Here is a 55,564-nt window from a genome sequence, read left to right as displayed (position 1 = left end):
CTACCTGCCCGACAGGCGGGTGGTCGGCATCAGCAAGCTGGCGCGTCTTGTGGACGTCTTCGCCCATCGCCTTCAGATTCAGGAAAAACTGACAGCCCAGATCGCCGACACGATCCAGAGTGTTCTTCAGCCGCGTGGCGTCGCAGTCGTGATTGACGCGGCGCACCAGTGCATGACCACACGTGGCGTACACAAGCCGGGCGTCAGCATGGTGACCAGCCGCCTGCTGGGCGAGTTCGAGACGTCGGAATCCTTGCGTCGCCAGTTCTTCGCTATGGCGGGAATAGGGGGCGTATGATGGGCGAAGCTCCCCCTTCTGCATCAACAGCGTTCCAACCTCGTGTCTCTATCGAGCAGGTCGAGGAAGGAACCGATCTCGCCCCGCGTTTCGACGTCAGGGGACTGCTGACCGTGGTCACGACGGACGCAGAGAGTGGGGATGTGATGATGGTCGGCGTCATGAACGCCGAGGCGCTTGCCCGCACCATCGAAACCCGTGAGGCGCATTACTGGAGCCGAAGCCGCCAGTGCCTCTGGCGGAAAGGGGCCACGAGCGGGCTGATCCAGCATGTCATCGAAATGCGGATCGACGATGATCAGGACGCGGTGTGGCTGCGCGTGCACACTGCGGGCACAGGAGCGAACTGCCATGTGGGTTATCGAAGCTGTTTTTACCGGCGTGTCGATCTCCCTGCTGATGAAGTCATTTCGGCGTCATTGGCTGAACTCGTCTTTTGCGAAACGCACAAGACCTTCGATCCGGTCGCTGTCTATGGCGACGTCCCGAACCCGACCCAGCTCTAGAGGAGAAACACCTATGGACAAGAGGCTTCCCGTCACCGTGCTGTCCGGCTTTCTGGGCGCGGGTAAGACGACCTTGCTCAATCATGTTCTGAATAACCGCCAGGGCTATAAGGTCGCGGTCATCGTCAACGACATGAGCGAGGTCAATATTGATGCTGATCTCGTGCGCGAGGGCGGCAGCAATCTGTCGCGCACCGATGAGAAACTGGTCGAAATGACCAATGGCTGCATTTGCTGCACGCTGCGCGATGATCTGTTGCAGGAAGTGCGGCGGCTCGCGGAGGAGCGGAAATTCGATTATCTGCTCATTGAATCCACGGGCATCGCGGAGCCGCTGCCTGTCGCCGCGACGTTCGAGTTCCGTGACGAGAATGGCGTCAGCCTGAGCGATATCGCACGGCTGGATACGATGGTGACGGTCGTGGACGCGGTCAATCTCCTGCGCGACTATTCCTCCAGCGATTTTCTGAAGGATCGGGGCGAAACAGCAGGGGAGGACGACGAGCGCGCACTGGTCGATCTGCTCGTCCAGCAGATCGAGTTTGCCGATGTCGTGGTCATCAACAAAGTCTCTACCGCCGCGCCGGATCAGGTAGACGCGGCACGGAAGATCATTCGCGCGCTGAATGCGGACGCCGACATCATCGAGACCGATATGGGGCGGGTTCCTGTTGAACGGATCCTGAATACCGGTAGCTTCGATTACGACAAGGCGCACCAGCATCCGTTGTGGTTTAAGGAACTTTACGGGTTTGCCAATCATGTTCCTGAAACGGACGAATATGGCATCCGCAATTTCGTCTACCGGGCGCGGCGTCCGTTCGAGCCCGCAAAATTCCAGGCCTTTCTTGACCGGAACTGGCCGGGTGTCGTGCGCGCCAAAGGTCATTTCTGGCTGGCCACGCGCCCGGACTGGGTAGGAGAAATGAGTCAGGCCGGAGCCCTTGTGCGGAGCGAAGCAATGGGGTTGTGGTGGGCCGCGATTCCGAAAAACCAGTGGCCGGACAGCGATCAGTGGCGGGATTTCGTTCTGGGGAACTGGGATTCCGTCTATGGCGACCGGCGGCAGGAAATCGTCTTCATCGGCACGGCGGAGATGGATGAAGCAGGACTGCGCCGGGACCTTGATGCCTGTCTTGTGCCGGATCTCGGAGATACCCCTTTCGAGCCGTCACGCTACGCACGCCTCCCCGATCCTTTTCCGGTCTGGCGTCGCCAGTCGGAAAGTCTTGAGCCGGCCTGAACGAGCAATCACACGTCATTACTGAGGAACATTTCCATGAAAACCCGAGCTGCCATTGCGTGGGAACCCAACATGCCGCTTGAGATCGATCTGGTTGATCTCGAAGGCCCGAAAGACGGCGAGGTTCTGGTTCGTATCGTGACCACGAGCCTGTGTCATACAGATATGTTCACCCTGTCAGGGCATGATCCGGAAGGACGCTTTCCGTGCATTCTTGGCCATGAGGGCGTGGGGATCGTCGAGGATGTGGGCAAAGGCGTCACCTCTGTTGCTCCGGGTGATCATGTCATTCCGCTCTATATTCCCGAAGACCCGAACTGCCCGATGATCCGCTCGGGCAAGACCAATCTCTGCTCAACCATCCGCGAGACACAGGCGCTTGGGCTGATGCCCGACGGCACAAGCCGTTTTTCATACAAGGGCCGCCAGATCTTTCATTACATGGGCACCAGCACGTTCAGCGAATACACCGTGTTGCCCGAAATTGCTGTGGCGAAGATCACCAAAGATGCGCCGCTTGCCAAAGCCAGCGTCATGGGGTGCGCCGTCCCGACAGGCATGGGCGCCGTGCGGAACGCCGCGAAGGTGGAAGCGGGCTCGACCGTGGCTGTCTTTGGTCTCGGCGCGATCGGTATGGCTGTTATACAGGGCGCTGTCATGGCTGGCGTGAATTGCCCCGGGTTTTGTGGAGACGTTTTTTATCTGATTTAAGCGGCTAATGCATGTGATTTCTGTTGTGCATAAAAGCGTGCCTCAGCTTCTGCTGGCGGGATGTTTCCAATGGAGGACAGGAGCCGCCGATTATTGAACCAGTCGACCCATTTAAGTGTTGCCAGTTCAACAGCTTCCCTGTTTTTCCATGGCCCCTGCCGATAGATGAGTTCGGTTTTGTAAAGTCCGTTAATGGTCTCTGCCAAGGCGTTATCATAGGAATCCCCAACACTGCCGACAGAAGCAACGAGCCCCGCTTCAGCCAGTCTTTGCGTGTAGCGAATGGACACATATTGACAGCCGCGGTCGGAATGGTGGGTCACTTTTCCCTCAGGCTGCCTCTGGCACAGAGCCTGCTCAAGGGCATCCAGTACGAAGTCGGTATGAGCCGTTGAGGAGACACGCCAACCCACAATAACCCGTGCAAAGACGTCAATGATGAAGGCCACATAAACAAAGCCCTGCCAAGTGGAAACATACGTGAAATCCGAAACCCACAGTCTGTTGGGGGCAGGAGCATGAAACTGGCGCTGCACCAGATCCTGCGGACACGGACGTTGCGGATCAGGCCGTGTGGTTCTGACCCCCTTGCCACGAATGACGCCTTTCAGCCCCATCCGGCGCATCAGCCGCTCTACCGTGCAGCGGGCGACATCCACGCCTTCACGTCTGAGCTGATGCCAGACCTTGCGCGCTCCATAGACGCAGAAATTATTATTCCACACTCTACGGATGTCATCGCACAGTTCTTTGTCTTTCTGGCTGCGCACACACGGATTTTTCTGTCTGGCAACAGTTGCATAATAGGCAGATGGTGCAATCGACAGAACCCTGCAGATTGACCCGACACCATATGTCTGCCGGTGCTCCTCAATGAAGCGTGTCATGGCTTGAAGATGCGGTCGAGCTCCGCCTGGGCAAAATATGCCGACGCCTTACGCAGGATTTCATTGGCCTGCCGCAATTCGCGGTTCTCTCGCTCCAGTTGCCTGATCTTCTCTCGATCAGGCAGGTCACTCACCGCAGGCGCATTGGCACGTTCATGCAGACGGGTCCATTTTGACAGCGTGTCAGGATGAATATCCAGCTTTGGCGCTATCATCATCACTGCAGACCACCGCGAAGGATGGTTCTTCTCTTCCTCCAGAACCATGCGGGCTGCACGGTCACGAAACTCAGGCGGAAAACGCTTCGATTTATTGCTCATGAATTCTTCTTACCTCACGGGTCTTTCTGTCTCCACAAAACCCGGGGCAATTCAAACCGCCCAAGATCACGGCGCCACCTTCACTCGCGCCCAATCCACCGGTGCCAGTTCCCAAGCCCGAAAAGCCAAAGAAGCTGGTCAAGAAGCACAAGCCGGTGCCGATGCTTAAAAAGCCGATCCCCGACAAGACGCCACCCGCCGAGGCGACGACAGCACCGCCTTCTTCGGAAGCCCCTCCAGCACCCGCACAGGCAGCACCTGCACCGGGTGCTTCGTCGTCCAAGGCATCGCATGATCCAGTCACGTGGCAGGGCGCGTTGCTGGCGCAGCTTGAAAAATTCAAGCGCTATCCGTCCGATGCCATGGCCGATCATCAGGAAGGCGTGCCGACCGTGACCTTTTCCATGGACCGTAAAGGCCATGTGCTCACGGTCACACTGGCCAGCAGTTCCGGCCATCCGCTGCTGGATCAGGAAGCCATCGCTCTGCCCAAACGCGCCCAGCCTCTGCCCATTCCGCCGGACAGTGTCGCGGGGGATCCCATCACCCTGACGGTGCCCGTCGAGTTCTACATCCACGCTGGCGGAAACTGAGATTTTTTCCGTTCTGGCTCCCATTCCCTTTCTCTGATCGTGACAGGATCAAACCCATGCTCGCCTTTTCCGAACATCGCCGTTCTTCACCATCCCTGAATGAAATCCGCCCCGGCATGGGCGCCAGCCGCAGCGCCGTGCGCAGCCTGGAAGAACGCAGTGAAGAGGCCGGCATCAAAATGACCGATCTAAGGCGCATCCTGTTTCATGGTCTTCTGGAAGCCGGGCCACGCGCGACGGCGGTGGAAATCTGGAAAACGCTCGGCCGGATCATGGAGCAGGGACACGTTCCCTCACAGGGGTCTATCCAGCGCAATCTGAATCTGTTTCTGGAGCGGGGCATCCTGCGCCGTGATGTCACGCCGGACCGGCAATGGCTCTACAGTGTGGCTCCGGAGCCGAGGGCAGCGCTTGCGATTACCTTTGTGGAAGCGGGGACGGGACGGAAGATCGCCTGTCACGCACCGGAAGTGGCGACGTTGTTGCGCCGGGTGGCCGCCGAGCATGGACTGGCCGTGCAGGGTGCCGCCATCACGGTCACATCCTCAGCCGGGTAAGCTTTGAAAGCCCGCTGAAAGGAAGCGAAGATTTTTTCGTGCTCCTTTGAAAAAATGCCCGCATCGATCGTCTTATAGAGTGAGCCCTCCCGCAGGGACGGGACATCTTCCTTGAAATTCATCGTCTGGTCTGTCCATCGCCCGGTGGCGACAACGCTGCTGCTGCTCTCCGCCGTGCTGTCGGGACTGATGGCGCTGCCCCGTCTGCCGGTCTCCGACCTGCCCGATGTGGACTTGCCGGTGATCTCGGTCTCGGCCTCCAATGCCGGCGGCTCGCCCGAGGTCATGGCCCGCACGGTGGCCGCCCCACTGGAGCGGCATCTGGGCAATATCGCGGGTGTGACGCAGATGATGTCCACCTCCACGCGGGGGGAGACTTCCATCTCTTTAGGGTTTGAACTGGGCCGGGATCTCAATGGCGCCGCGCGGGACGTGGAAGCGGCCATAAGGGCCGCGCGGCGCGACCTGCCAACCACGCCGGGGTCAGACCCGAGCTACCATCGCGCCAACCCGAATGCGACACCGGTGCTGATCCTTGCAGTGACACCGGGCATGCAGCCCATGCCGCGTCTGTATGATCTGGTGAACACCACCCTGCGGCCCATGCTGCTCCAGGTGCCGGGGGTAGGGGATGTGATGCTCATGGGCAGTTCCGCGCCGGCCGTGCGGGTGGAAATGAACCCGCTGCTGTTCTTCAAATATGGCATGGGGTTCGAGAACCTGCGCGCAGCACTCGCTTCGGCCAATGCGCATACGCCAAAAGGTGCGATCGATATGGCCGGGCAGCGCTACCAGTTGGCCGTGAACGATCAGGCCGACCATGCCGCAGCGTATCGGGATCTGGTGATTGCCTACAAGAACGGACGCCCCATCCGGCTGCGCGATGTCGCGACCGTCACCGACAGCATGCAGGACGTGAACGCGGCTGCCTTCTTTGACGGCACACCAGCCCTGACCCTGATGGTCCGCGCCCAGCCGGGAGCCAATCTGGTCGGCATTGTCGAGGCCGTGAAGGCCCGCCTGCCGCAGTTGCGCACGCTCATGCCGCCGGGCGCGGATATCACAGTGGCGCGGGATGGTTCGGCGGTGATCCGGTCCTCGCTGCACCATACGCTGGTGACACTCCTTGCCGCCTGCATTCTGGCGCTGGCCGTGGTCTGGGTGTTCCTGCGCTCATGGACCGCCTCTATTGCAGCCGCGATCATCGTGCCGTGCTGCCTGATCGCCAGTCTTGGACCGATGCATCTGGCGGGGTTCGGGCTGGATAACCTCTCGCTCATGGCGCTGACGGTGGTCACGGGGCTGGTAGTGGATGACGCCATCGTGGTGATCGAGAACATCATCCGCATGCGTGAACAGGGGCTGTCCATCAATGAGGCCGCCATTGCCGGGGCCAGCGAGGTGGCGTTCACGCTGCTCTCCATTACCGTCTCGGTGCTGGCGGTGTTCCTGCCGATCGGGCTGGCCTCGGGCCTGACGGGACGGCTGTTCCGGGAGTTTGCCGGGACGGTGGGGATCACTGTCACGGTGTCGCTGGTCCTGTCCTGCGTGGTCACACCGTGTCTGACTGCGCTGTGCATGCGCTTTGCCGAAAACAGAACCGCCGTGCATCCAGAAGTGGATGTCGCAGATTTTCTGGATCATGAAAAACACAGCGGCAGCCTGTATCGCCGCACCCTGGAAATCTGCCTGACCCATCCCGGCAAGACCGCATTGCTGCTGCCGCTGACCCTGCTGGTAGGCGTAGTCCTGTTCACCCGTATGCCAAAGGTCGTGTTCCCGCGTCAGGATATCGGCATTGTCTCGGGCGGGTCGCGGGGCAGCGGCAGTTCGCTGGCGCAGACCAGGGCGCGACTGGAGCGGTTCAGCAGGGTGCTGCTGGAGGACCCGGCCGTCAGCCACGTCATCGCCTATCTCGATACCGGCGAAGGCTCCAGCCACGGCATGGTGTTCGCCTCATTGCGCGACCTGTCCACCGGGCGGGCATCGGGAACGGAAGTGGCGGCCCGCGTGGTGGCCCGGATGGGGAAAGACATTCACGCCGAATATCACGCGCAGGCGCCGGGCAACATCATGATGCGGGTTGGCTCGAACAGCAGTGGAGTGAGCTACATCCTGCGCAGCGAGGATGACCGGCTGCTGGGGCCAGCGACACGGAAACTGGCGAAAGCCCTGCGTCATCACCCGGAATTTGCGGATGTGGACCCCGATGTCGATCCACCGGGACAGGGGATCATACTGGCGATCGACCGCGATACCGCCGCCCGTGTCGGTGTCACGCCACAGGTGATCGGCAACACCCTGTCCGATGCACTGGGCCAGACCACGGCCTCGGTCGTCTACACGACACACGGGCAATACAATGTAGTGCTGACCGTGCAACACCGCTTCCAGCGCGATCCCGAAATCCTGAAGCAGTTCTGGATCAGCCCCTCGGGCGGCTCCGCCTCGGGCAGTTCGGCGTCGAACACCATCCGGGTCGTGACATCAGCCACAGCCAGCACCACAACCTCGACCGGTGCGACGGCGTTTCGGAACCAGATCGCCAATTCTCTGGCGGGCGGGGCGAATGCCTCGACCGGATCGGCTGTGGCGACCGGGGCGGAGACACTGGTGCCGCTGTCGGTCGTGGCCCGCATCACCCCCAGTCTCGACCCGGTGGCCGTGACCCATATCGGTTACGCCAGTTCCGCCTCGCTGGCGCTGGAACTTGCGCCCGGCGTCAGCCTGTCACAGGCGCAGGCGATCATCGATCAGGAATGGCGAAAGCAGCATCTGCCGAAGGAGATCAGTGGCGAACTGCAGAGTGATGAAGGGGACGTCGGCAAAAGCACCCATGACAGCGAGATTCTGATCATCGCTGCTGTGCTCGCCGTCTATCTGACATTGGGCATGCTGTATGAAAGCGTGTGGCACCCGCTCACCATTCTTTCCACCATTCCCTCGGCCGGGATCGGGGCAGTGGTCGCGCTTGACCTGTTCGGCCTGCCGTTCTCCGGCATGGCGGTCATCGCCATGCTGCTGCTGACGGGCATCTCGCTGAAGAACGCCATCCTGCTGGTGGATTTCGCCATCCATGCCGAGCGCGAGCACGGCATGACACCACGGGATGCCATCCGTGAGGCCTGCCTGTTGCGACTACGGCCGATCGTCATGACCACCTTTGCCGCGGCCTTGGGCGCGTTGCCGCTGGTGCTGATGGGCGGCTATGGGATGGAACTGCGCCAACCATTGGGCATTGCGCTGATTGGCGGTCTGCTCGTCAGCCAGGCCCAGACCATGTTCACGACCCCGGCACTCTATCTGCTGGTGGCAAGAGGGGCCGCAAAAAATCATTTTCGCACTTACTAATAGGTTCTTTATCGCCACTATCACTACATAACGTCTGATAGGCTCGGATAGATCGTCGATAGCGTCTGATACGAATGATTTCTTTTTCCAGGTTTATTTTTGAGAACAAGTCAGGAACATTCGTCTGGACATACGAATATTTTGGCGCCATCATGGCGCCATGAGCCATGCTACAGAAAATTCGGGAGTTCACGCGATGGACCGGATCAATCTGCGCCTCTCTACGGAGACGTTTGGAGCGATTGATGACGCGCGCGCAAAAAGGGCTGGAAGAGTGTCTCGTAACACTTGGATAGCGGAAGCGATTGAAGAAAAGCTCGCGCGTGAGGTGGTGTCGTTACAAGAAGATGACGTCAGGTCTACAGCTAATGCCTAGTTTTTACGAATTTTTTGCTGGCGGCGGGATGGCCCGTGCGGGACTGGGGGACGGCTGGACGTGTCTGTTTGCCAATGATTTTGATCATAAAAAAGGTCTGAGTTATCAGGCCAACTGGGGAACAGGAGGAGAATTGCGGGTTGGGGACGTCAATGATGTCCGTGTTGAAGACTTACCTGGTGTTGCAGATCTCGTATGGGGTTCATTCCCATGTCAGGATTTGTCGTTGGCTGGAGGGGGCGCAGGTCTTAAAGGAGAGCGTTCTGGCACCTTCTATCCTTTCTGGCATGTCGTGAGAGAGCTTGTTTCAGAGGGAAGAGCCCCGAAAATTATAGCTCTTGAAAATGTCATTGGCACGCTGACGTCTCATGGGGGACAGGATTTCGACGCTATCTGTCGGACTTTTGTCGAGACCGGATATCGGTATGGAGCGCTCGTAATCAACGCCTCATTGTTTGTGCCTCAGTCACGTCCTCGCTTGTTCATGATCGGGGTGCATAAGGATGTCGAAATTCATCCTTCATTGTTATCTCCTGAACCGCTTGACCCGTTTCACACCAATGGATTGAAGAGGGCTGTTCAGGGAATATCAAAAAAGGCGCAAACTCAATTTTTGTGGTGGAATATTCCTACTCCATCGCATCGGCATACAACTTTCGCTGATCTGATTGAGGAGGCGCCTACTGGAGTGCCTTGGCATACAGCCAGCGAAACCGAAAGATTGATTTCGATGATGTCTGCCACCAATCTCGCCAAAGTAAATGCTGCAAAACGTGCGGGCAGGCGTATGGTGGGAGCCATCTATAGACGAACACGTCTTGATGAAAACGGGGCGAAAGTTCAGCGTGCTGAAGTGCGGTTTGACGATATCGCAGGTTGTCTTCGGACGCCGGCAGGGGGTTCAAGCCGTCAGACAATTATTGTTGTTGACGGCCGGAAGGTTCGGTCGCGGCTAATCTCCACTCGTGAAACAGCAAGGCTGATGGGGCTCGGAGATCATTACAAGCTGCCTAAGAATTATAATGAAGCTTATCACCTGACAGGGGATGGCGTAGCTGTGCCTGTCGTTCGTCATCTGGCGCAGCATATCCTGGAACCGTTACTTGGCATGGTTTCCGAAGGGAAACAGGAAGCGGCATGACCATTATTCCCTGTAAACAGAACAAGGGATTGCGCGATCAAATCGAGAGGTTTGCTGAAATACTTAAAACAGAAGCGCATAAACTTGGCGACCATGGTTTGGATGAGCGAGAGTTCTATCAGTCTGGTTTGTTTCGTGGCGCGATAGAGCGTGTCCGTGGCCAGTTTTCGGCCACTATGCGTGGCAAACGAGAGTTTGTTCAGCATGCGCTGAATCATATGGAAGACGGCGGTTTTATTGCTGGATGGGATCTGACAGATAATGCAAACCGTAATGATTATATTGTTCGTCTAAATAGTGGACGTGTTGCTGTTATTGACCTTAAGGGCTGTCTTGATGGGAATAACACGAATATTTTTGAACGACCGCCACTCGCTGATGAGTTTGTGATCTGGAGTATCTGTTCCAATCCTGGTGCAGATCCTCAACGAAACGCTTGGTCGGGCATTCACACACGTCTTAGCGCTGAAATGATTGCGCGGAACCAGCGAGTGGATGGGGTGCTGTTGTGGGATATGGTTTGCGCGACAATTGGTAGACCTTGCCCAAAATCCGTAGATGGTGATCGGTTGACCAATCTTGGTCCTTTTTGTGTGCCTCCTCCGTGTATCTATCTGTTTCCTGAGAATATCCCTTCAATTTCTATTCCTTTTGTTAAAGGACGGGATATTGGAGAAGTTGAAATTCTCGCGGCTTTTAATGCTGCTTTCGGTGGATATGCCGAGGAAATCCATCATGTCGACTTTCGGATGGAAATGCGAGGAAGTGAGTTGATGCGTCAGACAGTTGTGCGACGTGCTGGCACGATAGAACAGGTTTCAGAAATGACGGCAATTCGACGAGTTGAGAAAGATTTATGATGTTATCACAACGAGCCGTATTGGCGGCGTTTGACGATGATTATATCGGTTTGTCAAAAGGGTCTTTATCTCTTGCTCTGATCCTAACGAGGAATGCGGCATCGAAGCAGTTCCCGTTAGATAAAAATTCGTTCGTAACAACAAAAGGAGGGCAAGTCGCCGGATTGGGTGGTGGGGCGGTAAAGAAAATACTTAAAGACCATGGCATTGAGCGTATTCTCTCTAGTGAAGGGGGTAGAACCAGTCGAGGGAATATGGAGAGAATGAATGCATACATTGATGTTCTAAACGATCTGCATTCTCACAATTTATTGGATTTAGATGCTGCGGAGAAATATTGGGTAGAGCGTGCTCAGGCGTATTTTGACGCTCTTCCGTTTACTTTCAAACTTGATCCATCACGCTCTTTACGGGCTTGTGTAAGAGATCTTTTGGCGCAGGCCGTAGAACGTCAACGTGAGGTTTCCGGCACCATGTATGCGGGCGCTGTTATGCAGCATCTGGTCGGAGCCAAACTAAATGTGATCACAAAAGGTAGTATTCGTCATCACGGTTTTTCGGTTGCGGATGCGCCATCTAATCGCTCAGGAGATTTTTTGATCGGAGATGTGGCTATTCATGTCACAACTGCGCCTGGAGAAGCGCTTATTCGGAAATGCCAGGACAATCTCAGTTCCGGTTTACGTCCTCTTATTGTGACTACAGAAGATGGGGTAGGTGGCGCCAAAGCACTCGCCAAGCAGGTTGGAGTAGACGATCGCCTTGATATTATTGAAATCGAGCAATTTTTAGCGACGAATGTTTATGAGTGGAGTACCTTTGAACGGGACGCCAGACAGACGGCGGTGAGGGATATTATCGATCATTATAATAAAATTATCGCCGAGTGCGAGAGCGACCCAAGCCTCAGAATTGAATTTGATGGATGAAAGTAGATCCTGTTCGTTCACGAACTATGAGGGCAGTTAAGTCGAAGAATACGAGCCCGGAGTTGGTGGTAAGAAAGCTTATCCATGCAATGGGATACAGGTTTCGGCTCCATCGTAAAGATCTTCCTGGCTCTCCAGATTTAGTTTTTCCAGGTCGAAAATTGGCTTTATTTGTGAATGGATGCTTTTGGCATGGGCATGATTGTCCACGAGGAGCACGGATTCCGAAAAGCAACACAGAGTATTGGACAAAAAAAATTGAACGCAATCGCGTGCGAGATAAAGAGACGCTGATCGCATTGCAGAAGTTAGGTTGGCGTGTCCATGTTATATGGGAATGTGAGATTAAGGATAGGGAGCGCCTTGAAGTAAATATCAAGTGTCTCATGGAATTATAGAATAGATTACGCCTTTGGAGGTATATTAATGATGTATATTTAAAATATTACTTGTATAATTCTAGCGGTCTCGTGGGTTTGAATATCGTCGTCGTTTCTCTCCTTTATGATTTGGACGCGACGATGCTGTTCTCTTTTATTCGTACTGGTGTAAAGACGACTTGATTGTTTCGCGAAAGTCTGACGGAGGCTTGCACGGTCGGGGTATCATTAATCGTTTTGACACCACTTTGCGTGACGCCGGCTAATCAATCGTAGCCTCCAGTGTTTCTCTGGGTAGGGCAAGGGCAGCAGAAATTTTTAGGTCGATCCCTTTGACCGCGCGCTGGATGGGCTCTTTCTTGAGGTGGGCGTAACGTGCTGTTGATTTAAGATCACGGTGACCTAGAAGCTTTCCGATCATGATCAGATCCTCGCCGAGTTCCAGCGCATCGGACGCAAAGGAATGGCGGAGATCGTGAATGCGGACATCCTCCAGCCCGGCTTCCTTTCGGATGCGCCGCCACGGCTTCTCCAGATCAGTCAGGTGGCCACCGTCTTTCCGTCCCGTGATGACATAGGGATTGCCCTCGACCCTTGGTATGTCTCCAAGCAAGCCAATCGCGCTCTCGCCCAACTGCACGGTGCGAGCGCCATTTTTGCTGTCGGGTAACCTGATTACTCCTTCGTCCAGAAAGACATATTCCCATTTTAGGCGCTGGATCTCTCGAAGACGGCAACCAGTTAAAAGCAGGAGTTGAAAGGCATTGACGGCTTCCGGCATCGTGGACCTGGCATCGTCGAGTGCTTTGCCGAGGCGCTGATGTTCTTCTGCTGCGAGGTAACGCTCGCGCTTCTGCTCCTTATAGCGTTTCACGCCCCTGCATGGATTGACGTTGTCTGTCCGCACACCCCAGAGAATTGCCAGAGAGAACATTTTCGACAGCACCCCCAGAGTCCGGTTGGCCTGATACGGGATATGCCGATAGGTGTGGTGGAATGTGACGACATCAGAATGCGTGACAGCGGCCATCTTCCGGCTGCCAATTTTTTTCGTAATGAACAGGTCAATCGCGCGTTGATATTCGGCTTGTGTGGTTGATTTCAGATGCGTCTTCACATGCCGTTCAATGAAAATCTTGCAGAACTGGCTGACAGTGGGGGAGGTCCGCTCTTCGCCGCGTTCGGTATTTGGATCGTTACCGTCTTTCACACGGGCGAGGATTTTGATTGCTTCGTCGCGTGCTTTGTCTGCCGTCCAGGGACCGTGATGGCCGATCGTATAACGACGGAACCGGCCATTGGCTCGATAATGAACCACGTAGCTCATCCGGCCCGAAGGCCAGACCCGCAAGGCGAAGCCGGCGACCTGATCGTCCCAGACGATGTAGTCCTTTTCGGCAGGCTGGAGGGTGGCGATTATGCGCTTTGATATCCGGGGCATGGCTTCCTCCACAGGATGCATATAGGATGCAAATGGGATTGAAACATCAGCGTGAGTAAGCGTAGACAGAAGAGCCAAAATGAATGACTTATTCAATTAAAATAATAGGATAGTAGTGGTTCTTCGGGGTGCGTCGGGAAATTTCGTGGCAGGGCGTAGCTCTTACCTACAAACTCATAACCTGAAGGTCATAGGTTCAAATCCTATCCCCGCAACCACGCACTAAGTGATTGATATCACACGGTAAAAGCCATCCATAAGGGTGGCTTTTTTTGTGCCCAAAATCCATCGCAGGAAACACATAGGAAACAAACGAAAAGGAATTCAGGCGGGTTTTTGTCGGTTTTCACGTTTGCGTGATGGAGCGAGTTTGGGGCCTTCTGGCCCGTATTGGGAGCCTGTGGCTACACCATACGACAGAGACGAATGTCTTGAACGGATACCTTGCCTAATCGGACTGCTCAGGAATGGGCACCCGCTATTGTGAGTCTAGATCGCTAAATTGGATTTAATTGTTGGGTTTTTCATCCGTATATCTGCAATTAATTTGAGTGCGATATTTAACTCGGTGATTGACGGTGCTCCCAAGCATAGTCGAACTCCACAATTTAGTTTGCGTCGGTTGGCGTCGGTTGATTGGGGAGAGGTCAACAGGACACCAAGGGATTCGGCTGTTTTCTTCAGATCGCGCGCCTCGGAATCTGACATCGGAAGCCATACATGATAGCCTGTATGGTCAGATTTAAGCATAAGGCTACCGAGCAAGGTCTGAGCCAGAGAGACGCGTCTGTCTGCTTCTTCTTGAATCGCTTGAGTTACAATTTCAGTCGTGCCGTCGATAAACCACTGTTCCATAATCGCGCAGCAGAGAGGCGATACTATGATGGCAGTGGCCTGCAGCGCCTCTTCTATCCGCGTATACATATGCTCGGGCACAACAAGGCCGCCAATGCGGAGCGTGGGATTCAGAGTTTTGGACAGGCTGTTCGCATAAAATGTCAGCTCGGGCGCAAGCATGGCGAGCGGTGGCAATTCAGGATTAGCAGTAAGCGTATAGACATCGTCCTCAATAATCATGACATTATGACGACGGCAGATTGACACAATGGCTTCGCGTCGTTCGCGGCTCATTGTGGCTGTTGTTGGATTTTGCATGGTCGGCGTCACGTAAAGAGCAATTGGACCGGGGCGTCGCGCGATGAGTGCTTTCTCAAGTGCTAGGGGACAAAGACCTTCGTCGTCCATCTGGAGACCAACTAGATGAATCCCCTGATGTCGAGTTAGCGAGATGACGCCAGGATAAGTCTGCGCTTCAGTAAATAACGTTCCTCCAGAATCACATGTGACGGACAATGCAAGAGAAATGGCGTGGTGAGCACCGTTAGTCAGTACCAGCTTTTCTGGATCAGTTTCCATACCCAGGCGGGTGAACCATCGGGCAACCAGTCGACGGTGTTCGTCATGGCCAGCTAGTGGCGGGTAGTCGTTAAAGAAGTCTGAATCAACATGTTTCGAAAGTGAAGTTAGCGTTCGTGCCAATAAACGCTCAGTCAGAACTGATGGTGGGACATTTCGGGACAAATCAATAAGCGGTCTACGGCGCGTTTGTGCGAGAGCGACAAAAGTGCCTCTTCCCTTTACGCTTCGAACCAGTCCCCGACGTTCCAGAACATTATATGCCTTCGTAACTGTGCCCACACTGATGCCCAGTCTGTCAGCCAGATCACGGTGTGCTGGCAGTCGGTCTCCTGTGTCGATCTGTCCTTCAAGAATATCCTCGGCGAGCGCAGCAACCAGGCGGGATGAGGGTGAGGCTGTGCTGTTAGCGAGGCGTGGAGTCCACGGTGAAATCAAGCGCATGGATCTTGCCTCTCGAAAGTGTACTGCGACACTATATTTATTCCAATAAAGTGTATCACGTTTTAAGTTGAATGTCTGTTGATGCCAAGGATCATCTCATGCCATTCGATTTTGTTCAGGTTGACGCATTTTCTGACCGGCCGCTCTACGGCAACCCCGCGGCTGTCGTGTTTGACGCAGACGATATTCCCACGGAGACGATGCAGAAAATCGCGCGTGAGATGAATCTTTCGGAAACCGTGTTCATTCTCAAGCCGTCGACGCCAGAGGCTGACTATCGCGCCCGCATCTTCACCCCGATGAACGAACTGCCTTTCGCGGGGCACCCAACGATCGCGGCTGCGCATTCTGTGCTTGCACGCTATCCGGATAAGGCCAATGCTTCCCTTCTGAAACAGGAATGTGGGATTGGCGTTGTGCCGGTTGAAGTCCTCCGGTCTCCTGCGGGTCTCCGGTTGCGCATGACCCAGGGTGCTCCGACCTACCGCGACACGGCTCTTTCGCGTGAAACCGTGGCAAAAATGCTCGGCTGCAGCGAAGCGGATCTGGCGAACACGCCATTTGAGGTTGTGTCGACCGGTGTGCCGTGGCTGGTTGTTGAGCTCTCGCGTTTCGCTACTATTTCTGCACTCGTTCCTGATCAGGGATTGATTGAACGTGAATGCAAGGCAGTGCGTGCAGCGGGTGTAACAACGTTTGTCGAGCGTAACGATGATGGCCCCGTTCGTATCCGAGTGCGAACCTTCGCACCCGGTGAGGGCGTCGCCGAAGATCCCGTCTGTGGTTCTGGCAATGGTTCAGTGGCTGCGTTCATAGCCCGTCACAAACATGCCGATCAAAAGAGTGGTCATTACGTGGCCGAGCAGGGCATCGAAATTGAGCGTGATGGAGAAGTTTACGCATCATGGGACAGCGAAGGGGAAACCCTGCGCATTCGTATCGGTGGCTCAGCCACGGTCGCAGCAAGCGGGCAATTGCACCTGTAGGGTGGGGGCTTCTCCGATTGGACAGTGAGGACGTTCTGTTCAGGATACCGGCCTTCTTGGTTCATGCGAGACAAGTGGGGAAAATATGAGCCTGAATTCGGTGAAAGCGTTTCTCAGACAACATGCCGCTGATATTGAAATCGTGGAGTTTGACGTCTGTACAGCGACGGTGGCTTCAGCCGCTGATACTCTGGAAGTGCCTCAGGGACAGATTGCTAAAAGCCTGTCGTTGCGGCTGGGCGACGAGGTCATCATCCTCGTCGTACGGGGTGATGCCCGTCTGGATAACCGAAAATACAAACAGCATTTTGGTGTCAAAGCCCGGATGCTGGACGCGTCAGACGTTGAATCTGAAACGGGGCATCCGATCGGAGGTGTCTGTCCGTTCGGTCTGATACGCCCCTTGCGGGTCTTCTGCGACGTTTCGCTAAGGGATTTTCCTGTCGTGTTCCCGGCGGGTGGCGCGCCGAACAGCGCGGTCAGCATTGAGCCGAACCGGATGGCTGCGTTGACGGGGGCGCAGTGGGTCGATGTCGTTCAGTGACACCGAAGAGGACGCAATGACCGACACGGCATTGGCGAAGGCCGCAGGGGCATGGCGTTCGATCGATTGGCGTGGGTTCCTGCTCTTGATCCCGCCTCCACTGTTCTGGGCAGGGAATTTCATTGTCGGACGGGCAGTGCGACAGGAGGTTCCGCCCTTCACCTTGCTGTTCTGGCGTTGGACAATTGCCTTGATCCTGCTGCTGCCTTTTGCGTGGCGGGTCATGCAACGTGACAGGCATCGATATTGGCAATACCGCTGGCGCGTGCTTGGTGTATCGCTCGTTGGCATCGTTGCCTTCAATGCTTTCGTCTATATCGGTCTGAAGTCGACAACAGCGTTGTAAGGGGACACAGGGAATGGAACTACTGGGAAACCGGGATTATATGGGATCAGCGGGGATTTGATGGGATGAGAACCTGAGGAAAACTGCTGGTGTCGGCATAATTGGGCGGTTGGTAGCCCTTATGATTATGCCGGTGTGTGGTGTCTGGAACCTGATAGGCATTTTGACCAAAAGGACACCAAGTTTGGAACCCAACCTATAAAGAATTCTATTTTGATGAAGGACCTTTTAAAACCCTTTTAATCGGCTTCGGTCTCATTCTTCCCGCTACGAGGATCATATTCAATCTCAGGGACTGGCAGACGATGAACGTGCGCTGTTTTGATCTCATGATTGATTGCAGCAGCTCGAATTTTTGAAGCGTCCAGATCTGGAGCCTGCAATCCATCGCAATCCAGTATCATCATTGAGCGATCTGTTTTGGTCACATAAGGAGAACCGCTATATGCGACAACCTGAGCCCAAGCACATCCTTGTATTTTACTTGCTTTCACCGGGCCATCTTCATCTTCAGGTAACATGAAATCAAATATTACATCTTTTTGAGCAGCGTAATCACCAGCAAGAGCATTAACATACTGCCGAACAAATTTGTCCTGCGCACTCATACAAGACAAGTCACCTGTCCATGAGGTGCAATTGCCAAGATAAGACATGGCTTCTGATACATATTTTTGTGAAGAACCACCTTTAATATTGGGCCGATGGTATGGAGTTACTTTTGGATGGGAAAGTGGACCATCAGGCAAAGAGGGCATATCTGGAATAGACTTGAATACATTCGACTGATGCCATGTCCGCTGATATCCCATAATAAAGTCTTGATCACTAGATTGATTGCCAAATAAAGATTCATGGCAAAGCCATATATCTGTAGGCCAATCCATCCATACACCATGTTTTACCAGGTCAATACGGTACATAATATGATTTCCCCACTGAGGGTCTTGAAGTCCCTTGGGGAATTTTGAGAATACTTCTTTATTAATATCTGTCTCAAATAAGAATGAGACATCTTTTAGAGGACTGAGGCCTCCCAACCTCTCCGGAAATGCCAAGACATCCCAAGATTCTCCGCGCGATGATGCAGCTTTGAGCCCAGGGCAAGCATCCAGAAGGGCATCGAATGCCTTTTGGGCAATGGGAATCATATTCTTTGGCACATTGTCGACATGCAGAACTGGATGTTTATATTCTTGTGATGAAAAATCATAGTCATAATAAATATCATCAGATTTCATAAAGAAACCTATTACAAACAATAAAATTATAAGACAAAAGGTAATAATCAGAAAAAATCTAGTAGCCTTTATGTATGCTCCATTGGATTTGTTAGTCATGACATTGCCTGTAGTCTGTAGGCTACGCGGCCTATTATTGTGATTGCGTCATCACCATCTGGTTCTCCCCAGCGGAAACGGGACGCATCAGTGAGGAATTCTTTGTAGAGGTGGTTATCTGATGCGATGCAGATTTTGCCACTTGGTTCTGACGAAAGTCTTTTAACCAGTAAGCCACCATTCACGACCAGGACGTGAATGCCGTCAAGAATATGTCTACGCCGGGTATCGACCAACAGGCGATCGCCAGAACGGAGTGTGGGTTCCATGCTGTCACCACTGGTTTCGAGCATGAGAACGTAGTTAGGATCAAGCCCAAGATCACCCTTGAGAAACGCCAAGGAAACCGCCACTTTTTCTGGTCTTACGCCAGCATCTGCACATACCCCATAACCAGCAGATGCTGCGATATTGTAATAGTCAATGTAGGCAACGTCGTTTGCTTGTGAGGGTAAGGACTGGCCTTGAGGAAGATTGATCTTCAATAATGGCTCGTCGGCGTCCTGACCCAGAAGAAGCCAAGAAAGGCTTACATTGCAGGCAAATGCCAATTTGGCAGCAGCAGATACCCGCATATCGCGACCGCCGATGTAGGTATTAAGCGTGCTAAGCGGAATGCCTGATTTTTCCGACACTGCTCTATTCCCGCCCGCTGCCAATACAGCTTCGCGTAGCCGATCTGACACATTTGTAATTTCCCACTTATTTTCAGGAACTGGGAAATCAGGATTGTGTTGGTTATTCATTTCATGAAGTCGCAGAAAACAGCCAATAATGTAAATTATCCACATTTAATCCACAGGAAATAAGTGGGAAAAACATTTTTGGGGTTTTGGGTGGTTTATATTCGTGTATTCTCACGGTGTTCACTCCCCGTTATTTCTCACGCGGATTGACGAAAAAGAGAGCCCGGTTGCCGCCGGGCTAAGGTTTAGGAGACTCTATATGGCACGAAAGCCAAGTGGGTTGCACCCCGAAGATATTAAAACGCGTTTGCGGAAGAAATTTGGGACTCTTAGTGCATTTGCAAAATTGCATCGGCGTAGTCCCAATACAGTTTCTAACGCGATCAGCCAGCCAGGATATTCCGCACCTCTGGAAAAGCTTATTGCCACGGAGCTGGGAATGACACCGGAAAGCGTCTGGCCGGAACGTTATCATTTAGACGGCACTCCTGTTTCGTTTCGTGCTGACAGAACTCCTACTGTGCTGCCGTGCGCTGCGCACCGTCAAAATGAGGTGGCAGCATGAACGTGCAGGTTCCTCAGCCACTGCTATCAGTAGTGTCTATTCCGCTTTCGCAAATTGACGTTGGTGAACGCCTGCGTGCGATTGATGTGGATGCAGCGGCTGTTATTGCCGCCAGCATGCAGGAACAAGGGCAGCGCACACCTATTGAGGTGCGGAAATCTGGCAAGCGCTACCAATTGATTGCCGGTGCGCATCGTCTGCGTGCTCTGGAGTTGGCAGGCATAGAAACAGCGTTTGCTGTTGTGGTGAAAGCTGATGATCTTGAAGCGCAGCTGCTGGAAATTGACGAGAATATCTGCCGTCGTGAATTGAGCCCGCTTGATAGGGCGACATTTTTGGCGAAGCGGAAAGAAATTTACGAGGCGTTGCACCCCGAAACTAAGCGTGGGGGTGATAGACGGTCGGATCAGATGGACAATCTTGTCCACCTGATACCGTCCTTTACCGAGGCATCTGCCCAGAAACTCGGTTTAGATGCCAGATCCATCCGGCGCTCTGTTGCTCTCTATAGCAAAATTGTTCCTGATGTGCGCGAAAAAATTGCCAACACATGGCTGGCAGGCAGCGGCGCACAATTGGACGCACTGGGGCGTGAAACTCCTGACATGCAGCGTCAGGTGGCGGATTTTGTCGTGCAGTGGCCGGGTGTGAAAAATGTTGCCGAGATTATCAGGCAGATCAGCGGCAAGCCCCGCAAGAAAAAACCAACCCTTTACGACAAGTTGGTTGCGCTTTGGGAAAAGGCTGACAGCGCAACACGAATGAAATTCCATACCTATCTTGAACCTGAAATGCACATGGGAGACGCAGAATGAAAAACGTAAATGCGGCTGCCCTGTCAGCTAATGTGGGAAAAATCATCCGTCGTGAACGTCTGCGCTGTGGCTGGAAGATTGAAGATCTGGCAGCAGAAACCGGACTTACCAAAAACTCAGTTGGTTCCATGGAACGCGGCAGATATCCGCACCGCATGAACATGCTGTTTGATCTGCTATGGGCCATGGACTGCCCGCAAAGCGTGTTTCTGGAAATTGTGCAGGCAGATGCTGATTTGCGGCTAAGCAATGAAAGGCTGGCAGCATGATCCGCAAAGATAAGCGCCAACTTTCGCTGTTGGATTGGACGCCACCCGAACCTGTGGCTGCGTTTGACCCGTTCCTGATACGCGGCAACACGTTTTCTGATCAACTGGCACGCGCCATTTCAGTTTCATTGGATGATTGCGGCCTGAGTCGTGCAGAGGTTTGCGAGCGTATGAGCGATCTCCTGACACGGCCTGTCAGCATCAACATGCTGAATGCCTATGCCAGCGTGCAGCGCGATGGGCACCAGATCAGTGTGCCACGGTTTGATGCGTTGATTGGCGCCACGCAGGACCGGCGACTGCTGGAACTGATGGCTGCACCGCGTGGCTGGTCTGTGATTGAGAGCCGGTATCTGCCGATGATTGAATTGGCAGCCGTGGCTGAACAGAAAAAGAAACTTGCTCGGATGGAAAATGGCCTGCGTCGGCAGATGGGAGGGCGGTTCTGATGAATGGTGTTCAGTGGTTCTCGCCTGCTGAACTGGCTGCACTGGCGCTACCAGGGATGCCTGCTACTAAACGGGGCATCAATGTGCGTATTGAAGAAGAGCGCTGGCTTGATCCAGAGAACGAAGGCAAATCATGGCGTAAGCGGGCCGGTCGTGGTGGTGGATATGAGTTCACACCGTATGTGCTCCCGCTACCTGCCCGTGCAGCTCTGGCGATTAAGGCGCAGGATGCAAAAGAAGCAGAACCTGACGCACGCGATGAGAAACGCGAGCGCGAGGATCTGTGGCGGCGTTATGATGCCCTGCCGGAAAACCTGAAAAATCGGGCGAAAAAGGCACATCGTATCTTGATGGCAATTGAAATGCTGGTAGCTGCTGGATTGCAGAAGAAGCTCAGCATCATCCAGATCAGTCGTGATGAAGATGTGGGGGTTACAACCATTCACCGCTGGTATCGTGCCGTGCGTGGTGTGAACCATTGTGACTGGCTGGCTGCATTAGCACCACATTATGCGAAGCGGCCAGAACGGATAGATTGCCCGACTGAGGCGTGGGACATTCTGAAATCTGATTTCCTACGTCTGGAGCAGCCAACATTCAGTGCGTGCATGCGGCGTCTGGAAAATCATGCGGCCAAGAACGGCTGGAATTTGCCGTCAGCCAAAACACTCAAACGCCGCATGGATGCGTTGCCGCCTGAGTTGGTGACATTATGCCGCAAGGGAGAACAGGCTTTGAAAACTATGTTTCCGGCACAGAAACGTGACCATACGGTGTTTCATGCTCTGGAAGCCGTCAATGCGGATGGGCATAAGTTTGATGTGTTCGTGCGTTGGATTGAGAACGGCAAGGAGCAGATTGTTAGGCCCGTTTTAGTTGGGTTTCAGGACATTTACAGTGGCAAAATTCTATCTTGGCGGGTGGATGTTTCTGAAAACAAGGAATGCGTGCGTCTGGCATTTGGCGACATGGTTGCCAAATACGGCATTCCGAAAAAATGCTGGCTGGATAACGGGCGAAACTTTGCATCCAAATGGCTGACCGGCGGCGTGCAGAACCGTTATCGGTTCAAAGTTCGTGATGATGAGCCAATGGGTATCCTGCCCCTGCTGGGTGTGGAGGTGCACTGGGCTACGCCATACAGCGGACGTTCCAAACCGATTGAACGTGCCTGGCGTGATCTGGCAGGTGATCTGGCAAAACACCCGCGTTTTGCCGGGGCTTATACGGGTAATACGGTTACCAGCAAGCCAGAGAACTACGGCAGCAATGCTGTGGATCTAGACGTGTTTTTGGCAGTGGTTGCCGAGGGTATTCGGGAACATAATGCACGCGTCGGCCGTCGCTCTGACGTATGCCAGGGTAAATTCAGTTTTGACCACGTATTTGCGGAAAGTTACGCGCAGGCCGCGAACCGTGGCGAGATTGTAACTGCAACGGAGGAGCAGCGCAGACTGTGCCTGATGGCAGCGGAAAGCGTGACCGTTGCGCGCCGCGATGGTGTGATTTCTCTGGCTGACAATCGGTATTGGGCCGAATTCCTGCATCAACATCGCGGCACGTCTGTGATTGTTCGGTTTGACCCGCAGGCATTGCAGGATGATCTGCATGTTTACCGAATTGACGGCACGTATCTGGGTGCTGCCAGCTGTGTTGAGAAGGCGGGATTTGCAGACCAACAGGCAGCGCAGAGCCAAGCGCGCGCGTATAAGGCGTTCAAACGGGCTACAAAGGAGCTTCAAAAAGCGGAAGTGCGTGTTAATCGGCAGGAATTGGCGCGTATTTACGGAGACGTGGAAACACCAGAACCGGATCTGCCTGAAACCAAAGTTGTGCGGCCGCTACGCCCGAAAGCGCCAATTAGCCACGGGAATGCAGCTGTGGCGCATGACGATGATGATGAAGAAGATTGGCTGACAAAGTATAACGCCCGCACCCGGCCAGCAGAACGTTCTCTGCGGCTGGTTGATACTGACGAAGACTAAGAACAGAGCAAATACAGCTTAAAATAACGGGGAATTTTTGAACATGGCCGAGGTTATGAACGACCACGCACGCCTTCGTGCAGCATTTGTGGAACGCAAAGAACGTGACGGACTGAGCTGGAGTAAGATTGCGCATGCAATTGGCCTGAGCACACCGGTTCTGAGTTCATTTTCATCTGGCAAATATGCTGGGGATAATGAAGGCGTTGCGGATAAGGTGCAGGCATGGCTGGAAGCGCAAGATAGCAAGGAGCGTGCACGCCAGGCACGCCCAATTGTTCCCGGTTTTATTGTCACCGAAACTGCCAGAACATTGATGAACATCATGGAAAGCTCCCAATACGATGTGGATCTGGCCGTGATTTCTGGGAACGCGGGAACGGGCAAAACAATGGCCGCAGAAGCCTATCAGCTGCAGACGAACAATGTGTGGATGCTAACAGCAGACCCTAGCATGTGCAGCCCTTCGGCAGTGTTGCAGGAACTGGCGGAAATTCTGGGCTGCAATGACAAAGGTGTGCGTCGTGCTCGTGCAATTATCCGTCGCCTGAAGGGCAGCGAGGGGCTGTTGATCATTGACGAGGCGCAACACCTGAGCGTGAAGGCGGTTGAGGAGCTGCGGTCTATCCATGACCAGGCGAAGATTGGTGTTGTGTTTATCGGGAACGCACCGCTGAACGCCAAATTCGATGGCCTGGGTCGCACATCTGATTATGCCCAGCTGTTTTCACGGATTGGACTGCGCAGGAAGATCAATAAGCCGCGTAGCCGGGACATGTGCGAGATTTTGAAGGCATGGAACATCCAGAATGAGGAAGTGCTGATGTACGCAAAGGAAATTGGACGGCGTGAAGGCGGATTGCGAAGCATGACCAAAGTGTTGCGGAACGCAACCAAAATCGCGCGTGTAAACGATCGAAATCAAATCAATAAACGTGATCTGGAACTGGCATGGGGTGAACACATGACCGGCGAGTTCCCTAAAATTCGGGTGCAGGGATAATACGATGCCAACATTGGAAATGCCCGTTCCCCATGACGTTCTAACGGAAGTTGTTGCGGGAACTATTTTTGCCCAGGATGAGCGTTACCGCGCTCTCCTACGGGATATTCGCGCATTCTTGCGGAGTGCCGATCCTACGGCAACCGCGTGCCATTTGATCGCTGTATTGCGTCACGAAACACACATTGCCGGTGATCAGCGTCGGCAAGTGGTGCGCGAGTTTTTTGAATCCTATCCGGCCGAAACAACGGCCAGTGAAATTCTGTCCCAGATGGAGGCAATCTAATGGCTACACCACTCGAACAGATCGGCAGTGTTGTTCGGCAATTGCGTGTAGGCGCGCAGATGTATGCACAACCCAAGGACGTTACTGTGTTGTCGTGCCATGATCGGCAGGAAGCGGCAGATTGGTTTGACCGTATGGCGAGTGATCTGGAGGCGGCCTTCACTTTGTTGCGGATGCCCGTGCAAACGATGCCGGAAATTATTGATGCCGAGTTTCAGGAGGTGCAGTCATGCACGATGTAACCGTTGATATTGATGCGGTTACAGAAGCCGTAAAAAGGCATCTGAAACAGGTATTATCTGGAACCGGACGCATAGATTTTTCGACATCTGTGGCGAAACTGAAAGGTATGGCAGACAGGATTTCCCTTGGTGCGTTCATGCACGACCTGGGGAGTGATCAAAATCTGTCAAAGAACCAGAAGCATCTCGTTCAAATCTATCACGATGCAGAGCGTGCGGCGACGCACGCTCTGATCATTGCCATTTTGCTGCGTGCGCAGATTTCTTTGGAACAGATCCAGACTGACGCAGCAGCCGCACCGACCGACACGAAGCATTGAAAGATAAAGAAATGATCGAAGTTAATCGCGAAGGCACCGTTATGACCTGCTCTGGCCCGTGGCCACGAGCAAAGGTTGCGACCAGCACACTTCTGGCAAACGATTTTGCTGTTGAAATGGTTGGAGATGCGAAAGCTCTGCATGATTTAATGCGGGAAACGAAAGCGCGCATGTATGCCAAGATTGAAGATTATGAGGAAAAACTGCTTACGCATTATCGGGCCAAAAAACGGAAAAATTCTCGTGGTCAGATTGAGGCATCTAGCATGGACGATTGCTTCCGTGTGAATCTCTCCATTGCGGATTTTCGGCGTGTTACATCAGATATCGTGGCAGCCCAGGCTCTGATGGGCGAGGTTCTGGATGATCTGATGGAGGACGTTAATCCAGACATTCGCTTGCTTCTGGAAGCGGCTTTTGTTCCTGATGAAAAAACCGGTCGCGTTAATGTTGAGCGGCTACAGCAGGTGCGACGCATCAAACTGTCTCACCCACGTTGGCCTGATGTGCTGGACGCTGTTGCCAACAGCATTGAGGTGACGAGCAGCAAAAGTTACCTGCGGTTTTACTGGCGGGAACGTCATGACCAGGACTGGCAGCAGATTGTGCTGCAATTCTCGAAAATTTCCGTTTAGGGAACAGCGCTATGAGTGCGCAGAAAAATACAAATACCGGACGCACAGCAATGACGCGGAAGTTGCACGTTGCGCGCAAACAACTGGGACTGGAGGACGCGGATTACCGCGCCCTCCTTCAACGGGTCACCAAGAAAACGTCTTCTACTGAACTTTCTATCGGTCAGCTGCACGACGTTCTGGAAGAAATGAAGCGTTTGGGCTTTAGGGCAAAGAAAACGAGCCATAAGCCTTGGGTGCGTAAAGTTTACGCTATTTGGGCCGATATGGCTCCCATGCTGCGGAGCGGCGGCACGAAGGACGCATTGCGCGCATATGTGCAGCGCCAGACAGGCGTGAGTGCTCCTGAGTTTCTGGACGAACCTGCTGCACGCAGTGTGATTGAAGGATTGAAAGCTTGGCGCAAGCGTATGGAAGCACAAGATGTCTGATCAAAAACTACGTGACCGCCTACGAAAGCTTCTAGCTCTTTCAAAATCAGCCAATCCTGCTGAAGCCGCATTGGCGCTTGAAAAAGCGCAGGCATTGATGGCGGAACTTGGGTTGTCAGAAGATGATTTGGAATTGCTAGACATTGAAAGTGAAGATGTGGATGCCCTGCTAAGCACATCCACTGTATTACCACGGTATGTTGCGTTCCTGATTCGCATGGTGTCTGACGCTATGGGTGTAGATGTTGTCTATACTCCACGTGCCGGGCGTCTGCATTTTATTGGGCATAAAACCAAAGCGGAGATTGCAGGATATGCTTATGGGGTGCTTGCGCGGCAACTACGAAAACAACGGAAAGAATTCCTCCAGCAGCAGCCAAAACGTCTAAAACGTGCCACCCGCATTGGACGTGCTGATCAATATGCGGAAGGATGGGTAGTTGCAGCGCGAGACAAAGTTGAAGCACTGAAAATACCAGAGAAAGAGCAAACTCTTATTGAAATGTGGAAAAAAACCAACATGGGTGATCTTTCCACATGCAAATCCAGAAAGGCTAAATCAGTAAAAGGGAAAGACAACGCATTTGGAATGGGGTGGATGGATGGAAATAAGGCGCGTCTGGATCATGGTGTGTCAGGATCAGCACGAGCAACTGGCATTGGCAATACTAAACAGATAGGTGCAACATGAGTAAAGAAATAACAGACGGGAAGCCAATTCCACTATCCCACATCAAACATAAAAAATGTAGCGATATTGATATTAAGATTTCACGGAATATCCATAGATTTCGATCTACAAAAACTGCAGAAAAATATTTTGATATGATCATTCAGGATGCACTGAAAGATGCATTTATAGCAGGACAAGAAGTTGGTTATGAACGTCCTCATGCATGGGCGTATATTCAAGGGGTATATAACAGTCGAATAAAAAATACCCTTGCCGAACTGATCCGTTTGAAGATCAGGGATATGTCAAAAAACGTGAAATGAAAGAACTGGAAGATACGATACGTTCTGTTATCCGCCAGGCTGTCATTTCTGGAAAACACGCGACAACAGCGGACGAAAGCGTTAGGATACAGGATCAGATGTGCGATTATGCTGTTGAACGCATTTTGAATGCCTCTAAAAAGGCCTTTCAAACACAATAAATGAGAGGAATAACAATGCAGCCTCCTGCGTCTATTTCGTGGCTTGTTGATGCCGTGGGCGAGGATGCTGCATTGCTGTTTATAGAAAGCGCAGGCGGCCAACGCATTATGGTTCCGAGCAACGCCCCTGGGTCACTCATCTCTGACCTGTACGGCGCAGAATTAGCCGCAGAATTGGTAAATCAGCATGGCGGTTCTTCCTATCAGGTGCCGTTGGTAAAAACGTGGCGTGCGCATGTTCTGGCACGGCGCGGATTGAGTAATAATGAAATTGCCAGCCGCCTGGGTATCTCATGGCGGCAGGTCAGTAACCTTTTGCAATCAGATCCATCACTTGACCGCAAAGTCGGACGCGGAATAAACCCAAATCAGATGGATATGTTCGGCATCTAACCCGAACTGACGAAAACACGCACAATTCTATGCAGCACATGGAAAACATAATGTGCCTGCATGCAAACCAATCTTTCACAATCTCTGAATTTCACGCTGGATCAAGAAGGCGCTTATCAGTGCAATCGTGCTGATACGGGAAACTGGTCTGGTGGTCGTGTTGGTGTTGGTGTGCTTGCGGGCACAAAATACGGCATTTCAGCTGCATTGATGGCTTGTGTTCTGGGTTCTCGCAGTGCTGTGACCCGCAGCATGATGCAGCAGATTACTGTTGATCAGTATCGTGAGGTTGCCACAGAACGATTTTGGGACGTGCTGCGCTGCGATGATCTGCCTGCGGGCGTAGATCTGATGTTGTTTGACCACGGATTTAATGCAGGAACACCTGCTGCGGCACAGGAGTTGCAGCGCATTGTTGGTGTGCCCGTTCCAGACGGTGAAATCGGTCCGCAAACGCTCTCCTGTTTGTCTGCAGTTACGGCGCAGGAAATGTGTGCGTCCTTGTCAGTCAAATATACGCAGCAGCTGCAATCGTATCTGGGTGTTGCTCCTGACGGCATGCCGGGACCAAAGACGCTCTCGGCAGTGGTCTCACAAAATGCAGAAATGGCTATGCTGCTTTACGCACTCGCATCTGTGCAGGAAGCCTATTACCGCAGCCTGAAATCATTTTCTCAATTCGGCGCGGCTTGGATTAAGCGGCTGGACGCGCGCCTGTTTGCTGCGCATCGCCTGCTGAACATCGCGCCCGAAATCAAACGGACAAGCTTGTCCGTTTGATCTTGATCGGGCCGCGCGGGCGCGCTCGGTCTGTTTTTCTCTGCGCAGACGCAGCGCACTTATGGGGGCTCTATGAGCTTTAATCTCTCCACATTCCTGCCCGGTCTGTTTGGCGTTCTGGGTAGCATTGGTTCCACCGCTCTGGGTGGAAAGCTGTCCGTTTATGAGACGGCGGCGCAGACGGCAGTGAAAGCAGCAGTCACGAAGGCCGACAACGGCATTGATGACCTGCAGTCTGCTTTTGCGAAGTTTGAAACAGCGAACCCGCTGGTTCAGGAAGCGCTGACTGGCACCACGACCATTCTGAGCGGTCTGGGCATTAAGCTGCCGTCTGAAGAACTGGTGGTAACGCATGTTAAGGCGGCCATTGCTGATCTGTCTGGTATTTTTGTGCCCGCATCTACTGCGGATGCAACGACTACGCCCGTTGCCTCTGCTTCCGCAGGCGCGACGGATAATCAGACGGCAACGTCTGGAACGGCAGTAGCCGCCACTCCGGCAGCCTGACCGTGTGGCCCTGGGAAATTGTTGGCGGTGCATTGTCAGTTCTAGGCGGAATTGGCGGAGCGGTTACCCTGTTTTCCCAGGGCCGTCAGCGGGCGTTGGTTGAACAGCATGAAGCGCTAGAAAAATCGCATCAGGAACTGAGTGATCGGGTTGCTGTTCTGGAAAGCATCCCAACGGAAATCAGCGCACAGTCTGTGCAGTTGTCTGCCATCAGCGAATTGCTGAAAGGCGTTCAGCAGGACGGCAAGAATAACAAGGATCTGCTGCACACGATCATTCGTGGGCACATGGGTGATAAATCATGAAAAACCGTAAGAAACGCAGCGTATTTCGCTCGAAAAAATCAGGGCCGTTCAAAAAAGTGTCTCGCGGTCATGCCGCATATGAACAGGAACAGGCATTTTTACGCACTCTTGTGCGTGGTGGTCGGATGCTGCGGGGAGTTCGGGCATGAGCGTTACAATGGAAATCGCGGCTGATCGTCGCCGTAAGGTGCTGGATGCACTCTCCCAGATGCAGGATGGTCTGCTAAGCGAAGATGTGATCCTGCGGGCTGTGTGCGAAACAGGTCGGGATACTGACCGTGATACAATGCGTGATGATCTGTCATTTCTGCAGCACCGTCACTGTGTTGTCATTGAGAAGCTGCCGCGCGCGGGTGGCGAGATGTGGCGCGTGCGTCTGACAGATGATGGCCTGTTGGCCGCACAGGGCAAGCTTCTGGTGAATGGCGTAGCACGGCGCACGGTAGGTTAAGCGTGGCGCGCCCATCATCTATTGATCAGTTAGAGCCTGAGATCAGGGATGAGATCGGGCGCTTGCGTGGTAACGGCCATACTCTTGATGAAATATTGGCCGCGCTGCGTGAACTAGACGTGACGCATATCAGCCGCTCTGCACTGGGGCGGCATGTGCAGTCTATGGAAAAGATTGGGGCAAAGCTTCGGCACAGCCGCAATATTGCGGAAGCCTTGGTGCGCCAGTTAGGTGGTGAGCCTGCATCCCGTTCTGCCCAGTTGAATATTGAGCTTTTGCATAGTGCTGTGCTGGATCTGTTTCTGGCTGCACAGAATGCAGAAGGCGGCAAACCGGATGGACGTGGGATTGCTGCCCTGAACGGCAACCCCGAGGGCATCATGATGCTTGCAAAGGCGTTGGATCACCTCACCAAGAGCGCAAAGTCTGACATTGAAAACCAGAAGGCTATTGAAGAACGTGTGGAAAGACGCCTGAAAGCGCAGGCTGAAAAACACGTTGTTTCGGAAGCTAAGAAGCGCGGTATCAGCGCAGAAACAGCGCGTGCGCTTATGCAGGGCGCGTTCGGAGTAAATAGCAATGACAAGAAGTCCTGATCTTTCTGGTATCTTTCTGAAGTACCAATCTGACTGCATGGCATCCGTATGGGAAAATCCTGTGACAGTCGTGGAAAAGTCACGACGCACAGGTTTGTCCTGGTGTGCATCTTTTATTGGCGATCTTGTAGCTGGTCTTGCGCAGGCGGACAGTGGCATGGATGTCTTTTACATGGGCTATAATCTGGAAATGGCCCGTGAATTTATTGATTACTGCGCGGAACACGCGGAAATCATGCAGGCGGTAGTCGGTGAGGTTCGGGAAAGCTTTTTTCATGATCCTGATCGACCTGAGAAAGATGTCAAAGTCTTTCGTATGGATTTTGCATCTGGGAACAAGGTTCTGGCTCTTCCCTCTGTGCCGCGTGCGTTGCGCGGTATGCAGGGATTGGTGATTATTGATGAAGCCGCCTTCCATGATGATCTGGAAGAACTTCTGAAAGCTGCTCTGGCGTTGCTGATGTGGGGCGGCAAGGTGCTTGTTATCAGCACCCATAATGGCGACACGAACCCGTTCAATCTCCTGGTGCAGGACATCCTGTCCGGACGGAAACCTTACAAGCTGCTTAGAACAACCTTTGATGATGCTTTAAGGGATGGGTTGTTCCGCAAGATCTGCGAGAAAAAGGGCGACGAATGGACGCAGGTTAAAGAAGATGCGTGGCGCAGTAAAATTATCAAATTCTACGGGGATGCAGCAGATGAAGAATTGTTCTGCATTCCGTCTCCCAGCACGGGAACATATATTCCATTGCCGTTAATTGAAGCGCGCAGTTCCGTAGATGTGCCAGTTATTCGCTGGGATCGAAAATCAGAATTTGCCCTCTTGCCCGAAGACATTCGCAAGACGGAGACGCTGGCGTTCTGTCGTGACGAGATCATGCCGGTTCTGGATAGTCTGAACCCTAATGACCCTTACGTGTTTGGTGAGGATTTCGGGCGCAGCGGAGATCTGACCGTAATCTGGGTGATGGCTATCGGGAAAGACCTGAAGCGCCGCACGGCCTTTGTGCTGGAACTGCGAAACATCCCGTTTGAAGAACAGAAGCGCGTGTTGTTCTTTGTTCTGGATGGATTACCCCGCTTCCGGGCTGGGAAGATGGATGCGCGGGGCAATGGCCAGTATCTGGCAGAAGTGACTGTGCAGCGTTACGGCAGTCGTGTTGAGGCCGTGATGCTGTCTGAAAGCTGGTATCGAGAAAACATGCCACCTATGAAGGCTGCGTTTGAAGACGGAATGCTGAGCCTCCCGCGAGACCGCGATATTCAGGATGATATTCGTGCCCTCAAAATGGTGCGCGGTGTGGCCCGTATTCCCGATGCACGTACCACAGACAAAACTGGAAACCGACATGGCGATGCTGCGGTGGCTTTGGCAATGGCCTACGCCGCCAGCCGTGCAGAGCCGGAAGAATATGGGTTTACGCCGGTGCCACGTGCGCTGCCATCCGCATTTGGCAACGCATCCAGTCATGATTGGCCGATTGAAGACGAGATCGCCCGTGACCGTGCTGGATTTCGCAACAGCACCGGATTGAGAGGATCTGTGAGATTATGAGCAATATTGCGTGGATATGTCTGACCATTTTGGTGGTGCTGATTTTGGCGGCTGCCGGTTGGGCTGCTTGGGCATTGTGGCAGGCAGCCCAGAAGAAACAGACGGCAGAAGATGCCGCAGCTCAAAGCAAAAACGATACGACGACCCTAGCAGTTGAGCAGAACATGGCGCAGGCGCAGGCAACCGCTCCTGCCGATGATGCCGATGTTGTGGATCGCCTGAACAAAGGAAACTTCTGATGTCACGCAATGTGCAGGGCCTGATGATTTTATTGGGGGCGTATGCGGGCATATCATTTCTGGCTGCGTGCTCTGCTTACATACCAAAGCCCGTATGCCCAACGCTTGTTCCGTATTCACGCACGGATGAACAAACGCTGGCTCAGGAACTGGTTGCCCACACAGATACACCTATGACGCATCGCGCCATGCGTGATTACGGTGGCCTGCGTGATCAGGTGCGTGCCTGCCAGAAAGGGAACTAGCATGGCGCTGCTTGATCAGTACGGAAAACCCATTCAGCTATCTACATTGCGGCAGGACGTTGCTGGCCCTACAGTGCTGGGATCGCGCTCTGCAATCAGCACGTTATCCATGGAATGGGTTAATCCTGCCATGGTGGGAGATATGTTGCGTGCGGCATCAGATGGTGACAGCCAGCAATGGCAGGAATTCTGTTCCCTGATTGAGCAGAAGGATTTGCATTATCTGGGTGTGCTGAGCACGCGCAAACGCACTATCAGTCAGTTGCCGATTTCCGTTGAAGCCGCCAGCTCTGATCCTATCCACCAGAAACATGCTGATTATGTGCGCGACTGGGTGAAAAAGGGCATTTTGCGTGCGGCATTGTTTGACATGATGGATGCACTGGCAAAGGGGTTTTCAGTTCTCTCCGTCTCCTGGAATGCGAATGCTGCCGGATACTGGCCACGCAAATTGACGTATCGCCCACAACGCTGGTTTGACGTGTCTTATCAAGACGGCGAAACTGTTAAGATGCGTACGGATGCTGGCAGTTCATTCACGCCGGACATTGATGGTGCTGTAGAAGAGATTGGGTTTGCCACTTTGCCGCCCTACAGCTGTGTGGTGCACAAACACCCATCGTGGTCAGGCCTGACGCTGCATTCTGGATTAACACGCGCTATTGCGTTCAACAGTCTGTTCAAACTGTTCAGCACCCGTGATTGGGGCGTCTTTGTCGAAAATTTTGGACTACCGATGCGTGTTGGTAAATATGGGCCAGACAGCACGGATGATGATCGCAATAAACTATGGCAGGCCGTTGCCAGTATCGCTAATGTTCTAGGATGTATGATCCCCAAGGGGATGGAACTGGATTTTGTGGAACCGAAAAATGGTGCAGGTTCCAACGATGTGCACGAACGCCGATGCAAATGGCTAGATGAGCAGACCAGTAAAGCCGTTTTAGGCCAGACCGGCACCACTGATGCGCGCCAGGGCACGCACGCAGCTGCATCTGTGCATAAACTGGTGCAGGACGATATTGAGCGTGCAGATGCCCTGCTGATCAGCCACACAGCCAATAATCAAATCATCAAACCAATGATCGACATGAAGTTCGGATCTCCGCCGGATGGAAATTATCCTGAAGTGGTGATCGGACGCCCTGATGAAGTGCCGTTGGCTGAGATTACGGCGCTGGTGCAAAACCTAGGTCCGCAAGGATTGAAGGTGCGTGCAGACGATATCTATGCGCGAAGCGGTTTAACACCGCCGGAAGACGGAGACGTTGTGATTGGTGTGACGGCCCAACCGCAGCAGCCGTTGCCATCCCGCGTGTTGCCTCCTGAAAACAAGCCACCAAAGGATAATCCAGCTCACGTTCCGCCGCCCACGAACGAAAGCGCCCGTGCTCCAGGTGCGGATGATCCTGAACAGACGGAATTGAAACTCAATGCCGCACTGGGGAAACTGTTACGGCGGCATGCGGTTCAGAAACCTGCGTTGGTGGACGTTCTGACGCAGAGCCTGTCCCACGAAGCAGAACGCGGCCTGGCATCCATGCAGGATGCTGTGAGAGCGGAATTCGAACAGGCTACCAGCTTGGAGAACTTACGTGACAGGCTGGATACGCTGGGTTTGTCTGACGATGCGTTCCAGCATGCCATGAGCATGGGATTGCTGATGGCTGAACTGGCTGGTGAGGCGGCTATGCTGGAGAGCATGCAGCGTGCCTGACAGCATTGTATCGGCAGCTGGGTTGGCACCTAAGGAGGCGATTTCTTTCCTACGGCAAAAAGCCAATGTGCAATCTGCCACATTCGGAGAGCTGGAAGCGGAAGCGCATGCGCGCAGCTTTACCGTTGCAGGTGCCGCGTCTGATGCGCTGCTGAACGATTTCCGGCGCGGTATTGACGAAGCGCTACGTGGTAAAACAACGTTAAAAGAGCTTGTGAAGGGCTTTCCAGACCTCACCAAGCGTTATGGATGGGAATACAATGGAACGCCTGGATGGCGCGCCATGATTATTTACCAGACCAATATCAGCACCGCGTATGCAGCGGGCCAATACAGGCAGCTGACCACGCCTGAAGCGCTGGAGATGTTTCCCTACTGGCGCTACCGCCACCATGCCTGTGAGCACCCACGTGCCCAGCATCTGGCATGGGATGGCATGATCCTGCCTGCAAACGATCCGTGGTTTGCAACGCACTTTCCGCCCAATGGATGGCGCTGCCATTGCACTGTTGAGCCTGTTTCGCGCCGCGATCTGAAGAAATTTGGATGGAGTGTTTCTGAAGCGCCACCGATAGAAACGCGCCCATGGAAAAACCCGGCAACAGGAAAAATAGAGCAAGTGCCTGTGGGGATTGATCCGGGATTTAACAGCAACCCCGGTGCAACGTGGATGCAGGCTGAAAAAGAGCGGGCAGAAACAGCACTGACGCCTGTCACAGAGGTGTCTGGCAAACCAGTCGTTGATCTGCCACCAGTTGAGCGACAAACGCTTCAGGCAGAGCAGATTGAGGATCTGCTGGAACATCCGGTGGGTGTGGTTGAGGCTGGGACATTGTCGCCAGATATCCAGAAGATTATTCGCAGTGAGAGTGACAGCCTGCGGTTGTCTGAAGATAACCTTAAGAAAAACCAGACCCATCATGCTGAGGTTGAGAAGTCAGAGTATCAGCTGATCCCACAGTTGGTGGCCGATACGCAGATGGTTCTGTCTGCGGGGAGTGAGCGCCATGTGATGCTGTTCTCCACATATGGGAAACAGATTTATCGGATGCTGATCAAGAGCACCGCAAACGGCAAGGAAAACTATCTGCTGTCGTTTCACGCAATCAATGGCGCTGAGGTAAAACGATACATGCGCACACGGGAATGCCTGTTAGGCAGTCTGGAAATTCCGAATGTAGAAAGAAATGCGGAATGACATGCTGGTGGGGCCTCCCGGTAACCCCACAATTTGCTCCGCCATTAAAGCGTGCCCTGGTCGGGAGAATATCGCCAGATCACAGCATGTCATTCGCTACTTTTATAGCAGCATAAGAGGCGCATTGCCATGCCTTCAGTTATTGTTTCTGGATCAACTCAGCCCATCCGCTCTGCTCTAGACAGGATTGCTGCCATTGGCCGTGATCCGGGCGAGACCTTGAAAGCAGCAGGGCTGGCCATTCTGAACAATACCCGACGACGCATGGAACGTGGAGTAGATCCGAATGGTGTGCGATGGGACAGCTACGCACCGTTGAACACGTTATATGCCAAGACAAAAGAAGGTCCTGGCATTTTGCGTGGCGATGATTGGTCACGCACAGGGTTATATGCCAGTCTGACGGTGCAACGGCACGGCAATAGTTTGGTATGGGGATCTACTCTTCCGTATTCTCGCATTCATCAATTGGGCGGAATCATTCAACCGAAGAATAAACGGTGGCTTTCTTTTGAAATGGGCGGGATCCTCTTCCATGTGGACAGCGTAGAAATTCCGGCACGTCCCTACCTTGGTTTCACACAGGAAGACCGCGAAGACGTGATGTATCTGCTGGAAGAATATTTGGCTCGTGCCATGCGCGGATGACATCGTGGGGTGATGGTAAGGCTCTAAAAGGTTTCTAAAAGGGCCTAAAAGGGTTCTAGAGACGTTTTAAGGCTTCTTGCGTCCGAGATTAGGGGGTAGAACCCCGCACGCCTCTGTGCGGCTAAATTTGAGAGCCATATTCCTGAAGCCGGGAAAATGGTCATCCTGCCGAAAACACGCACAATCCTATTGGTGGCTTGAGTAGTCCACAACAGCAGCATGACGCTGCAATTTGTCCATTATCACATGTCGCTACCCGAAGGCGCTGCAGGTGCACCGCCGGAATGGTTGCATCTGGTGCCATCTGGCACGTTCAAGGGACGTGACGGACGTGGCCCATTCCATCTGAACAATCCGCAGGAAGTCATCACCCGCTCCATGCAGGAGATGGGTGGTAAACTGGTGATTGACGAAAACCACAGCACAGATCTGGCTGCTCCCAACGGTGGTTCCTCACCGGCGTTGGGGTGGATTGTAGAACTGCAGTCCCGTGCCAATGGCATCTGGGGGCGCGTGGAATGGAACCAGCGCGGAACTGAATTGATGTCGGATAAGGCATACCGGGGTGTGTCTCCGGTTTTTGCCTCCGACAAGAGTGGCAACGTGACCTACATCGCACGCGCTGCCCTCACAAACACGCCCAATCTTGGCGTGACCCAACTTCATCACCAACAGCAGGAGACGGGCATGGACCCGAAGGAACTCCGGCGTCTGCTCGGCCTGCCCGAGACGGCGTCTGATACGGAGGTCAGCACGCAGCTGACGGGCGCAAGTTCTGCGCTTTCACTCCACACGAGCGTTCTGAAACTGGCCGGGTTGCAGGATGGTGCATCCAACGAAGCCATTCTGGCAGCTCTTCGTGCCAAAACCGAACAGCTCAGCACCCATGCGCAGCAAAACGCAGAACTGCAAAGCAAGGTGCAGGCATTGGAAGGCAAGGTCGCCACCACGGAAGCCACCCGCTTTGTCGAGAATGAAATGACCCGAAAGGTCATCAATGACACGCTGAAGGCCGACCTGATCACGTTGCATGCTGAAGGCAAGGTTGATCTGGCGAAAAGCATCATTGCGAACTTGCCTGATGTTCCTGACGACCAGTTGAGCCGCCATTCCAGCGGTGCAGATAAGCCGAATAAAGATGCGAAGGGCAAACCTATCGCGCCTGGCCTCGTCTTCAGTGATGCGGAGGTGAAAAGCTTTGCTAACCTCTGATCGCGTCCTTCAGGAAAAGAAGTCTGCAGCCAATCCTGAATTCGGATTGCCTGTTGCTGCGGGTTTCAAAGTGTATCGTGGATCCATTTGTGGCGTGTGCGCAGATGGGTCCATTGTGCAGGCCGGAGCTACTGGCACGCCCAAGGCTATTGTGGCGATTGGCGGCATTGCTCGGCATGGGCAGGACAATACAGGCACTCCCAACACGTTTGGCCCTGCTGTGGGCGCTGGCCATGTTTGGTTGAAAAAAGGTGCCTGGGCATTGCCGTTTGATACGGAACCCACGTGGGCTGATGTGAAAAAGCCCGTTTACGCAGTGGATGATGAAACTGTCTCCTTGACCGAAACACCCACCAGTGGCGCTGCCCGTCTGCAGGTCGGCACTCTGGTTGGGTTTGATGAAAACGGCACGCCGTTTGTGCTGGTGGACTGAAGTATGGAAATCAATTCTCCAAATATTCAGGGTCTGACCACTGAGATCAGAACTGAATTTAATAAGTTCCTTCAGGTGGCGACGCCCACCAGCGGGCCGTTTGTCATGAACGTGCCGTCCAAATCTGGCGCGAATTTCTATCCGCGTCTGGCTGAATTTCCTGGCATGCGGAAATGGGTTGGTTCGCGCGTCATCAATCGTCTCAAGGCAGGTGCGTTTTCTGTCGTCAACGAGACATATGAAAATACGTTGGCAATTGACCGGGACGATCTGGAAGATGATCAGTTCGGGATCTACAAGCCTGTTCTTGCTCAGCTGGGTAAAGAGGCTGCCATCATGCCGGATAAGCTGGCATATGGGATCATCAACAGTGGTACGACCACAAAGTGCATGGACGGTCAGTATTTCTTTGATGCTGATCACACCACTTATGATGAGAATGGCAAGGAAACATCCTATTCAAACAATGCTATCCCGCAGGAAGGCGAAACCGCCGGGCCTGCATGGTATCTGTTCAAATGTGATGATCCTCTGAAGCCGATCATTTACCAGAACCGCCGGCCGTTCACGATTACGCCCAAGACACAGCTCACAGACGGAAATGTTTTCAGCGAAAAGGAATTCGTGTGGGGCATTGACGGCCGGTGTGCCGCAGGCTGCGGCATGTATCAATTTGCCTATCGTTCCATCCGTCCCCTGACGGTTGAAAGTCTTTCTGATGCTATTGCGGCCATGGCGCTCCAACGCCGCGTGGATGGTGAGCCTTATGGCATTCAGCCAACACATTTGTTTGTGCCATCCACTCTTAGGCGTCAGGCGAATGCTGTGGTGAAGGGCGGCATGGTTCCAGTGCTGGCTCCCGATGGCAAGACATGGTTGCCGGGTTCCAACCCGGCTGAGGACATTGTGACGCCGGTTGTAGCGCCGCGCTTGAACGGTGGTAATGGAGCATAAACATGGCACGTTCTCCAAATCGCAAACCTGCGACTGATGCTTCGTCTCCTGAGCAGGATCACGCATTGCAGGATCTGGTAAATAAGGAAGTTCAGGAACAGATTTCTGATCTTTCCTCGTCAGTTCCTGAAGAAGGGGCAGAACAGACTACGGATCTGCGTGAAGAGGCGCTTGAAGAAGCGGTGGAAACCTTTGAGCACGCAGTTTGTGTGACCTCCAATGGGCACCGCTGTGTTGTTCGCCCAGGGGAAATTATTGTGGTGTGCCGTGATCCCGGCTTCCGGCGTGCCGGTATCGAGCATCCATCGGTAGCCGTTTACCCGAAGCGCAAACTGACCGAAAAGCAGCTGAACGCAATGCGGAGTGAACCGCTGCTGGAAATCGTGGAAGTTTCCTGATGGCCTACGCCACCATTCAGGACATGATTGACCGTTTCGGCCAGCAGGAACTGTGCGATGCCACAGCTACGCTGGACCGCGAACGCGGCAGCATGGATGTGGAACGTATCAACCGTGCTCTGGAAGAAGCGTCTGCTGTTGCGGATAGCTATCTCCAGCGCCGGTATGCGTTACCAATTCGGCCGCGTCAGCTCTCTCTTGTTCGCGCTGTGTGCGCATTGGCACGCTACGAGCTGTGTCAGGGAGAAGCAGTCGATCCATCCGATAAAATCAGGATTGGCCGCAAGGATTCCCTGCAATGGTTGGCGGATATTGGTGCGGGCCGCGCCACACTGGACGTAACTGCTGTGAACGATAGTTCAAACACGTGGTCACGTGTGGCTGCGCGCCCGTGCTCCATAAGGGCAAACAAGCTATGGTAACGCGACAGCTGTCAGATAACCAATATCCAGACTTTCTGCTGAATGGCGGCCCGATTGCATTTGTGCTGAAAGCTCTTTCAGACAGGCTTAAAATTGCCTTTCAGGAAAAGATTTTCACACATCACATCATTGCGCCAAATGCGGGCAAGAAAATGTGGGATGCGGTTTTGAAAACCAGCCCCTTGGTGGCGGTGTCATTTGCATCATGGAAGCGCTCTTCCCGTCTGAGTTCGGGGTTTTTCCGTGGCGATCTGACATTTCCGGTATTTATTGCCCTGCAGCACAACACACCTGAAGCGTTGATGCTTGGCAGCGGCCAGCTGCGTGGCATGGGCGTTGCCGGTGTTATGTCCATGGCGGCGGCAATGCTGGATGGCTGGACGCTAGACGGTGTTGGCACTGCCGAAATGCAGGTTGCTGAATTGCCGCCCACAGCGGACTGGCTGGAAGAACGCATGGCCCTGGTGGCTCTGAACATCGTGTTTCCAGATGTGGGTTTTGATGCCGGTTCTGATGCGGCCATGCTGGATGGACTGAATGATTTTCTGCAATTGGCAGAGAAATCCCAGGTGAACGGTCAGGCTGAGCCAGATGCCGTTCTGAATGTGAGAGACCAAAAATGACTGTAAAAGTAGCCGTGCCAAAGGGCCGCACGGTGCTGGATGCGCGTGGGAGGAAATGTCCTGCGGGTGTGTTCAGCGTAAACGAGCGTGATCCGTTCTGGGCACGCCTGCTGCGTTTTGGCGATATCGTGCGTGTTGATGCCAAACCTGTGACCGAGACAAAGCCTGTGGCTGTCTCCGCGACTAAGGAGGCATCTCCAAAATGAGCATTGATGTAGCGCAGGTGCCAACCGGCTGGCGCGTGCCTGGTGCGTATGCGCAGGTTGTTGTCAAAACATCAGGAACAGCCCTGACGGCGATGCCCTTACGTGTTTTGCTGATTGGGGTGGTTGGCACGTCTGGCACCGGAAAACCGCTGACGGTTTACCCTAACATCGGCGCAGCACAGGCGCAGGCACTGGCGGGTGCAGGATCTGCAACGGCACAGATGGTTGCTGCATTTGCCGCAGACGCACCCTACACGCTGGCGGATCTGATCATGGTTGCAGCGCCAGCGGGAGGAGCTGCAGCCACATGGACTGTAACGCCAGAGGGAACGGCAACGGGTTCTGGCACAGTGGCGTTGTATGTATCTGGCCTACGCATTGCCGCTACTGTGACCAGTGGCATGAAAGCCGCTGATGTTGGGGCAGCTCTGGCTGCCGCGTGGACAGATGATCTGGTGGTTTCCACTGGCGTGGAAGCAAAGGCAGACGCCACATCTGGCGTTCTGAGCCTGACATCTGTCGATAAGGGCGCGTGGGTCAGCGATATTGATGTGCGGGTGAGCACGCAATATGGCGATGGCGTTGCAGGTATGAACCTGACTGTTGCACAAACTGCCGCAGGCGCAGGTGAAGTAGATATTTCCGGTGCGCTCGCTGCGGTCAGCAACACTTGGTACACCGACATTGCGTGTCTGCCGAATGACGGAAACACCCTGACTGAACTGGCAACAGAAAGCCGCCGCCGGTTTGGCGCGATGGCAAAGCTAGATGCGCATGTTTACGTTGGCGTGCGTGCAACGTATGGCGAAGCACTAACACTGGCAGCCAGCCTGAACTGTGAGTTCATGTCTGTTTTACCCGCAGCCAATGCCCGGTTCTCTCCGTGGTCAGCAGCTGCGTCTTTGTGTGCCGTTGCATCTGCCGCACTGAACACCGATCCTGCCCGCCAGCTGCGCACACTGGAGCTGACGGCATTGGCTGGCATGGCGCCAGATGATGCGGATCTGTTTGATGATGACATGCGCAATGTGCTGCTGAGCAAAGGTATGAGCACATTCAACGTGACGCAGGACGGTCGCGTTGTGCTGGAACGTGTGGTGACAACACGCCAGACGGATGATGCAGGCGTGCCTACTACGGCGTGGCTGGATATCATGGTTCCGAAAACGGCCAGCCGTGTGCGGTATGAATGGAATACCTACGTTACAGAAACCTACCCACGCGCAAAACTGGCAGATGATGGATCTGTGCTGGTGAATGTCGCGGGCGCGAATGTTGTGACGCCATCCAGTTTGCTGGGATCATGGGTTGGCCAGACGAAGCTGTATGAGGCCGCAGGCTGGATTGAAGATGCGGACGCGCTTGGTGCCCATGCTGTTTTTGAGCGCGACGCGACAGACCGAGACCGCGTGAACTGCCAGCTGCCGATCAAAGTGATTGGTAGCCTGATTGTACTCGCCAGCTCCATTGAATTGCAGGTGTAAGAATGGCCCAGTCCGTAGGTATTGTTGCCGTCTGGTGGAATGGCCAGAAATACGATTGCCAGAAAGGCAGTTCCCTTCGGCTTTCCGGTGTCCGCAACGTGACACAGGTAGCCGGAATGACGGCGCACCGTAGCCAGGAATTTCAGGCCGGTGAAGTAAAAGCCACAACATTGCTTCTGAAAGGCCAGTCATTGGCGACGTTCAGCCCAGGCGATGAAGGCGAGCTGCAATTCAAAGCTGATACCGGGCAGACATGGGTGAGCCCGGATGCGTTCATCACAGATGCGCCCACAATGACAGATGATGGCGGCAAATGCCCTGTCACGTGGAATTTCTCAACATATTCAGAGATCGTAAAATGACCGATAAAACAGACGTGTTCTCCAATCCTGCCGTTACGAAAAGCACTGATGGCACGGGTGCTGTCAGTGTTCAGCTGTCAACACCTGTGCAGCTTACTACTGACGGCGCGCCAGTGACCATTGTCACGATGATGCCCCTGAAGGGGAAAGACATGGTGGCGATGCTGAATGCCAAAGGCGAAGGCTCGCGCACTGAAGCCATGATTTTGGCATCCATGCAGTTGTCTGGCCCCATGGGCGATGCGTTCGTCAATAACGTGACGGCATCTGATTATCTGCTGCTGGCTGAGGTTGCAGGCACTTTTTTGGACAATGGCCAGACGAGTGGAACATCATCCTCGCAGGCCTCATCCGCGAATTAAGACTGAGCGCGGCTGAAATCTTGGAGATGCGGCCGCGCGATATCGCTTTCTGGAGTGTGTCGCTGCAGGGGCTGTGTGAACGGCAGAGGCAAGCCATTGAGCAAGCCCAGAGGAACTGATGTCATCTGATCTACGCGCCAAGTTTCAACTTGATTTTGCAGTTGGTTCTGCTGAACCATTGCAGCGTGTTGAGGCTGTTTTATCCCGCATTGATGAAACGCTGGCGCGTATGCAGCGGGCAGCAAACCCATTTGACGAATTCACCCAGCCCGTTGCACGCGCCACCCAGGCAACACAGCGTTTGAATGAAACGCTGACGCGCACGACGGGAGCCACGGAAGCGGTAACTGAAAGCGCAACAGCTCTTAACGAAACACTGACACGCACAACAGGTGCTGCTGAGGCTGCAACCGAGGGCGTGACAGGACTGAACGAAGCGCTGAACGAAACTGGCGCGTCTGCTGTGACGGCCACAACCGGCATTGGTAAAATCGGCATGGAAGCCGAAGCGGCTGCAACGCAGGGCGTAACTGCCATGGAGCGCCTGCAGGCTGCCGTATCGCGCGTGCGTTCTGGCGCTGGCAGTTATGCTGGCGGAGTGAAAAGCGCCGGACAGGGATTTCACGATGCTGTTCAGCAAGGCCTGGGCAGCGCATTTGGCGCAGCAGCAGCCGGGTTTGGTGTATTGGCACCCGTGCACGCTGCGGCTGAATACGACAACGATCTGACGCATATCGGGATCACATTAGGCAAGACTGGCCAAGATAATGTCGTATTCGCACATGATCTTGGCCAGCGCATAAACAAAATAGCTCAACAAACGGGCCAACGTAGCACAGATCTAGTGAAAGCGGCATCTTTCTTCAGTATGGAAGGGTATTCGCTTGATCGGATTATGAGTTTCACACCAACAGTTGCTAAAATATCCACTGCATATAATGCGGCTCCTGAAGCAGTGGCAAAGACGGCATTCGCCCTTCAGGAAAACTTAGGAATTGATGAAAAAACATTACCCAAAGGATTAGCTGAAGTTGCGCGTGTTGGGAAAGAAGCTGCATTACCAATGGAGCAATTGGCACCGCTCTTTCCTGTTGTGGCGGCCCAAGCTGGTCGGCTTGGTGTGCACGGGACAGAAGGTCTTTCCGGCCTTGCTGGAATGTTGGCTGTTATTCGGAAAAGTACGGGATCAGAAGGGCAAGCAACTGCTTATCTCAATCAGTTTATGACAACCCTCACCTCAAAACATGCCCAGCATCGGTTTTCAAAATACGGCGTGGATATGATTGGGGTGATTGAGAATGCAGAAAAGGCAGGTACTAATCCATTAGAAGATGTTCTGGGTTCCATTCAGAAAATCGCCAATAAAACGACCCGATTAAGGGCAGTTGCCGATCTATTTGGTAACGAGCAAGATATTGGTGCGGCATCTGCGCTCCTAAAGCACTTTGACCAATATGAATCTATCAAAACAAAAATTGGTCAAACCTCACCAGAGATGATTACCAAAGACTATGATACTGGCCTGCAGTCAACATTGATCCGGGTGCAGGCATTTGAAGATGCTCTGGGGCAGGTTGAACGTCAGATTGGCACAGCGTTTGTTCCTGTTCTTAATGTCGGGACAAAAGCTCTGCATCTTATATCCAATACATTTGTCTGGTTAGACAAGCACGTGCATGGAGCGGCTACAGCGATGGTAACCGGTGTGGGTGCAGTGTTGGGATTGACTGCTGCATTGGGTGCTCTGGGTGCTGTAATGATTCCGCTGAAGGCGGGTTTTACATTGGTGGATGCGTTGACTGCTGGCTGGCTGTCGCGTTTAGCCCGACTAGGCGTGAGCATCATAAAGATGCCGTTTGCACGCTTGGGCAGTTTGTTGATGTGGATCGGGCGTTTGGGTGTTGGCGTTGTTGCGGGTTTGGGGCCAGTTGGCATTGCTATTGCGGCCGTAACAGCAGCCGTGACCGTGGGTTATCTAGCCTGGAAAAACTGGGATAAAATCAAACCCATGCTGACCAGTCTGGGAAACTGGATCAGCGGATGGGCGCAGTGGCTTGGCCACATCTTGATGCAGCCGCTGCACGCCATGGACGAGTGGTTTGCCTCTACTAAAATTGGGCATGCCATGGATTCCTGGCTGGCGCATCCAAGCGCACCATCTCCAGTTCCGGCCGGAATGCCTGCGGGCAGCGGTGCGCAGTTTGGGCTGCACGTGACGCATGATCCGGGATTGGCTGTACGCCAGACATCGGGGCCGCGTGGATCTGTCAGCATCGCGCCTGACCGAGGGCGCATGGTGAACAATCCATGAGCAGTGCATTGAGTATGGCAGGGCTTGGTGCTGGTTCCCTTGGTAGTCAGCTTGGCCTGGTAGGTAGTTTGGGTGCTGGCCTGATCGGATCTGCTCTGGCTACGGCCAGCTGGCGCGGTGTGACATTTTTCATGCCGAATTCGCAGGATCAGGCAGGTCGCCGGATTGTGCAGATCTGGTTTCCTGGCCGTGATGATTTTCGCACACAGGATTTTGGCGCATTTGACGGGCCAATCCGTGTGCAGGGCATTATTGTTGGAGATGATTACGTTATTCGCGCCAAGCGGATGCGTGCCGCTCTGATGACGGCCGGAACTGGCACATTGGTGCATCCATGGTGGGGTGTTCTGCAATGTAAGCTGTTGCAGCCTGGCACGGTTTCATTTTCTGACCGTTCCCTCCGTGTTGCCACGTTTGAAGCCATTTTCGTGCGTGCGCCCCAAGTTACCGCAGATAAGGGGCTATTCAGCAGCATTACGGATACGCTGACCAATGTTCTGACACAGGCGGATGCGCTGGTGGATCAGGCGGTTTTAACGGTGCGGAATGTGCTGTCACCATTAACGCTGCCACTGGCTCTGGTGAGTGCTGTGAGTAGCACAATCAATCAGGCGCATGGGGTGTGGGATGGTTTGACCGGATCTACCGCACAGCTGAATGTGCAGAGTGCAGCAGCAACCCCATTGAATGCGTTAAGCACAGGCGTGACGGTTCCTGTTTCAAACACAGACACCACGTTTGCTGATCAGGTTTCGGATTTGCTGGTAGGTGTTCCGGCCGCATTAGTCGCGGCGGCCTCTCCCGATGCCACGGCCGCCATTGCTCCGGCCGAGGAAGTGAGCGGAACGCAGAATGATGCCCTAGATCCGCGCACCACAGCCTCGTTACTGTTATCAGGCAGTGATCAGTTGCAAAGTGCAGGCCAAAGTGCCGCCGCTCAAGGGGCGTCTCCGGCTGCTGTGCTCTCTCTGTCTCTGGCGTCACAGGTTTTCACCGTGACGCAGGCTGTGGCTGTGGCTTCTGGCATTGATTACACGAGCCAAGAGGATGCGTTGTCCTGGCGTAATACGTTACTGGCTGCTCTGGATACACTGGCCGACAATATTGAAGCGCTGGATGCAACCACTGGTGCCAGCATTCCAACCAGTGGGCTTCTGGCAGCCCTGCAGGATGCCAAGGCAGCAATCACGGCCGATATTTCGGAACGTCTTGGCCGTCTGCCTGCAGTTCTGAATGTTCCTGTTTCGCGGCAGATGAGCGCCTGGTTGGTTGCGTATGCGATTGCCGGTGAAAACCCGGAGGAAGTGGAGGATGTGTGGGCTGATCTGATTGTGCGCAATCAGCTCTCTCACCCAGCATTGTGCGGACCGGGCACCGTGCAGGTGCTGCAGCCAACGGACGTGGCATGACAGTTTCGGTAACAACAAAAACCCGCCTGATGACGGTTCAGGTCAACGGCGTGACGCTGCACGACTGGACAGCCTGTGAGGTCGGTCGGGATCTGGCAGATATCGCCGGTGCCTTCCGTATCCGATATCTGGATACAGAACGCCTGTATGAAGCATTTGGCGGAGACGTGCCTGAATTTGCGCGTATTCGGGAGAATGATGAGGTTCTCATAAAAGTGTCGGGGCAGACTGTCCTGCGTGGCTATGTTGACAATATTCAGGGCGCGATTTCTGACAACGGCGGCGGCGATGACGAAGGCATGATATTTTCGGGCCGTGACGTTGTTGGGGATCTGGTGGACTGCTGTGCAGCCCCATTGGGACCAGGTGAATACAGACAGATTGATCTGACAACAGTTGTCGGCAATTTGGTAAAGCCATTTGGGATTGCCGTTTCCAGCGATATTGACCCAGGCGCACCGTTCACTCTGGTTGCCGTTGAGCCATCGGAACCGGCCATGAGCACCATTGAGAAGCTGAGCCGTCAGCGCGGTGTTTTAGTTGTTTCTGATGGCATAGGCGGCCTGAAACTGACCAAGGCAGGAACAACACGCGCGCCTGAAGATTTGCGGGTCGGTGTTAATATTACCCGTTTGGATTTCAACATTGATGTGCGGCAGCATTATTCCGACATCTTTGTTAAAGGGGCTTTTAAGAGCCTTTTAAGGCCCAAAAAAGCTGCTCTGGATGCAACAGCATCCCCTTTGTCCGATGATAATGGCACGGCGCCAGCACAGCCTACTGCAACGCACAATGAAGCACGTGCCGTGCTGTGTTTGGGGCATGCCATAGATCCATCCATGCGGCGCTACCGTCCTGTCGTTTTTCAGGCTGCCACACAATCTGGAGGATCTGTTGCAGCGCAAACAGCACCTGAAATACAATTGGACAGCAGTGCTTCAGGGCTGACAGCAGATCCGGGTCCGGTTGCTGCCGCCTATCATGGAAGCACACGTCGGCCGTCACGTAAGGCACGGAAACCGCGCACGGATGCAACGCCGTGGACGGTGCAGGATCAGGCCGATTGGCGCATGCGCACAACACGTGCGCACGGCACAATGCGGGTTTACACAGTGAAGGGATATGCAGGCGCGAATGGTGATTTGTGGCTGCCTAACGCGCTGGTTTATGTGAAAGACCCGTATGCCGGATTAGATCAGGACATGTTGATTGCGGCTGTAACCTACGTGGCAGATCAGGAAGGATACACCACGCGCATTAGCGTTGTGCCACCTGACACGTATGATCTGACAGGTGATGCTGACCGCGTGAAAAAAGGCACGCGCCGCAGCGGCCTGATAAATGCGAGCGCCAAATGAGCCGCATGCTGCAAAGTCTGTTTATGGGGGTGCGCAATCTGTTTGTGCGCGGTGTTGTCCGTGATCTGGATGACAGTGGCGCGAACCAGACGCTAACGGTTGATACCCATGTGGGGCGCACACGCACACAGGTGCCCGTTTATCAAATTTACGGCTTGGCCAGCCATGTTCCGCATGATGGTGCCATTACAGTCATGTTGCACGCAGGCGGAGACCATAGCGACCCTATTGCCTTGCCTCCGTCCAATCCTGAAAAAGCCCGTATGGGTAATCTGGCTGAAGGCGAAACAGTGCTGTATGACAGCGTCGGCCAGAAGATTTTCCTGCAAGGCGGTAAGATTGTGATGGTAGATGCTGCCCAACAAATGTTGGTGCGCGTTGCCGGACAGACTGTTTTGACAGTCACCCAAGATGGGGCTTCCGTGCAGGGCGATCTGTCCGTATCAGGTGACGTCACATCTGGTGGCACTGTGACAGGCAAGAAAGATGTTGTGGCTGATGCAGTCAGCCTGAAAGACCACACGCATACCAGCGGCGAACCGGGATCTCCTACCTCAGCGCCAACCTGATGTCGAAAACATGCTTGGTAATGCATGCTTTCGTCTTGATTTATAATCAGCGGCATGCAGAGCAGTGCCCCGACAACCCTGAAAATGAAGACCGATGCGACCGGCAAGCTGGATGTTGTTATTCAGCCATCCGGCGCAGGCCGGGGCACGCTCGCGGTTGATCGTACCTTGGGCACCTCCATGCTGATTGCCCTGTGTTCAGACAGGCGCGCGGCAACGGATGACGTATTGCCTACAGATCTGCCATTACTGCCGGGCCAGAGTCAGGGAATTCTGGCCCGGCGCGGATGGATTGGCGATATTTTGCTGGAAGATGGCGTGCGACTGGGCAGCAGAAGCTGGCTTCTGTCTCGCGGCAAAATGTCAGACGTTGATCGACTGCATGCTGCGTCCTACGCGGCTGAAGCAACTGACAGCATTGCATCCTTCTGGAATGTTGAAATTGCCACCAGTGCAGCCTTTGCAGGGACTGGTGGTATTGCCGTGACATGCTCTGTTGGGGCTTTGTCTGTCACCCGCCAAGTGGGCACTGCGTAATGCCCTTAGCAATTCCCACAACCAAGCAGCTGGTTCAACGTCTGGCATCCGCGATGCTGGCGCAGCAGTTTGTTGCCGATGACGGCACGATTGTACGTCTGGACCCAAATGCGCCTGCCACATTAGAGCAGGTTCTGGGTGCTGTGTGGGCGCTGGCTATGCGTGAGGTTTATGCGTGGCAGCGGGATTATTGTCTGGAATTGCTGGTCACCACAGCAACGGAAAACGGCCTGTTGCCGCAGCATGCCGAAATGTGGAGCACACCGCGCAAGGCGGCAACGGCCGCTATTGGCAACGTGCTGGTAACGGCCAGTTCAGCAGTGACGCTGCCCATTGATACAGCGTTGGTTTCTGATGGCGCAATTCAGTGGCTGGTCACAACTGCCACGAGCATTGCTGCAGGTGCAACTGTATCTGCGCCCGTGCGGGCGAGTGCTACCGGCACATCTGGAAATCTGGCCGGAGGGACGGAACTGACCCTTGTAACGCCTGTGGCTGGCGTGACGTCTGCCATTGTAGATCCGCAAGGGATTGCGGGCGGTGCTGCGATTGAGCCCGTAGAGGCGTGGCGTGCACGTATTATCGCCAATATTCGCAACCCCGATGGTGGCGGCACAGTTGCCGATTACCAGAAATGGGCTCAGGAAGCCGGTGCAGCATACGTGAACGTAGTGCCGGGCTGGCTGGGTGCAGGCACTGTTGGCATTGTTGTAGCTATGAACGGACCTGTTGCGGCCACGGATGCCCAGGTGCAACAAATACAGGCCTATATTGACAGTGTGCGGCCTGTGCGTGGGAACGCGTATGTGGTTGCGGCGCAGATTGTCACACGTGACGTGACGATCCAGCTAGACCCAGACACGGTTGATGCGCGTGATCAGATTACCGCTCAGCTGACAGTGTATTATCCCGGCAAAGGTATTGGCGGGCGCATCTATCGCGAAGAACTAGATGCGATCATCAGCACTATCAATGGCAACAGCAATGACCTGCTGAACCCGACTGCTGACGAAACGCTGCCGAACAATGAACTGGCCGTTCTAGGCACGGTAACGTGGCAGACCGCATCATGAGCAGGACGGCTGATGACATCCGTGCTGAGTGGCTGAGCGATTTCATTCCGCCTGGTGCACCATGGAACCGCAGCGCTGATGGGAACCTAGCCAAATTGCTGCTGCCGTTCTGCGCAACATTGGCGCAGATTGAGGGGGATATTGAATCTCTGGCTCTGGAAATCAGCCCGCAAAACGCGACAAAATTGCTGGCTGATTATGAGGCTGTTTTAGGTCCAGATCCGTGCGGACGTGACCAAGGCGTGCTGACGATTGCGCAGCGCCAGCAACTGGCGTTCCAGCGCTGGATTGCATCTGGCGGCCAGTCGCTCGCCTACTATCAGCAACTGGCAGCCGCAGCCGGATATCACATCACGATCACCGAGATCGAACCCTATGTCTGCGATGGTGATGATGCGGTTTGCGCTGCTGCTGTGTGCAGCACGCCAGCTGATCTGGCTGTTGTCGTGATTACGCTGCCCAACCGCAACACCGGTCTGGAATGCCCGATATTGCGCAACAAACAGGCGGAAACAGAAATTGTATTTGAATACGCAGATGAGGCAGCCTGATGGATAGGACGAAAGCCGCTGGATATATCACCGTTGATGGAAAGCGCGTTTATCAGGATCGCGACAAGCCGAACGGAATTGCAGGCACATCGCTGATCGCGGCAGATCGCACAGCGGTGCAAGAAGAGCTCATGAATCTCATTACAGGCGCAGGTTTGACGCCTGATGCCGATGATCTGACGCAAGTATTTAAAGCTATTAACAAGATCATGTCAGGATCTGAAGAAGGTTATTTCCTCAAAAGCGGTGATACCGCAGCGTGGGTAACCTCTGATGGTTGGATTATCGCTGGCAATGCACGCGTGATGTCTGGTGGATCTGGAGCTGGTGGAGCTATTCAGGTTGGCGATTATGTATGGTCTGATGGGATAACGGCGTGCGGCTACGGCAAGATGGCGGTTTCGTTATCTGTGGCAGACGTAAACGGCAAAGGGGGCGATTACAGAGTAGGCGCACTCCTGCAGTTTACGGCATTTGATGGCACGCAAGAAAATTTCTATTTTCGTGGTGATGGTTACATCTATGACCAGAATGGAAATAAGTTTTTAAAGGCTGCTGATCTTGACGGGGTTGTTGCAAACACCAATCCCGGTATCACGGGCGCGATTTCAGGGACATCTATCTGTGTTAATCCAGAAGATGGGCGCGCATATTTTGCATATTCTGGCAATACGCAGATCGCGGCGTTGGCATGGAACGCTGACGTGCAGGCTGAAACGCAGGCGCGAGTAAACGCTGTTATATCTGAGGCGAATGCTCGCGAAGAGGCAGATGCCAGCCTACAAAACCAGATCAACAACTGTGCTCTGAAATCAGAGTTGCCGTTGCCAGAGGGGATGCATTGCCAAGTTTTTTCTGCACCCATACCAAGCCCCTGCCCAGAAGCAGGTTGGCTTGTTGATATTCCATCGGGATGGAAAACGCATTCATTTGTGACAGCCTGTGACACAGGAGCAAATGTGTATGCTGTGTCTGCTGTAGTCGAAAATAATACGCAGGCCCGGCTATGGGCAAAATATCCGACTAATGGCGCATGGGCGCAGGGCGGTGAAGTAACTGTAACATCATTCGGTTACCCGTCATGAGCGATTTTGTGTTCAAGCGCGGCACTACATTTTTGGTGACGTGCATCAATCAGGACGCGCAGGGCGCGCCGATTGATCTGGGTGGCGCGGTAATTGCTGCGGAACTTAGGGACAGCCAGAACGCGCTGATTGCGCCACTGGTGCCTGCGGCTGTTCCGGATCAGCCCGGCACATACACACTGAGTTATCCGGGCGACACGTCCGGCTGGCCATTAGGAATGCTGCGCACGGATGTGCGTATCAGCAAACTGGACGGCACAATTGTACAAACAGGAACGGTCACGATTGCAATCGTGGATAGGGTGACACAATGAGTATTGGTGTGGATCAGGCGCAGAGTAACGGGCCGGTTAATGTCCTGATTGCTGGGAGTGCGCCCGGTACGCCCGGCACTCCTGGTGTCGGGATTGCAGATGTCCGGGTTGATGACCAGGGGCAACTGCTCATCACCAAAACCGACGACGAACTGATCACCTTGTCTCTGGATGCGGTTGTGCAGCTGGCAGCAATGCAGGCGGCTGCAAATATCGGGACAAATATCAATGATCTGGAAGCCAATGTGGTTGCAGCCGCGTCGTCAGCTGTAACGTCTCAAGGTGCTGCGGCTGAGTCTGATAAATCTGCAGTTGTGGCAGAGCAGCATGCTGCTGATGCAAAAACTGCTGCAGATCAGGCTGTGCCGCTGCTGGCGTCTGCAACCAATGCGGTTGCTGGCGTTACGTCTGATGCCGCTGCGGTTAAAGTGATGCTGACTGCGGCCCTGAATGGGGACGCCCCGTTAGTTTATTGCGGATATTGGGACGCCGCAAAAAATAGCCCCCAACTGGATAGTGGTGTGGGGAATGAGGGAGATCTGTATCTGGTGGCGGTGGCCGGCACAACGTCTGTAGACGGTGCGGCAGCATGGAATGTTGGTGACGGTATCTGGTTTACTAACGGCCACTGGCAGTATTTTGCTCGTGCCTCATGGGTGGCAGTGGCACAGTCTCTCTACGCGCTGCGATCTGTCCTGGTGGGTAGTCATGAAATATCGGCAGACGCCGCGCTGCCTTTCCAGATCCGGGATGCGGCTGGCAATGTTGCGCTGCAGGTTGCGCAGGATGGAGCACTGCATGTGCTGGGGTTGGGGCTGTGTGACGGCAGCGCATTGGATGCTGATACCTCCCAGCCGTCAGCACTGCGGTTAGTGGGATCTGACGGTTCCTACGTGGATCTGGACGCGCCGGACTACGAGCAACGGATTGCACAGCACGCGCCTGCGCTATGGCTGGACGCTGCTGTGGGTGTTGTTACTGACGACAGTGGTGTGGTGCAATCGTGGTCTAGCCGTGTTGCCAGCCCGTGGCAGGTTACTGTCAAAACGGGCACGCCTGTGCGGTTTGCGACAGCAGCCGGATATGCCGTGCGGTTTGACGGCACGTCAGCGCTCTCGCATGCGCTGCCATTTACGCCGGGCACTATTATTGCAGTCTATCGCAATACGGTTTCGACTGCCTCTGCGCAGCCGGTCATTATGGGGAGCGATAGCGCTACTGCTGGCACCCCAGCGTGGTCGTTGCGGGGGTATATTCCAATGGGAGTGCCCGGAGCGTATGCCCGGGCGCAAGGGCTGCAGGTTGGCACGTCTGCGTCTGTGAGTGGGTTCGCGGGTAGGCTTAATGCAGCGTTGGGGCACTGGCAGATACTCGGCGCGACGTATGACGGAGACACCATTGCGGCGGCTGTGGGTTTGACGCACGCAACGCCCGTTGCGCGGGCGCTTACGGCAACACCATTAGTGTGTGGTGGTAGCGGCGGTCTGATTGGTGCATCATATTCAGCATCAGGCATTCTCACTGATTTTTTCGTTGGCGATCTGGCTGAACTGCTGGTGTGGGATCGTGTTCTGACGGGCCGAGAATACGATGACGTGGTGCGTGCGCTGCAGTCCAAACACAGTCTGCAGCCGGTATTTGGGCGCTTTCTTTATAGCGCGTTCCAGACGACGCAGGCCGGAAACGAGGCGGGCGGTATTGAGGGCCTGGTGATGTTGTCGTCAGACGACGGCGTGGCGTGGCAGCATGTGCCAACGGAAATGCTGTTTGATGCCGAACACACAATGCGAGACGCCAGTATCACGTATCATGGCGGCCGGTTTGTGTTGGCGTGCACTGCGAGTTCGTTCGCCGCGGGTTATCAAGACAGGTTTTCAGTCTGGCAGTCTACGGACGGTCGGCACTGGGATTTTGTGACAGACGTGCAGTGTGCGCTAAATGGCGTGTCGGCACATCAAACGTGGGCACCGGAATGGTACCATGACCCTGCGGACGGCCAATTGCGGCTGGTGGTGCATTGTATAATCGGGACAGGCGGCAGCCAGGTTTACGAGATGCATCCGCTGGATGATTTGTTAATTTCGTGGTCGGTGCCGCAGCTCATCACGCTAGCTGGATATCCGCAGGTTATCGACAGTTTCCCGCTGTGCATCAAGGGGCAGTGGGTACTGTTTTTCAAGGATGAAGCCGCGCGTCAAATCCAGATCGCCACAGCCACCAGCCCGACTGGCCCGTACACGGTGCAGACCTCTGGCAACTGGGCAGGCTGGGGTAGCGGAGTGGAAGGGCCGAGTGCGTTGTATCTCGGTGATGATGCCGACGGCAACACGATGCTGCGTGTTTACCTAGATGCACAGGGCAACGGCATTAGTTACAGCGATGCCGTTGGGAAATGGCCCGATGTTTTGACTGGTGCGTGGTCTCCCCCGAAGCTGTTGTCTGTTGCGTCACGCCCCCAGCATGGCACCTGTATCCGCAACCCTTTCCCCCATTATGGAGCCTGATATGGGCCTGAAAATTTCTCTCGCAAATACGTCGTTCGCGCGGTCTCTGGAGTTTGTGCCTGCATCTGACGCTACGATTACTGATTGGTATGTGTTCGGAGATCGCACTGGATCTGGTAGCGTTACAGATGGCTTGATAAATCAGGCAGCAGGTGCAAAAGCGCCAACTGTTACGGGCGCAGCAGATATTATCGTGCGCGCAAACAGTATTATCGTAAACAATACTAAATCTGCGATTATCAGTAATTTACCCGGTTCTGGCGATTTTACCGCGTTTGCAGTTGTGGTGCCTGATTTTTTCAATGCAGCCACAGCGGCAACAGGCCAAGGCAATCCGGTGGTGGCTGGGATGCTGGGAGTGATCCCGTTCGGCAATATTCTGGGCGGGACGAGCTTGTCTGGCGTTGTGGTGCAGGCCAATGCACAATCAGCTGACACATTTAATTGGCAGGGTTTCTCTCAGGGCGTTTATTCTGGGTTCAGCACCCTCCACCAAATTTTTAACCCGTCTATACCTGTTCCGATTGGGACTGCCCCAATTTTGGTGGCGTTGGTGCAGTCTGTGGCGACCAAGACGGTGACGTTTTATGATCTCACAAATGCTCCCAGCCAGGCGTTATCTGCTGGCCCGATGGGGACAGGCTATAACGTAGCAACGTCAAATCTCGTGGTGGGTGGATCGTACGATGCTGATATCGGGAACGGCCCGTGCCTGGGTGCGCAATTGTCGTTTTGGTGCGGGTCAAATCGAGCGATGACGCAGCCTGAAGTGCAGTCGATGGCTGCAAATATTCGGCGTTTTATGCTGAACAGAGGTGTTGTAGTCGGGTGATTGGCTTGGTTGATCTGTGGCATTCGTACGGTGGCCTCGTGCAGGGAGCGGGCGGTTTGGTAGCAGGATGGTGCGGCAGTCTGGCACGCTTCCGTGCCCAGGCCCGACGCGACAAGCTGGATGCCGGGCAACAAGCACTGGATCTGGCGGAAGCTCTCGCAGAGCGCGATCACGCTCAAGCTGCAGCGCTGGATACGCTAAGGCGTAGGGAGTGGACGCTCGCTGAAGCAGTTCAGGACGTCTATGCGGAGGCAATTGCAGTGCGGTTGATCGTCCATGATTTGGATGCTGCGGCTGGACGACCGCTACGGCAGTTCAGGCCGCTGCCGCCGTATCCATTTCCGGCAGAGGTATCTCAGCCTGTCACTGATTGTTAGAGGCCTATTAAGACCTCTTTAAGAGGCATTAATAGGCGC

Annotated in this window: 64 protein-coding genes, 2 pseudogenes and 1 other annotated feature (1 of these 67 running past the window's edge); of the genes and pseudogenes, 61 read left to right on the top strand and 5 right to left on the bottom strand. The window is 54.0% G+C overall.

Annotation, left to right across the window (positions count from 1 at the left end; genetic code table 11):
• From folE to DS739_RS07400, 4 genes and pseudogenes are all read left to right on the top strand, one after another.
• On the top strand, window positions 1-298 hold the 3' portion of the coding sequence (folE, locus tag DS739_RS07415; protein ID WP_035352219.1) for a GTP cyclohydrolase I FolE. Its footprint begins 314 nt before the window's first position; 298 of the gene's 612 nt are visible here — the last part of the coding sequence; its start codon lies beyond the left edge, outside the window; the stop codon is at window positions 296-298.
• Window positions 295-804, top strand: a complete 510-nt coding sequence (hisI, locus tag DS739_RS07410; RefSeq protein WP_006115573.1) for a phosphoribosyl-AMP cyclohydrolase — start codon at window positions 295-297, stop codon at window positions 802-804. The genes folE and hisI overlap by 4 nt, the downstream gene beginning before the upstream one ends.
• A 13-nt stretch (window positions 805-817) precedes the next feature.
• Complete coding sequence (gene zigA, locus DS739_RS07405; protein ID WP_039891580.1) at window positions 818-2,047, top strand: zinc metallochaperone GTPase ZigA; 1,230 nt, start codon at window positions 818-820, stop codon at window positions 2,045-2,047.
• Window positions 2,048-2,083: 36 nt separating this feature from the next.
• A pseudogene (locus DS739_RS07400) lies at window positions 2,084-2,713 on the top strand (alcohol dehydrogenase catalytic domain-containing protein); the annotation flags it as partial.
• Window positions 2,714-2,754: 41 nt separating this feature from the next.
• On the opposite strand, the gene DS739_RS07395 reads toward DS739_RS07400, so the two are convergent.
• A protein-coding gene (locus DS739_RS07395; RefSeq protein ID WP_096884248.1) for an IS3 family transposase occupies window positions 2,755-3,965 on the bottom strand; the annotation gives its coding sequence in 2 pieces (ribosomal slippage) (window positions 2,755-3,680 and window positions 3,680-3,965; 1,212 coding nt in all).
• Window positions 3,571-3,687: a sequence feature (AL1L pseudoknot), on the bottom strand. Its footprint overlaps the gene before it by 117 nt.
• Window positions 3,966-4,021: 56 nt before the next feature.
• Between DS739_RS07395 and DS739_RS07385 the strand changes: the two are divergent.
• The 7 genes and pseudogenes from DS739_RS07385 to DS739_RS07350 form a co-directional block, all read left to right on the top strand.
• A pseudogene (locus DS739_RS07385) lies at window positions 4,022-4,558 on the top strand (energy transducer TonB); the annotation flags it as partial.
• A 56-nt stretch (window positions 4,559-4,614) separates the two neighbouring features.
• On the top strand, window positions 4,615-5,115 hold the full coding sequence (locus DS739_RS07380) for a hypothetical protein (protein ID WP_006115429.1): 501 nt from the start codon (window positions 4,615-4,617) through the stop codon (window positions 5,113-5,115).
• Window positions 5,116-5,226: 111 nt separating this feature from the next.
• Complete coding sequence (locus DS739_RS07375) at window positions 5,227-8,466, top strand: efflux RND transporter permease subunit (protein WP_006115428.1); 3,240 nt, start codon at window positions 5,227-5,229, stop codon at window positions 8,464-8,466.
• 368 nt (window positions 8,467-8,834) lie between these two features.
• Window positions 8,835-9,983, top strand: coding sequence for a DNA cytosine methyltransferase (locus DS739_RS07365; protein ID WP_035353456.1), 1,149 nt, complete (start codon window positions 8,835-8,837; stop codon window positions 9,981-9,983).
• Complete coding sequence (locus tag DS739_RS07360; protein WP_035353460.1) at window positions 9,980-10,843, top strand: hypothetical protein; 864 nt, start codon at window positions 9,980-9,982, stop codon at window positions 10,841-10,843. Before DS739_RS07365 ends, DS739_RS07360 begins: the two co-directional genes overlap by 4 nt.
• Window positions 10,840-11,772, top strand: a complete 933-nt coding sequence (locus DS739_RS07355) for a DUF4928 family protein (RefSeq protein WP_006115426.1) — start codon at window positions 10,840-10,842, stop codon at window positions 11,770-11,772. The genes DS739_RS07360 and DS739_RS07355 overlap by 4 nt, the downstream gene beginning before the upstream one ends.
• Window positions 11,769-12,170 (top strand): very short patch repair endonuclease, encoded by a 402-nt coding sequence (locus tag DS739_RS07350; RefSeq protein ID WP_035353463.1) that lies wholly within the window; start codon window positions 11,769-11,771, stop codon window positions 12,168-12,170. Before DS739_RS07355 ends, DS739_RS07350 begins: the two co-directional genes overlap by 4 nt.
• 244 nt (window positions 12,171-12,414) lie before the next feature.
• Here the strand turns inward: DS739_RS07350 and DS739_RS07345 are convergent, their stop codons facing one another.
• Window positions 12,415-13,593 carry a site-specific integrase gene (locus tag DS739_RS07345; protein WP_035353466.1) on the bottom strand — a complete coding sequence of 393 codons (1,179 nt, stop codon included), beginning with the start codon at window positions 13,591-13,593 and terminating at the stop codon, window positions 12,415-12,417.
• Between the two features lie 489 nt (window positions 13,594-14,082).
• Window positions 14,083-15,453, bottom strand: coding sequence for a PLP-dependent aminotransferase family protein (locus tag DS739_RS07340; protein WP_006115424.1), 1,371 nt, complete (start codon window positions 15,451-15,453; stop codon window positions 14,083-14,085).
• A gap of 98 nt (window positions 15,454-15,551) precedes the next feature.
• Between DS739_RS07340 and DS739_RS07335 the strand changes: the two genes are divergently transcribed.
• The 3 genes from DS739_RS07335 to DS739_RS07325 all read left to right on the top strand — a co-directional run bounded on the left by DS739_RS07335 (window position 15,552) and on the right by DS739_RS07325 (window position 17,329).
• On the top strand, window positions 15,552-16,439 hold the full coding sequence (locus DS739_RS07335) for a PhzF family phenazine biosynthesis protein (protein WP_035353537.1): 888 nt from the start codon (window positions 15,552-15,554) through the stop codon (window positions 16,437-16,439).
• Window positions 16,440-16,524: 85 nt separating this feature from the next.
• Window positions 16,525-16,983 (top strand): YbaK/EbsC family protein, encoded by a 459-nt coding sequence (locus DS739_RS07330; protein WP_006115422.1) that lies wholly within the window; start codon window positions 16,525-16,527, stop codon window positions 16,981-16,983.
• Between the two features lie 16 nt (window positions 16,984-16,999).
• Window positions 17,000-17,329, top strand: a complete 330-nt coding sequence (locus tag DS739_RS07325) for a DMT family transporter (RefSeq protein WP_006115421.1) — start codon at window positions 17,000-17,002, stop codon at window positions 17,327-17,329.
• A 239-nt stretch (window positions 17,330-17,568) separates the two neighbouring features.
• Here the strand turns inward: DS739_RS07325 and DS739_RS07320 are convergent, their stop codons facing one another.
• Together DS739_RS07320 and DS739_RS07315 are read right to left on the bottom strand one after the other, a co-directional pair.
• Complete coding sequence (locus DS739_RS07320; RefSeq protein WP_006115420.1) at window positions 17,569-18,669, bottom strand: hypothetical protein; 1,101 nt, start codon at window positions 18,667-18,669, stop codon at window positions 17,569-17,571.
• Window positions 18,666-19,415 carry an XRE family transcriptional regulator gene (locus tag DS739_RS07315; RefSeq protein ID WP_050793090.1) on the bottom strand — a complete coding sequence of 250 codons (750 nt, stop codon included), beginning with the start codon at window positions 19,413-19,415 and terminating at the stop codon, window positions 18,666-18,668. The genes DS739_RS07320 and DS739_RS07315 overlap by 4 nt, the downstream gene beginning before the upstream one ends.
• A gap of 199 nt (window positions 19,416-19,614) precedes the next feature.
• Between DS739_RS07315 and DS739_RS07310 the strand changes: the two genes are divergently transcribed.
• From DS739_RS07310 to DS739_RS07080, 47 genes are all read left to right on the top strand, one after another.
• Window positions 19,615-19,920 carry a helix-turn-helix domain-containing protein gene (locus DS739_RS07310; RefSeq protein ID WP_050793089.1) on the top strand — a complete coding sequence of 102 codons (306 nt, stop codon included), beginning with the start codon at window positions 19,615-19,617 and terminating at the stop codon, window positions 19,918-19,920.
• The gene (locus DS739_RS07305; protein ID WP_006115417.1) at window positions 19,917-20,735 is read left to right on the top strand and encodes a ParB/RepB/Spo0J family partition protein; all 819 of its coding nucleotides are present in this window, start codon (window positions 19,917-19,919) and stop codon (window positions 20,733-20,735) included. Before DS739_RS07310 ends, DS739_RS07305 begins: the two co-directional genes overlap by 4 nt.
• Window positions 20,732-21,004, top strand: coding sequence for a helix-turn-helix domain-containing protein (locus DS739_RS07300; RefSeq protein ID WP_006115416.1), 273 nt, complete (start codon window positions 20,732-20,734; stop codon window positions 21,002-21,004). Before DS739_RS07305 ends, DS739_RS07300 begins: the two co-directional genes overlap by 4 nt.
• Window positions 21,001-21,453, top strand: coding sequence for a hypothetical protein (locus DS739_RS07295; RefSeq protein WP_006115415.1), 453 nt, complete (start codon window positions 21,001-21,003; stop codon window positions 21,451-21,453). The genes DS739_RS07300 and DS739_RS07295 overlap by 4 nt, the downstream gene beginning before the upstream one ends.
• A complete protein-coding gene (locus DS739_RS07290; RefSeq protein ID WP_006115414.1) occupies window positions 21,453-23,438 on the top strand; it encodes a transposase domain-containing protein in 1,986 nt (661 codons plus the stop codon). Before DS739_RS07295 ends, DS739_RS07290 begins: the two co-directional genes overlap by 1 nt.
• 43 nt (window positions 23,439-23,481) lie before the next feature.
• Entirely contained in the window at window positions 23,482-24,441 is a 960-nt protein-coding gene (locus DS739_RS07285; protein WP_035353473.1) for an AAA family ATPase, read from the top strand.
• Window positions 24,442-24,445: 4 nt separating this feature from the next.
• Window positions 24,446-24,727 carry a hypothetical protein gene (locus tag DS739_RS07280; RefSeq protein ID WP_035353476.1) on the top strand — a complete coding sequence of 94 codons (282 nt, stop codon included), beginning with the start codon at window positions 24,446-24,448 and terminating at the stop codon, window positions 24,725-24,727.
• Complete coding sequence (locus DS739_RS07275) at window positions 24,727-24,969, top strand: hypothetical protein (protein ID WP_035353479.1); 243 nt, start codon at window positions 24,727-24,729, stop codon at window positions 24,967-24,969. Before DS739_RS07280 ends, DS739_RS07275 begins: the two co-directional genes overlap by 1 nt.
• Window positions 24,957-25,289 carry a hypothetical protein gene (locus DS739_RS07270; RefSeq protein WP_035353482.1) on the top strand — a complete coding sequence of 111 codons (333 nt, stop codon included), beginning with the start codon at window positions 24,957-24,959 and terminating at the stop codon, window positions 25,287-25,289. Before DS739_RS07275 ends, DS739_RS07270 begins: the two co-directional genes overlap by 13 nt.
• 11 nt (window positions 25,290-25,300) lie before the next feature.
• Window positions 25,301-25,924 (top strand): DUF3164 family protein, encoded by a 624-nt coding sequence (locus DS739_RS07265; protein ID WP_096884251.1) that lies wholly within the window; start codon window positions 25,301-25,303, stop codon window positions 25,922-25,924.
• 50 nt (window positions 25,925-25,974) lie between these two features.
• Window positions 25,975-26,355: a regulatory protein GemA gene (locus DS739_RS07260; RefSeq protein WP_035353552.1), complete on the top strand. Its 381-nt coding sequence runs from the start codon at window positions 25,975-25,977 to the stop codon at window positions 26,353-26,355.
• The gene (locus tag DS739_RS07255; protein WP_006115410.1) at window positions 26,348-27,046 is read left to right on the top strand and encodes a DUF2786 domain-containing protein; all 699 of its coding nucleotides are present in this window, start codon (window positions 26,348-26,350) and stop codon (window positions 27,044-27,046) included. The genes DS739_RS07260 and DS739_RS07255 overlap by 8 nt, the downstream gene beginning before the upstream one ends.
• On the top strand, window positions 27,043-27,351 hold the full coding sequence (locus DS739_RS07250) for a hypothetical protein (protein ID WP_035353485.1): 309 nt from the start codon (window positions 27,043-27,045) through the stop codon (window positions 27,349-27,351). Before DS739_RS07255 ends, DS739_RS07250 begins: the two co-directional genes overlap by 4 nt.
• A 176-nt stretch (window positions 27,352-27,527) precedes the next feature.
• The gene (locus tag DS739_RS07245; protein ID WP_050793088.1) at window positions 27,528-27,905 is read left to right on the top strand and encodes a hypothetical protein; all 378 of its coding nucleotides are present in this window, start codon (window positions 27,528-27,530) and stop codon (window positions 27,903-27,905) included.
• Window positions 27,906-27,965: 60 nt separating this feature from the next.
• On the top strand, window positions 27,966-28,685 hold the full coding sequence (locus tag DS739_RS07240) for a glycosyl hydrolase 108 family protein (protein WP_035353488.1): 720 nt from the start codon (window positions 27,966-27,968) through the stop codon (window positions 28,683-28,685).
• A 72-nt stretch (window positions 28,686-28,757) separates the two neighbouring features.
• Window positions 28,758-29,192: a hypothetical protein gene (locus DS739_RS07235; RefSeq protein ID WP_035353490.1), complete on the top strand. Its 435-nt coding sequence runs from the start codon at window positions 28,758-28,760 to the stop codon at window positions 29,190-29,192.
• 2 nt (window positions 29,193-29,194) lie between these two features.
• Window positions 29,195-29,497, top strand: coding sequence for a hypothetical protein (locus DS739_RS07230; RefSeq protein ID WP_035353493.1), 303 nt, complete (start codon window positions 29,195-29,197; stop codon window positions 29,495-29,497).
• 145 nt (window positions 29,498-29,642) lie between these two features.
• On the top strand, window positions 29,643-29,948 hold the full coding sequence (locus DS739_RS07225) for a hypothetical protein (protein ID WP_139018854.1): 306 nt from the start codon (window positions 29,643-29,645) through the stop codon (window positions 29,946-29,948).
• A gap of 2 nt (window positions 29,949-29,950) precedes the next feature.
• Window positions 29,951-30,544 carry a DUF3486 family protein gene (locus DS739_RS07220; protein ID WP_006115547.1) on the top strand — a complete coding sequence of 198 codons (594 nt, stop codon included), beginning with the start codon at window positions 29,951-29,953 and terminating at the stop codon, window positions 30,542-30,544.
• The gene (locus DS739_RS07215; RefSeq protein WP_035353497.1) at window positions 30,528-32,102 is read left to right on the top strand and encodes a hypothetical protein; all 1,575 of its coding nucleotides are present in this window, start codon (window positions 30,528-30,530) and stop codon (window positions 32,100-32,102) included. Before DS739_RS07220 ends, DS739_RS07215 begins: the two co-directional genes overlap by 17 nt.
• Complete coding sequence (locus DS739_RS07210) at window positions 32,099-32,341, top strand: hypothetical protein (protein WP_035353499.1); 243 nt, start codon at window positions 32,099-32,101, stop codon at window positions 32,339-32,341. The genes DS739_RS07215 and DS739_RS07210 overlap by 4 nt, the downstream gene beginning before the upstream one ends.
• Window positions 32,341-32,586, top strand: a complete 246-nt coding sequence (locus DS739_RS07205) for a hypothetical protein (protein ID WP_035353501.1) — start codon at window positions 32,341-32,343, stop codon at window positions 32,584-32,586. The genes DS739_RS07210 and DS739_RS07205 overlap by 1 nt, the downstream gene beginning before the upstream one ends.
• Before the next feature lies 1 nt (window position 32,587).
• Window positions 32,588-34,303, top strand: coding sequence for a DUF935 domain-containing protein (locus DS739_RS07200; RefSeq protein ID WP_100070281.1), 1,716 nt, complete (start codon window positions 32,588-32,590; stop codon window positions 34,301-34,303).
• Entirely contained in the window at window positions 34,296-35,501 is a 1,206-nt protein-coding gene (locus DS739_RS07195) for a phage minor head protein (protein ID WP_157772567.1), read from the top strand. Before DS739_RS07200 ends, DS739_RS07195 begins: the two co-directional genes overlap by 8 nt.
• A 129-nt stretch (window positions 35,502-35,630) precedes the next feature.
• A complete protein-coding gene (locus DS739_RS07190; protein ID WP_006115541.1) occupies window positions 35,631-36,149 on the top strand; it encodes a phage virion morphogenesis protein in 519 nt (172 codons plus the stop codon).
• Between the two features lie 219 nt (window positions 36,150-36,368).
• Window positions 36,369-37,361 (top strand): phage protease, encoded by a 993-nt coding sequence (locus DS739_RS07185; RefSeq protein WP_006115540.1) that lies wholly within the window; start codon window positions 36,369-36,371, stop codon window positions 37,359-37,361.
• Complete coding sequence (locus tag DS739_RS07180; RefSeq protein ID WP_035353507.1) at window positions 37,348-37,794, top strand: hypothetical protein; 447 nt, start codon at window positions 37,348-37,350, stop codon at window positions 37,792-37,794. The genes DS739_RS07185 and DS739_RS07180 overlap by 14 nt, the downstream gene beginning before the upstream one ends.
• 3 nt (window positions 37,795-37,797) lie before the next feature.
• Window positions 37,798-38,748 carry a Mu-like prophage major head subunit gpT family protein gene (locus DS739_RS07175; RefSeq protein WP_006115539.1) on the top strand — a complete coding sequence of 317 codons (951 nt, stop codon included), beginning with the start codon at window positions 37,798-37,800 and terminating at the stop codon, window positions 38,746-38,748.
• A gap of 2 nt (window positions 38,749-38,750) precedes the next feature.
• Window positions 38,751-39,146 carry a hypothetical protein gene (locus DS739_RS07170; protein WP_006115538.1) on the top strand — a complete coding sequence of 132 codons (396 nt, stop codon included), beginning with the start codon at window positions 38,751-38,753 and terminating at the stop codon, window positions 39,144-39,146.
• Entirely contained in the window at window positions 39,146-39,568 is a 423-nt protein-coding gene (locus DS739_RS07165; protein ID WP_006115537.1) for a gp436 family protein, read from the top strand. The genes DS739_RS07170 and DS739_RS07165 overlap by 1 nt, the downstream gene beginning before the upstream one ends.
• The gene (locus tag DS739_RS07160; protein ID WP_035353510.1) at window positions 39,562-40,191 is read left to right on the top strand and encodes a hypothetical protein; all 630 of its coding nucleotides are present in this window, start codon (window positions 39,562-39,564) and stop codon (window positions 40,189-40,191) included. The genes DS739_RS07165 and DS739_RS07160 overlap by 7 nt, the downstream gene beginning before the upstream one ends.
• Window positions 40,188-40,397 carry a hypothetical protein gene (locus DS739_RS07155; RefSeq protein WP_035353513.1) on the top strand — a complete coding sequence of 70 codons (210 nt, stop codon included), beginning with the start codon at window positions 40,188-40,190 and terminating at the stop codon, window positions 40,395-40,397. The genes DS739_RS07160 and DS739_RS07155 overlap by 4 nt, the downstream gene beginning before the upstream one ends.
• Complete coding sequence (locus DS739_RS07150; RefSeq protein ID WP_006115536.1) at window positions 40,394-41,881, top strand: phage tail sheath subtilisin-like domain-containing protein; 1,488 nt, start codon at window positions 40,394-40,396, stop codon at window positions 41,879-41,881. Before DS739_RS07155 ends, DS739_RS07150 begins: the two co-directional genes overlap by 4 nt.
• 2 nt (window positions 41,882-41,883) lie before the next feature.
• Window positions 41,884-42,243 carry a phage tail tube protein gene (locus DS739_RS07145; RefSeq protein WP_006115535.1) on the top strand — a complete coding sequence of 120 codons (360 nt, stop codon included), beginning with the start codon at window positions 41,884-41,886 and terminating at the stop codon, window positions 42,241-42,243.
• Window positions 42,240-42,605, top strand: coding sequence for a hypothetical protein (locus DS739_RS07140; RefSeq protein ID WP_035353516.1), 366 nt, complete (start codon window positions 42,240-42,242; stop codon window positions 42,603-42,605). The genes DS739_RS07145 and DS739_RS07140 overlap by 4 nt, the downstream gene beginning before the upstream one ends.
• Before the next feature lie 118 nt (window positions 42,606-42,723).
• Window positions 42,724-44,916, top strand: coding sequence for a phage tail tape measure protein (locus tag DS739_RS07135; RefSeq protein WP_006115534.1), 2,193 nt, complete (start codon window positions 42,724-42,726; stop codon window positions 44,914-44,916).
• A complete protein-coding gene (locus tag DS739_RS07130; RefSeq protein ID WP_006115533.1) occupies window positions 44,913-46,325 on the top strand; it encodes a DNA circularization N-terminal domain-containing protein in 1,413 nt (470 codons plus the stop codon). Before DS739_RS07135 ends, DS739_RS07130 begins: the two co-directional genes overlap by 4 nt.
• Window positions 46,322-47,683, top strand: a complete 1,362-nt coding sequence (locus DS739_RS07125; protein WP_035353519.1) for a phage baseplate assembly protein — start codon at window positions 46,322-46,324, stop codon at window positions 47,681-47,683. Before DS739_RS07130 ends, DS739_RS07125 begins: the two co-directional genes overlap by 4 nt.
• Window positions 47,680-48,252, top strand: coding sequence for a phage baseplate assembly protein V (locus DS739_RS07120; protein WP_006115531.1), 573 nt, complete (start codon window positions 47,680-47,682; stop codon window positions 48,250-48,252). Before DS739_RS07125 ends, DS739_RS07120 begins: the two co-directional genes overlap by 4 nt.
• Window positions 48,253-48,336: 84 nt before the next feature.
• Complete coding sequence (locus tag DS739_RS07115; RefSeq protein ID WP_050793097.1) at window positions 48,337-48,789, top strand: phage GP46 family protein; 453 nt, start codon at window positions 48,337-48,339, stop codon at window positions 48,787-48,789.
• The gene (locus DS739_RS07110; RefSeq protein WP_035353523.1) at window positions 48,789-49,862 is read left to right on the top strand and encodes a baseplate J/gp47 family protein; all 1,074 of its coding nucleotides are present in this window, start codon (window positions 48,789-48,791) and stop codon (window positions 49,860-49,862) included. Before DS739_RS07115 ends, DS739_RS07110 begins: the two co-directional genes overlap by 1 nt.
• On the top strand, window positions 49,859-50,413 hold the full coding sequence (locus tag DS739_RS07105; protein WP_050793096.1) for a putative phage tail protein: 555 nt from the start codon (window positions 49,859-49,861) through the stop codon (window positions 50,411-50,413). Before DS739_RS07110 ends, DS739_RS07105 begins: the two co-directional genes overlap by 4 nt.
• Window positions 50,413-51,498, top strand: a complete 1,086-nt coding sequence (locus tag DS739_RS07100; RefSeq protein WP_006115528.1) for a hypothetical protein — start codon at window positions 50,413-50,415, stop codon at window positions 51,496-51,498. The genes DS739_RS07105 and DS739_RS07100 overlap by 1 nt, the downstream gene beginning before the upstream one ends.
• Window positions 51,495-51,812: a hypothetical protein gene (locus DS739_RS07095; RefSeq protein WP_035353526.1), complete on the top strand. Its 318-nt coding sequence runs from the start codon at window positions 51,495-51,497 to the stop codon at window positions 51,810-51,812. The genes DS739_RS07100 and DS739_RS07095 overlap by 4 nt, the downstream gene beginning before the upstream one ends.
• Window positions 51,809-54,316: a hypothetical protein gene (locus DS739_RS07090; protein WP_006115527.1), complete on the top strand. Its 2,508-nt coding sequence runs from the start codon at window positions 51,809-51,811 to the stop codon at window positions 54,314-54,316. Before DS739_RS07095 ends, DS739_RS07090 begins: the two co-directional genes overlap by 4 nt.
• On the top strand, window positions 54,273-55,148 hold the full coding sequence (locus DS739_RS07085) for a hypothetical protein (RefSeq protein WP_139018853.1): 876 nt from the start codon (window positions 54,273-54,275) through the stop codon (window positions 55,146-55,148). Before DS739_RS07090 ends, DS739_RS07085 begins: the two co-directional genes overlap by 44 nt.
• Complete coding sequence (locus DS739_RS07080; protein ID WP_039891540.1) at window positions 55,145-55,525, top strand: hypothetical protein; 381 nt, start codon at window positions 55,145-55,147, stop codon at window positions 55,523-55,525. Before DS739_RS07085 ends, DS739_RS07080 begins: the two co-directional genes overlap by 4 nt.
• Window positions 55,526-55,564 lie beyond the last annotated feature (39 nt).

Origin of the sequence: Acetobacter sp. JWB, from assembly GCF_003323795.1 — a bacterium.
GTDB classification, from domain to species: domain Bacteria; phylum Pseudomonadota; class Alphaproteobacteria; order Acetobacterales; family Acetobacteraceae; genus Acetobacter; species Acetobacter oryzifermentans.
The sequence above is the reverse complement of the archived record's forward strand: the minus strand, read 5'-3'. Positions and strand labels throughout refer to the sequence as shown.

Bases quoted from the DNA above. Each gene is read 5' to 3' on its own strand.
- DS739_RS07260 (WP_035353552.1), top strand. From the start codon at position 25,975: ATGACGCGGAAGTTGCACGTTGCGCGCAAACAACTGGGACTGGAGGAC.
- DS739_RS07275 (WP_035353479.1), top strand. From the start codon at position 24,727: ATGGCTACACCACTCGAACAGATCGGCAGTGTTGTTCGGCAATTGCGT.
- zigA (WP_039891580.1), top strand. From the start codon at position 818: ATGGACAAGAGGCTTCCCGTCACCGTGCTGTCCGGCTTTCTGGGCGCG.
- hisI (WP_006115573.1), top strand. From the start codon at position 295: ATGATGGGCGAAGCTCCCCCTTCTGCATCAACAGCGTTCCAACCTCGT.
- DS739_RS07310 (WP_050793089.1), top strand. From the start codon at position 19,615: ATGGCACGAAAGCCAAGTGGGTTGCACCCCGAAGATATTAAAACGCGT.
- DS739_RS07225 (WP_139018854.1), top strand. From the start codon at position 29,643: ATGAGCGTTACAATGGAAATCGCGGCTGATCGTCGCCGTAAGGTGCTG.
- DS739_RS07135 (WP_006115534.1), top strand. From the start codon at position 42,724: ATGTCATCTGATCTACGCGCCAAGTTTCAACTTGATTTTGCAGTTGGT.
- DS739_RS07235 (WP_035353490.1), top strand. From the start codon at position 28,758: ATGAGCTTTAATCTCTCCACATTCCTGCCCGGTCTGTTTGGCGTTCTG.
- DS739_RS07150 (WP_006115536.1), top strand. From the start codon at position 40,394: ATGAGCATTGATGTAGCGCAGGTGCCAACCGGCTGGCGCGTGCCTGGT.
- DS739_RS07345 (WP_035353466.1), bottom strand. From the start codon at position 13,593: ATGCCCCGGATATCAAAGCGCATAATCGCCACCCTCCAGCCTGCCGAA.
- DS739_RS07285 (WP_035353473.1), top strand. From the start codon at position 23,482: ATGGCCGAGGTTATGAACGACCACGCACGCCTTCGTGCAGCATTTGTG.
- DS739_RS07170 (WP_006115538.1), top strand. From the start codon at position 38,751: ATGGCACGTTCTCCAAATCGCAAACCTGCGACTGATGCTTCGTCTCCT.
- DS739_RS07185 (WP_006115540.1), top strand. From the start codon at position 36,369: ATGACGCTGCAATTTGTCCATTATCACATGTCGCTACCCGAAGGCGCT.
- DS739_RS07090 (WP_006115527.1), top strand. From the start codon at position 51,809: ATGAGTATTGGTGTGGATCAGGCGCAGAGTAACGGGCCGGTTAATGTC.
- DS739_RS07350 (WP_035353463.1), top strand. From the start codon at position 11,769: ATGAAAGTAGATCCTGTTCGTTCACGAACTATGAGGGCAGTTAAGTCG.
- DS739_RS07115 (WP_050793097.1), top strand. From the start codon at position 48,337: ATGAAGACCGATGCGACCGGCAAGCTGGATGTTGTTATTCAGCCATCC.
- DS739_RS07175 (WP_006115539.1), top strand. From the start codon at position 37,798: ATGGAAATCAATTCTCCAAATATTCAGGGTCTGACCACTGAGATCAGA.
- DS739_RS07095 (WP_035353526.1), top strand. From the start codon at position 51,495: ATGAGCGATTTTGTGTTCAAGCGCGGCACTACATTTTTGGTGACGTGC.
- DS739_RS07120 (WP_006115531.1), top strand. From the start codon at position 47,680: ATGAGCCGCATGCTGCAAAGTCTGTTTATGGGGGTGCGCAATCTGTTT.
- DS739_RS07305 (WP_006115417.1), top strand. From the start codon at position 19,917: ATGAACGTGCAGGTTCCTCAGCCACTGCTATCAGTAGTGTCTATTCCG.
- DS739_RS07335 (WP_035353537.1), top strand. From the start codon at position 15,552: ATGCCATTCGATTTTGTTCAGGTTGACGCATTTTCTGACCGGCCGCTC.
- DS739_RS07210 (WP_035353499.1), top strand. From the start codon at position 32,099: ATGAGCAATATTGCGTGGATATGTCTGACCATTTTGGTGGTGCTGATT.
- DS739_RS07365 (WP_035353456.1), top strand. From the start codon at position 8,835: ATGCCTAGTTTTTACGAATTTTTTGCTGGCGGCGGGATGGCCCGTGCG.
- DS739_RS07155 (WP_035353513.1), top strand. From the start codon at position 40,188: ATGACTGTAAAAGTAGCCGTGCCAAAGGGCCGCACGGTGCTGGATGCG.
- DS739_RS07265 (WP_096884251.1), top strand. From the start codon at position 25,301: ATGATCGAAGTTAATCGCGAAGGCACCGTTATGACCTGCTCTGGCCCG.
- DS739_RS07245 (WP_050793088.1), top strand. From the start codon at position 27,528: ATGCAGCCTCCTGCGTCTATTTCGTGGCTTGTTGATGCCGTGGGCGAG.
- DS739_RS07360 (WP_035353460.1), top strand. From the start codon at position 9,980: ATGACCATTATTCCCTGTAAACAGAACAAGGGATTGCGCGATCAAATC.
- DS739_RS07355 (WP_006115426.1), top strand. From the start codon at position 10,840: ATGATGTTATCACAACGAGCCGTATTGGCGGCGTTTGACGATGATTAT.
- DS739_RS07100 (WP_006115528.1), top strand. From the start codon at position 50,413: ATGGATAGGACGAAAGCCGCTGGATATATCACCGTTGATGGAAAGCGC.
- DS739_RS07215 (WP_035353497.1), top strand. From the start codon at position 30,528: ATGACAAGAAGTCCTGATCTTTCTGGTATCTTTCTGAAGTACCAATCT.
- DS739_RS07105 (WP_050793096.1), top strand. From the start codon at position 49,859: ATGAGCAGGACGGCTGATGACATCCGTGCTGAGTGGCTGAGCGATTTC.
- DS739_RS07145 (WP_006115535.1), top strand. From the start codon at position 41,884: ATGGCCCAGTCCGTAGGTATTGTTGCCGTCTGGTGGAATGGCCAGAAA.
- DS739_RS07165 (WP_006115537.1), top strand. From the start codon at position 39,146: ATGGCCTACGCCACCATTCAGGACATGATTGACCGTTTCGGCCAGCAG.
- DS739_RS07250 (WP_035353485.1), top strand. From the start codon at position 27,043: ATGAGTAAAGAAATAACAGACGGGAAGCCAATTCCACTATCCCACATC.
- DS739_RS07270 (WP_035353482.1), top strand. From the start codon at position 24,957: ATGCACGATGTAACCGTTGATATTGATGCGGTTACAGAAGCCGTAAAA.
- DS739_RS07200 (WP_100070281.1), top strand. From the start codon at position 32,588: ATGGCGCTGCTTGATCAGTACGGAAAACCCATTCAGCTATCTACATTG.
- DS739_RS07280 (WP_035353476.1), top strand. From the start codon at position 24,446: ATGCCAACATTGGAAATGCCCGTTCCCCATGACGTTCTAACGGAAGTT.
- DS739_RS07315 (WP_050793090.1), bottom strand. From the start codon at position 19,415: ATGAATAACCAACACAATCCTGATTTCCCAGTTCCTGAAAATAAGTGG.
- DS739_RS07320 (WP_006115420.1), bottom strand. From the start codon at position 18,669: ATGACTAACAAATCCAATGGAGCATACATAAAGGCTACTAGATTTTTT.
- DS739_RS07160 (WP_035353510.1), top strand. From the start codon at position 39,562: ATGGTAACGCGACAGCTGTCAGATAACCAATATCCAGACTTTCTGCTG.
- DS739_RS07130 (WP_006115533.1), top strand. From the start codon at position 44,913: ATGAGCAGTGCATTGAGTATGGCAGGGCTTGGTGCTGGTTCCCTTGGT.
- DS739_RS07290 (WP_006115414.1), top strand. From the start codon at position 21,453: ATGAATGGTGTTCAGTGGTTCTCGCCTGCTGAACTGGCTGCACTGGCG.
- DS739_RS07190 (WP_006115541.1), top strand. From the start codon at position 35,631: ATGCCTTCAGTTATTGTTTCTGGATCAACTCAGCCCATCCGCTCTGCT.
- DS739_RS07140 (WP_035353516.1), top strand. From the start codon at position 42,240: ATGACCGATAAAACAGACGTGTTCTCCAATCCTGCCGTTACGAAAAGC.
- DS739_RS07205 (WP_035353501.1), top strand. From the start codon at position 32,341: ATGTCACGCAATGTGCAGGGCCTGATGATTTTATTGGGGGCGTATGCG.
- DS739_RS07330 (WP_006115422.1), top strand. From the start codon at position 16,525: ATGAGCCTGAATTCGGTGAAAGCGTTTCTCAGACAACATGCCGCTGAT.
- DS739_RS07110 (WP_035353523.1), top strand. From the start codon at position 48,789: ATGCCCTTAGCAATTCCCACAACCAAGCAGCTGGTTCAACGTCTGGCA.
- DS739_RS07255 (WP_006115410.1), top strand. From the start codon at position 26,348: ATGTCTGATCAAAAACTACGTGACCGCCTACGAAAGCTTCTAGCTCTT.
- DS739_RS07325 (WP_006115421.1), top strand. From the start codon at position 17,000: ATGACCGACACGGCATTGGCGAAGGCCGCAGGGGCATGGCGTTCGATC.
- DS739_RS07295 (WP_006115415.1), top strand. From the start codon at position 21,001: ATGATCCGCAAAGATAAGCGCCAACTTTCGCTGTTGGATTGGACGCCA.
- DS739_RS07340 (WP_006115424.1), bottom strand. From the start codon at position 15,453: ATGCGCTTGATTTCACCGTGGACTCCACGCCTCGCTAACAGCACAGCC.
- DS739_RS07380 (WP_006115429.1), top strand. From the start codon at position 4,615: ATGCTCGCCTTTTCCGAACATCGCCGTTCTTCACCATCCCTGAATGAA.
- DS739_RS07125 (WP_035353519.1), top strand. From the start codon at position 46,322: ATGACAGTTTCGGTAACAACAAAAACCCGCCTGATGACGGTTCAGGTC.
- DS739_RS07085 (WP_139018853.1), top strand. From the start codon at position 54,273: ATGGCACCTGTATCCGCAACCCTTTCCCCCATTATGGAGCCTGATATG.
- DS739_RS07300 (WP_006115416.1), top strand. From the start codon at position 20,732: ATGAAAAACGTAAATGCGGCTGCCCTGTCAGCTAATGTGGGAAAAATC.
- DS739_RS07240 (WP_035353488.1), top strand. From the start codon at position 27,966: ATGCAAACCAATCTTTCACAATCTCTGAATTTCACGCTGGATCAAGAA.